The following is a 56,426-nucleotide window of genomic DNA, read 5'->3' as shown; positions in this document are numbered from 1 at the left end:
GCGGCACAGATAGGGTGTGGCCGAGGTGTTGTCGACGATCAGCGGAATGCCGGCGCCATCCGTCACATCCGCCAGTGCGCGGATATCGGTGACATAGCCGCCCGGGTTGGCGATGGATTCGCAGAACACCGCTCGTGTATTTTCGTCGATCGCGTCCTTCACAGCATCCAGATCGTCAGTATCCACAAACTTGGCAGACCAGCCGAACCGTTTGATCGTCTGGCTAAACTGAGTGATCGTGCCGCCATACAGCCGGGTCGAGGCCACCACGTTGTAGCCAGGTCCCATCAGCGGGAACAGTGCCATGATTTGGGCGGCATGACCGGACGAGCAGCAAACTGCTCCAACGCCACCCTCAAGCGTTGCCACGCGTTCCTGCAGAACCGCCACGGTGGGATTGGTCAGGCGGGAATAGATAAAGCCGACTTCCTGCAGGTTGAACAGAGCCGCCGCGTGGTCTGCATCGCGAAACACATATGCCGTTGTTTGATAAATCGGCGTCTGACGCGCACCTGTTGCCGGGTCAGGGCGTGCGCCTGCGTGAATTTGAAGCGTGTCGAAACCGTAGGTGGGGCCGTCAGACATGGTGAAAATCTCCTGTTGGGCTATGTGTTGCAGAATCTCTAGGCGATTGGACGCGTGCGCACAACATTGCTGTCAGCGCATCCATAGACCTTTGCTTTTGATCTTGTTGCGAATGACCTGCTCGCGCTGAGGCAGGTTTTCGCGATCGAACATCTCGCGTATTTTGTGCCCTTTGCGCTGGAGCACCAGTTTCTTTATTGGGTCATAGCCCTTGAGCACTTTCTTGAACTTGTTGGGCGCAACCACAGTTTCCAGAACCTCGATCACATGGTCGCTTTCGCGGGCATATAGCAGGGGAAACAGACGGTAGTGGCACGTGACCGACCCGTCCAGCAGGCCAGTGGGCAGTGCGTCGCGGCCGCCGCCAAGGGCATGGATAACCAGCGGCAATGCGACCTGATCCAGCCATGGGTCCAGTGTTTGGCCCGCGAGTTCCAGGATATCCTCATCCCGGATGGTGCAGGCATATTCCAGGAACCGTTCGCCGAACTGGCGTGGGCATCTATAAAAGAAATAACCCGCATTGAAATACAGGTAGCGCCGCCAGTATTCGGCCGGTTGGGCCTTGTCCAATGAGCTGTCGAAATCCAGTTCGAACCGCTCATACAGGGCGCGCCAGATACCGTCATACCCCGGACCATACAGGGTCGGGCGCGGCCATGTTCCCTCGACTTTCAGCGAGGCACCGGGGCGGTCAAAATCGAAGGGCACACTATTCAGGTCTCCGGTGACAAGCGTATCGCTGTCGAAAAAGACAAACGGTTCCCCCTTGGGCAAGGCCAACAGTGCTTCGATCTTGTTTCCATAGGGATAGCTTCCACCGAAAGCCCGGTTTTCAAACGGTAGAATTTCGGCCCCAAGCTGATGTAGCGCTTTCAGGACATCCTCATCCTGAATGCTGGGATCCTGTGACCAGCGGGCCCCTGGTTGAGGAACGGCAACGAACAGGCGGCCTGCGAAATTGGGACAGCTGTGTCGTAACGAGGCTGCAAACAGCAGTGCCTCGTATTGCAGCCGATTGTTTTGGCCGATGACCACGATATTGAATTTATTGTTGACGGTCTGCATCGGGCGTCTCTCGGGTTCGTGGCGTTGGGCCAGCACTGCTCGAATTTTGGTTGGGCGTACACTAGGTAGAGACGTGGCACAAAACCAGATGTGATCATAGATCATGCATCTGAAATTTGAATTCAGGACTTGCGCAACCATCTAGAGACCAGACCAAACAGGAGAAGCCGCATGAGAGTTAACGCAGATTTCACAAAACGTGTTGCTGTGCATTTCGACCGGAACGACTGGATTGCGTCACCTGCCGCAGGTGTCGAGCGCAAGATGTTGGACCGGATCGGGGAAGAGGTCGCCCGCGCCACCACGATTGTCCGCTTTGCCCCAGGAAGCGCCTTTGCCGCCCATACGCATGATGGAGGAGAGGAGTATCTGGTGCTGGACGGTGTGTTTCAGGACGAGACCGGTGATTTTCCTGCAGGTAGTTATGTGCGCAATCCTCCGACGTCTTCCCATACGCCTTCGGCAAAAGAAGGCGCGACGATACTAGTCAAACTGCACCAGTTTGACCCTGAGGACAGGACCGAAATTCGTCGGTCGATTACTGGGGATTCGAATCTTCAGCTTTTCAAGGACTCACGCGAAGATGTTCGCGTATTGAATCTGTCACCTGGCGAAAAGCTGGATCTGGATGCAGTCGATGGGTTGGAGTTGTTTGTCATCGCAGGTTCGGTGCAGGAATCCGACGAAGAATTTTCAGCCTGGGACTGGTTGAGATTACCGCCAGGTGCGCGTTCCACTGCTTTGGCAGGAGCAGAGGGCGCGCGAATTTGGATCAAATCCGGGCACCTGTCACAGATGATCTGAGCGGTTCCGGCCCAAAAAACCAGCAATGTACAGTAAAAAACCGGGTGTTTCGGCCTGGTTATTCATTTTTTGACCATTTGGCAAAATTTACCATTTGATAAAAAATCAGATTGTGCCAAGCTGAGGCCATAACAACATATCTACAGGGAGTAGAGCGATGGCACAGGGCCAGATGGTCCCCGGCATAGTCTCCGGGAGGCTTTCCAGCGATGAGCTGACCTCGAATTTCACGGATCTGCATCCACCACTTGCCCCGCATGAGGCCGCAGTGGCCGCGGATCGTTGCTATTTCTGCTATGACGCGCCGTGTGTGACGGCCTGTCCGACAGACATTGATATTCCATTGTTCATGCGCCAGATTCAGGCCGGTCAGCCTGAAGCTGCGGGTGAAACCATCCTTGGTCAGAATATCTTGGGTGGCATGTGCGCCCGTGTTTGTCCGACCGAAACGCTGTGCGAGGAAGTCTGCGTACGCGAAACCGCCGAAGGATCGCCAGTCGAGATCGGGCGTTTGCAGCGGTTTGCTACTGACAGCGTTATGGCATCGGGCGACCATCCGTTCCAGCGCGCCGCATTCACCGGCAAAACGGTGGCCGTGATCGGGGCAGGGCCCGCAGGGCTGGCCTGTGCGCATCGGCTGGCGATGCTGGGGCATGATGTGGTCATTCACGAAAGCCGCCCAAAACCCGGCGGTCTGAATGAATATGGAATTGCCGCCTATAAATCGACCAATGATTTCGCTCAGGCTGAGATCGATTGGTTGCTGAGGATCGGCGGCATCACCATCGAGACCGGATCGGTTCTGGGCGAGGGCCTGTCGCTGGATGGCCTTGTTGACAACTATGATGCGGTTTTCCTGTCCATCGGTCTGACAGGTGTGAATGCATTGCGGGCGGGCGGCGAGGATCTGACCGGCGTGCGCGACGCGGTCGACTTTATCTCGGATGTGCGTCAGGCGGCCGATCTGGCTGAGCTGCCCGTTGGGCGGAATGTCGTCGTCATCGGAGGCGGCATGACCGCGGTTGACGCAGCTGTAAAGTCGAAATTGCTGGGCGCGGAAAACGTCACCATCGCCTACCGGCGCGGACGCGAGGCGATGGGTGCCAGCCGCTATGAGCAGGATCTGGCCGCATCGCACGGCGTCAGGATCATGACCAATGTTCAGCCCGTAGCCGTACACGGCAACGGGGCAGCCGCCGAGATCGAATTGGAGTATACTGCCAGCCATGACGGTCAGTTGAAGGGCACCGGCGAGAAAACCCGCCTGCCTGCCGATCAGGTGCTGAAGGCAATAGGTCAGACGCTGGAAGGAGCGCCCGAAGGGCTGACGTTGGACGGGAACAAGATCGCCGTCACGGGCGCCGGGCGCACATCGGTACAAGCGGTCTGGGCCGGAGGCGACTGCGCCGCAGGCGGGGATGACCTGACCGTGACCGCAGTGGCCGAGGGGCGCGATGCCGCGATGGATATCCACGCAAGTCTGATTGCGTGAAACTCAATGATCAAGATGCCTGCAAGCATCAGGGAGGCCGGATAAATGGCTGATTTGAAATCGAACTTTCTGGGAATTGAAAGCCCCAACCCATATTGGCTGGCATCTGCGCCGCCGACGGACAAGGAATATAACGTCCGCCGTGCCTTTGAGGCCGGATGGGGGGGGGTCGTGTGGAAAACACTCGGGTCCGAAGGTCCACCGGTCGTCAATGTTAATGGCCCGCGGTATGGGGCGATCTACGGCGCAGACCGTCGGTTGTTGGGTCTGAACAATATCGAGCTGATTACAGACCGCCCATTAGAGGTAAACCTTGAAGAAATGGCGCGGGTTAAGGCTGATTATCCAGATCGCGCCCTGATCGCCTCGATCATGGTGCCGTGCGAGGAAGAAGCCTGGAAGGCTATCCTGCCGCGTGTTGCCGAAACCGGTGCCGACGGGATCGAACTGAACTTTGGCTGTCCACACGGGATGAGCGAGCGCGGGATGGGGGCGGCCGTAGGGCAGGTGCCGGAATATATCGAGATGGTGACGCGCTGGTGCAAGAAATACTATGACCGACCGGTCATCGTGAAACTGACGCCGAATATCACTGATATCCGCAAGCCGGCAGAAGCCGCAAAGAATGGTGGTGCGGATGCGGTATCGCTGATCAACACGATTAACTCGATTACCAGTGTCAATCTGGATAGCTTCAGCCCTGAACCCTCGATTGACGGCAAAGGCAGCCACGGCGGCTATTGTGGCCCTGCGGTGAAACCGATTGCCCTGTCGATGGTGTCCGAGATTTCGCGTGGACAGGCAACGAACGGAATGCCGATTTCGGGTATTGGCGGTGTGACTACCTGGCGCGATGCAGCAGAGTTTATGGCATTGGGTTGCGGCAATGTTCAGGTCTGCACGGCGGCGATGACCTATGGGTTCAAGATCATTGACGAACTGACGGCGGGTCTGTCGAAATGGATGGATGAAAAAGGGTATCAGGACGTTTCGGAAATTGTCGGTCTTGCGGTTCCAAACGTGACCGACTGGCAATATCTGAACCTGAATTATGTCGCCAAGGCCAAGATTGATCAGGATCAGTGCATCAAGTGTGGTCGTTGCTATGCCGCCTGCGAAGACACCAGCCACCAGGCCATTTCAATGTCCGAAGAGCGCGTGTTCGAGGTTATGGATGACGAATGTGTGGCCTGCAACCTGTGCGTGGATGTGTGCCCGGTCGAGGGATGTATTTCCATGGTGCCGATGGACGCTGGCGAAATCGACCCGCGCACGGGACAGGAAGTGCAGCCCGAATATAGCAACTGGACAACCCATCCCAACAATCCAATGGCGAAAGCCGCCGAGTAGTCCAAGAAAATTCGTCGAATCTTCTTAGAACAGGATGTCGATGGGGGGCGTTGTGGCAGTTTGCGACATATTGGGTGGCGGTGCGGATCAGATGATATCCGCGCCTCCTCACTTCGTCTTGGAACGCCTCATGCCCCACTTCTCGCTCTACCCACCCAACGAAAGCCTTACCACGGCACCTGTGTGTGGACAGGGAAGAAAAGAGTAGCGTCATCCTAGGCTCAGGGTGAGCGGGTTCCGGCTAACGAAAACCTAAGGCGCCAGCAATTTGCGGTAGAGCGTGTCGATAAACGGTTCAGCACCTTCATACGGGTCTTCGTCGCCAAGAATGGCCCGAACCTGGACATCGAAATCCGCATAATGCTGTGTCAAAGCCCAGATGGAGAAAATAAGATGGTAGGGATGGAGGCGCGCGATTTTACCCTGTTCCATCCAGGCCGTAAGGATTGCGGTCTTCTCATCCATCAAAGTTTTGAGATCATTGGACAATGCATCGTGTATGCGTGGTGCACCCTGGACCAGTTCATTGGCAAACAGACGGCTTTCGCGCGGAAGTTCCCGGCTCATTTGCAGTTTGCGATGGATATAAGCGCGTATCTCTTCCAAAGGGTCCCCGTCGGCGTCGAGATCATGGAGGGGGGCCAGCCAAATCTCGAGAAGGCCAGATAGAAGGGCCGTGTGAATCGCTTCTTTTGAGGGGAAATAGTACAGAAGATTCGGCTTGCTCAACCCGGCCTCGGCAGCAATCTGGTCGACGGTAGCACCGCGGAAACCGTAGGCAGAAAACACGTTCAAAGCGGCTTCTAGAATTGCAGCGCGGTTTTTTTTCTGAATTCGTGTTGGTGCGCGGTCTTTGGACATGTCTTTGCCTGTCTGATTTTTGGGCTCGCAAGTGCGGAATATGCCAAAAATTCCCACCGAGCTCTGCTATTTCTTGACTGATGTCGAACCCGTGATAGCGTGAGTTTGACCAGATGGTCAAATCAAGACACCAAAAGCGAGCAAATCGCAAGCAACAGGGAAGACTAGGATGGCAGCTCCGGCGCAGAACCTCAGGATCAATGGCGACAGGTTGTGGGACAGCCTGATGGAGATGGCCAAGATTGGCCCGGGTGTTGCGGGGGGCAATAATCGTCAGACCCTGACGGATGAAGATGCGGCAGGCCGCGCGCTGTTTCAGAAATGGTGCAAAGAGGCCGGGTGCACCATGGGGCTGGACCAAATGGGCAATATGTTTGCGCATCGAGAGGGCACGGACCCCGAGGCATTGCCGGTCTATGTGGGTTCACATCTGGATACGCAGCCGACAGGCGGCAAATATGACGGTGTTCTGGGTGTATTGGGCGGGCTGGAAATCATCCGCACGCTCAATGATTTGGGAATCAAGACCAAACATCCAATCGTTGCGACCAACTGGACGAATGAAGAAGGCACGCGCTATGCACCTGCGATGCTGTCCTCGGGGGTTTTTGCCGGGATGCATACGCAGGATTGGGCTTATGACCGTGAGGATGCCGAAGGTAAGAAGTTCGGAGATGAGCTGAGCCGCATTGGCTGGCGCGGTGATGAAGAGGTTGGTGCCCGAAAGATGCACGCCTTCTTTGAGCTGCATATCGAACAGGGCCCCATTCTTGAGGCCGAGGGGAAGGATATCGGCGTTGTCACCCATGGTCAGGGTCTCAGCTGGACCCAGATTACAGTTACCGGAAAGGACGCCCATACCGGGTCTACGCCGATGCCGATGCGCAAGAATGCCGGATTGGCGATGGCGCGCATCCTTGAAAAGGTTGACGAGATTGCTTGGTCCCATGCGCCCCACGCGGTGGGTGCGGCAGGGCATATTGATGTGTTTCCGAATTCGCGTAACGTGATCCCGGGGAAAGTTGTGTTTACTGTCGATCTCCGTTCGCCCGATCTGGACGTGATCACCGATATGGAAAATCGTCTGCGCGTAGCGGCCGAAGATATCGTGGATGAGATGGGCCTACAGATCGAATTCGAGAAGGTCGGCGGATTTGATCCGGTGCAATTTGATGAAGGCTGCGTGGCAGCCGTGCGCGATGCGGCTGAACGGTTGGGTTATTCTCATACAGATATCATTTCGGGCGCCGGTCATGATGCCTGCTGGATCAACCGGGTTGCACCAACAGCGATGGTGATGTGCCCTTGTGTGGATGGGCTAAGCCATAACGAAGCCGAAGAAATCAGCAAGGATTGGGCTGCCGCCGGGGCGGATGTTCTGTTTCATGCGGTCGTAGAGACGGCTGGAATTGTGGAATAGGGGGCTCTGCCCCCGTCGTCCGTTGGGCGACTCCCCCCGAGGTATTTGTAGCCAGATGAAGCAAGCGGCGCAGACCGCATCAGGGAGATTGATATGAGCACTGTTATCAAGAACGGGACCATCGTAACCGCGGATTTGTCTTACCAGGCGGATGTGAGGGTCGAGCATGGGGTGATCACCGAGATTGGGCCGGGCCTGAAAGGTGATACGGAACTGGATGCGACGGGCTGCTATGTGATGCCTGGCGGGATCGACCCGCATACGCATTTGGAAATGCCGTTCATGGGCACCTATTCCAGCGATGATTTTGAGAGCGGAACCCGGGCGGCATTGGCCGGAGGAACCACGATGGTGGTTGATTTCGCTCTGCCCAACCCAGGTGAAAGCCTGTTGGATGCGCTCAAGCGCTGGGATAACAAGTCGACACGTGCAAATTGCGACTATTCTTTCCACATGGCGGTGACCTGGTGGGGCGAGCAGGTGTTTGATGACCTCAAGACGGTGATCGAGACACGCGGCATCAACACGTTCAAGCATTTCATGGCCTATAAGGGCGCGTTGATGGTCAATGACGATGAAATGTATGCTTCGTTCAAGCGTCTTGCCGAGCTGGGTGGAACGGCCATGGTGCATGCCGAGAATGGCGATGTTGTTGCCGAGCTCAGCGCCAAGCTGTTGGCCGAAGGCAATACAGGTCCCGAGGCACATGCCTATTCCCGTCCGCCGCAGGTCGAGGGCGAAGCGACCAACCGCGCGATCATGATCGCGGATATGGCCGGAGTGCCCCTGTATGTGGTGCACACCTCGTGCGAAGAGGCGCATGAGGCCATTCGGCGTGCCAAGATGCAGGGCAAGCGGGTGTGGGGGGAACCTTTGATCCAGCATCTGACCTTGGATGAGAGCGAGTATTTCAACCAGGATTGGGACCACGCGGCGCGGCGGGTCATGAGCCCTCCGTTCCGAAACAAGCAGCATCAGGATAGCCTGTGGAACGGATTACAATCTGGTTCGTTGAGTGTCGTGGCCACCGACCATTGCGCCTTTACGACGGATCAGAAACGCTTTGGCGTGGGGGATTTCACCAAGATCCCGAACGGTACCGGAGGGTTGGAAGACCGGATGCCGATGCTGTGGACTCATGGGGTGAACACTGGTCGGCTGACGCCAAATGAATTTGTGGCAGTCACTTCAACAAACATCGCCAAGATATTGAATTGTTATCCAAAAAAGGGCGCAGTTCTTGTAGGTGCCGATGCCGATTTGGTGGTGTGGGATCCTGAGAAAGGCAAGACGATCAGCGCGAAATCGCAGCAATCTTCGATCGACTACAACGTGTTTGAGGGCAAAGAGGTCAAAGGCTTGCCGCGCTTTACTCTGACCCGTGGGCAGGTTGCAGTGCATGACGGAGAGATCAGGACTCAGGAAGGCCATGGCCAATTTGTTGAACGCGAGGCCAATACAACCGTCAACAAGGCGCTGAGTACTTGGAAAGAGCTGACAGCGCCGCGACCGGTGGTACGCACGGGTATTCCAGCAACCGGTGTATGACAGAATATGTGGCAGATATCACGTCTTATTACGGTTTAAGTTCAAGGGGATGGAATGAATATTGAAACCGCTGCACCGCCTGTAATCGAGGCGCGGCAACTGGATCTGACCTTTCAGACCAATGACGGGCCGGTCCACGCTCTGAAGGATGTGAACCTGACCATCGAAAAGGGAGAATTCGTCAGCTTCATCGGGCCCTCCGGCTGTGGTAAGACCACCTTTTTGCGGTGCATCGCTGCGTTGGAAACACCGACTGGCGGGACATTGACCGTCAACGGTATGACTCCGGATGAGGCGCGGCGGAAACGGGCCTATGGTTATGTATTTCAGGCCGCGGGTCTGTACCCTTGGCGCACCATTTCCAAGAACATCAAGCTCCCGCTTGAAATCATGGGGTTTACAGCTGCCGAGCAGGAAGAACGCGTAAACAAGGTTTTGGAACTTGTTGATCTTGAGGGGTTTGGTGGAAAGTTTCCCTGGCAGTTGTCGGGTGGAATGCAGCAACGGGCCAGCATCGCACGGGCGTTGGCCTTTGATGCGGATATCCTGCTTATGGACGAACCTTTTGGCGCGTTGGATGAGATTGTCCGCGATCACCTGAACGAGCAGCTTCTGGCACTTTGGGCGCGGACTGAAAAGACCATTGGGTTTGTCACCCATTCCATCCCTGAGGCCGTCTATCTGAGCACCAAGATCGTTGTAATGAGCCCTCGGCCCGGACGGATCACTGACGTGATCGACAGTCCGTTGCCGAAAGAGCGGCCGCTCGATATTCGCGACACGCCGGAATTCATCGAAGTTGCCCATAGGGTGCGAGAAGGGTTGCGCGCGGGGCATTCGGATGAATAGCAGCGGGTTCAAGGCATTCTGGGCTGTATTGACGGTACTGGCCGTCATAGTAGCCTTTTGGTACGCCGCTTGTATTCCGATGAATATCAAAGGTGTTCTGACCGAACAGGAACGGGCCGGCGCCACAGTTCAGCCACCCTCGGCAAAAGATCGTCGCGATCTGTCCGAATTCAGCCTGGTTCTGGACAATAGCTTTGCCATTCCAGCCACGTGGGAACAGGATCGTCCACGGTTGCCCGCTCCGCATCAGGTGGCCGTTGAGATATGGAAGACAACAGTTCAGAAGAAAATCACCTCAAAGCGCTCGCTGGTTTATCACGGCTGGGTGACGCTGAGTGCGACGATACTGGGTTTTGCCATTGGCACCGGTCTGGGAATTCTGCTGGCTGTTGGGATCGTACATAGCCGGGTCATGGACCTGTCGGTCATGCCCTGGGCGATAGTCAGCCAGACCATCCCGATCATCGCTCTGGCCCCGATGATCATTGTGGTCCTATATTCCGTTGGCGTGCAGGGGATTATCCCCAAGGCGGTCATATCGGCCTATCTCAGCTTTTTTCCTGTCGTGGTCGGCATGGTCAAAGGTTTGCGCAGCCCTGATGCGATGCAACTGGATTTGCTGCGTACCTATAGCGCGAGCCACGCGCAGGGGTTCTGGAAACTGCGTTTGCCGGCCTCGATGCCGTATCTGTTCACATCGCTGAAGATAGGCATTGCGGCTTCATTGGTAGGGGCCATCGTGGGGGAATTGCCCACCGGGGCAGTCGCGGGGCTGGGCGCGCGCCTGCTGGCAGGCAGCTATTATGGTCAGACCGTGCAAATCTGGTCGGCCCTGTTTGCGGCGGCGATTCTGGCGGCCTGTCTTGTGGGGCTTCTGGGGCTGATTGAAAAGTCGGTCCTGAAACGGATGGGGATTGCGCAATGATACCAATTCTGGGCGCACTCGGTGTGTGGCTGTTGGGATGGTGGTTGAACAGCCGCTTGGCCAGCGGGCCCTATGCTGATACGCGGATGGTCCGGTTTCTGGCTCCGCTGATCTTTGGTCTGACTATCATCATCATCTGGGAGCTTTTGGTGCGCGGCCTTGAGGTGTCTTTGGTCATTCTGCCCGCTCCATCGGTTATCTGGATTCGGTTCTGGGACAGTTTGCCCACGCTTTGGATGGATTTCGTGCAAACCATCATCAAGGGCGCGCTGAGCGGTTACATCATCGGCTGTGGAGCCGCCTTCCTGATGGCGATTGCAGTGGACCGGTGGGATTTTCTGCGCCTTGGGCTTTTGCCCGTGGGCAACTTCGTGGCCGCTCTGCCGATTGTTGGCACCGCGCCGATTCTGGTCATGTGGTTCGGGTTCGACTGGCACTCCAAAGCGGCGGTGGTTGTCGTGATGGTCTTTTTCCCAATGCTGGTGAACACCGTCGCCGGGCTGCGCGAGGCGACAGCAATGCAGCGCGACCTGATGGAGACTTATGCCGCCACGTATTGGCAGAGCTTTCTGAAGCTGCGCTTGCCTGCCGCGATGCCATTTGTTTTCAATGGTCTCAAGATATCCACCACCCTTGCATTGATCGGCGCTATCGTGGCCGAGTTCTTTGGCTCACCGACGCTTGGCATGGGTTTTCGGATATCAACCAGCGTGGGGCAGCTCTCACTGGATATGGTCTGGGCCGAGATCGTAGTGGCGGCTTTGGCTGGGACATCATTCTATGGTCTGGTGGCCATGATCGAAAAGGCGGTGACCTTCTGGCACCCATCGCAGCGCGGATAAAAATTCAACAGACCCCAAAAATGAAAAATGGGGCGCCAACTGAAACTAGGAGATGTGAAGATGAAAAAGATACTCAGCGGGGCGGTTGCCGCCTTTAGCCTGGCCGCCAGTGCAGCCTGGTCGGCGGATGAGGTGACATTGCAGTTGAAATGGGTCACGCAAGCTCAGTTCGCAGGTTATTACGTGGCCAAAGACAAAGGGTTCTACGAAGAAGAAGGTCTTGATGTCACCATTCTGCCAGGCGGCCCGGACATAGCGCCGACACAGGTCATTGCCGGTGGCGGCGCTGACGTGACGGTCGAGTGGATGCCAGCTGCGTTGGCCGCGCGCGAAAAGGGCCTGCCGCTGGTGAATATTGCCCAGCCTTTCAAAAGCTCGGGTATGATGCTGACCTGCTGGAAAGATGCCGGTATTTCCGCACCAGAAGACCTTAAGAACCGGACACTGGGCGTCTGGTTCTTTGGCAACGAATTCCCCTTCATGAGCTGGATGAGCCAGCTGGGCATTGATACCGGTGGCAAGAGCGAAAATGGCGTCGAGGTTTTGAAGCAGGGCTTTAATGTCGACCCGCTGCTGCAGCGTCAGGCTGATTGCATCAGCACCATGACCTATAACGAATACTGGCAGGTCATAGATTCCGGCGTCAGCCCCGACGAACTGGTCACATTCAAATACGAAGATCAGGGCGTCGCGACGCTGGAAGACGGCCTGTACGTTCTTGAAGAGAACCTGAGCGACGCGGCATTTGTCGACAAGATGGAACGTTTCGTGCGGGCTTCGATGAAGGGGTGGAAATATGCCGAAGAGAACCCAGATGAAGCGGCCGATATCGTGCTTGAAAATGACGCGACTGGCGCCCAAACCGAAGCGCATCAGAAACGTATGATGGGTGAGATTGCCAAGCTGACTGCGGGCTCAAACGGATCGCTTGATCCGGCGGATTTTGAGCGCACTGTAGGGACGCTGCTTGCCGGTGGTTCTGATCCCGTTATCACCAAACAACCCGAAGGTGCCTGGACGCATCAGATTTCGGATGCAGCACTGAACTGAGTCAGGTTCACGATGGAATATGGCGCGGTCCCAAACGGGGCCGCGTTTTTTGTTGGAAGCGTCGAAAATGTGACTGCACTTGTAGGGCGTTTGTCATAGTAATTACCTGTAAATTATAGCAAACTGTTCAACATGGAGGATATTAGGTAGATAATGCAAGATTTTACAACAGAATTCAGGTCGGCGCTTGCTTTGATCCTTCATTGGGATCCGGAGCTGTGGGCGATTGTTCTGTTGTCCCTGAAAGTCTCTGTTTTTGCCGTTCTGATTTCTGCCGTTATCGGGATGCCCATGGGCGCGGCTTTGGCCGTTGCGCGTTTTCCAGGGCGGCGGATTCTGATCGTCTTGATGAATGCCTTGATGGGCTTGCCCCCGGTTGTGGTTGGTTTGCTAGTCTATCTGATGCTGTCGCGTTCCGGCCCGTTGGGGGTCCTTGAATTGCTCTACACACCGACGGCGATGATTATTGCTCAGGTCGTTCTGGTGACCCCGATCGTTGCCGCACTGACACGTCAAGTGGTCGAAATGCTGGCCGAGGAATATTCCGAGCAACTCCGCTCACTCGGCCTGTCGCGGATGGCATCGATTCCGGTGCTATTGTGGGATGCGCGGCTGTCTCTTGTTACGGCATTGCTGGCGGGGTTTGGCCGTGCGATTGCCGAAGTTGGAGCGGTTATTATCGTTGGCGGCAATATCAACCACGTCACGCGGGTGATGACGACGACGATCGCCCTTGAAACGTCCAAGGGTAATTTGGCCTTGGCGCTTGCGCTTGGGGCGATCCTGATTGCCATAGCCATCGCAGTAAACGCCATGGTCAGCACGCTTAGCCTGCGGGCCGAGAAGGAAGGGTTGCGCCATGCGTGATCTGGTGCCCGAGATGGTGAAATGTCTTTCTGTTCACAGTTTACAGATTTCCCGCAAGGGAAAGACACTGCTTCAAGTGCCAGAGCTATCCCTGATGGGGCTGGGACCAACTTTGATCCTTGGGCCGAACGGAGCGGGCAAGAGCCTGCTTTTGCGCTGTTTGCACGGGCTTATCGTCCCGGATAGCGGCAGGGTTCAGCAGGACGGGATTGCCCTGAATGCGTATCACAAATCACGACAGGCGATGGTGTTTCAAAGACCGGTTCTGTTGCGCCGGTCCGTGTCAGCCAATCTTGATTTTGTGCTAAAGCGTCAGGGCATGTCCCGTGCAACTCGCAAATCCCGGATCGACGAATTGCTGGCCGAAGGTGGGCTAGAGGGTAAGGCGCGCCAGTCCGCCAGATCGCTGTCCGGGGGCGAGGCGCAACGGCTGGCCATCCTGCGCGCGCTGGCGCTGGACCCGGAGACTTTGTTCCTGGACGAACCAACCAGTTCGCTTGATCCCGGTGCTACGCAGATGATCGAACGGATGATCTTGCGCGCTTCGAACCGAGGGGTGCGCATTGTCATGGTATCCCACGATATCGGTCAGGCACGCCGTCTGGCAGCGGATATCGTCATGATGCAGTCCGGACACGTGGTCGAACACGGTGCTGCCAAACAAGTGCTGGATGCCCCGACAAGTGACGCCGCGCGCCGGTTTGTTGCCGGTGGTCTGGTAACCTAATCAGAATATGGAGTTCAAATGATCCGCAAATTCGTCGGGGCTGCAGTAATAGCGCTTGGCCTGAACACTACAGCCGCATTGACCGAAACCCCATTTATTGTAGTCCAATCAACCACGTCGACGCAGAATTCGGGCTTGTTCGACCATATCCTGCCAGGCTTTGAAGCCGAAAGCGGGATTGATGTCCGCGTGGTGGCTGTTGGTACAGGGCAGGCGATCCGCAATGCGATCAACGGTGACGGGGACGTCTTGCTGGTTCACGCCAAACCTGCCGAAGAGAAGTTTGTGGCAGATGGTTGGGGTGTTGAGCGGTCGGACGTGATGTACAATGATTTCGTCCTTGTGGGGCCAAAATCCGATCCCGCCAAAGTGAAAGGTGGGACTGACATTATCGCGGCGCTGACCGCCGTGGCTAAGGCCAAGGCGCCCTTCGCCTCACGCGGGGATGACAGCGGGACGCATAAGGCGGAGCTGGGCCATTGGGCCTCGTCCGGTATCGACCCGACCGACGCTTCGGGCACTTGGTACCGGGAAACTGGATCCGGGATGGGGGCGACACTGAACGTGGCTAGTGGGATGGGTGCCTATGCGCTGACGGATCGGGCGACCTGGCAGAGCTTTGGCAACAAGGGAAACCTAGAGGTCATGGTTGAGGGCGATCCACTCCTGTTCAATCAATATGGGATTATTCTTGTGAACCCTGACAAGCATCCCAAAGTGCGGGCGGCCTCGGGGCAGCGCTTTATTGACTGGTTGACCGGGCCCGAAGGGCAGGCGGCCATCGCATCTTACACGCTGGACGGCCAGCAGCTGTTCTTTCCCAACGCCCAATAGGGTCAGCCGCTGGCTCCATTGTGATGGATGGTTCCCAGATCCGACAAGTCATACCCGCCGAATTCTTCTGCCCGGGTGGCAAAGCGGTCGGATTGCACAAAGCCGAGCAACCGAAGCATCGGGCCGTCGAAATAGGCGCGCCTCCAGATAGCAAGGTCCAGGCGTTCGGTATGGGTCGGGGCAAAGCCCAGATTGTACAGCCCTGCTAGCGCACCCAGGCCGAATCCGGCATCGGCTTTATTGTCATGCAGGGCTATGGCCAGCTCTTCTTCGGTACGTGCGCAGGTCGGCAGGGTATCCAGATCGTCTCGGTTCAGGCCGTGCGCCTGCAGTTGCGTGTCGAACAACCGTTGACTGGCGGCACTGTCCTGACGCAGCAAAACGCGACGGCCCCGGAGGTCAGAAAAGTCCGATATCCCAGTCACACCGGGGGCCATCAGCAACCCACGCTGGCGTTTTGCTAGTTCGAACAGAATGACGGGTGCCTCTCCCAGATGGTCCTGCAGAGATTGCGTGTTAAATCCGTCTGTCTCGTGGATATGCAGCGCCGCAGCCTGCGCTGATCGTTCTTTCAGGCGATTCAAGCCGTCAAATGAGCCGTCATAATAAGTTGCCAGGCCTGACCCGCTTTCCCGCAGAGCCCAATCCAACAGCGGATCATGACTGCCCGCCACGATCGGCGGCAGCGACGGTTCTGCGACCTGCGGTCCGCTGCGCGATGCGTTCAGCCAGGCAATGACTTCGGCCCTTGGAAACAAGAGTTTGCCCATGGCACGGACACAGGGGACCTCGCCGGATGAGGCAAGGTCATAGGCTTTACGCTCGCCAATGCGCAGCAGGTCCGCCAGTTCTTTGGTGGTCAGGTATTCTGACATTCAGTCGAGGCGCACGGCCGAACCCGCGCTGGCATTCGCCGCGCTGAATCCGAATTGGCCTAAGGCAAACGGCGCAGCGACGGCAATTACAGCCATCGTGGCAACTGCGGCTAGAAAGGCTTTCATATTTACCTCCGGTTCAGTTTTCCGGTGCCGTGACGCGGCGCAGAAAGGCGATCAAATCTTTGCGGTCATCCGCTTGTGTAATCCGTTGCATGGGCATCTTCGATCCCGGAATGTAATGGTCTGGTCCTTGGTCGAAAAGGGCATTTATCGTCTCGTCATTCCAAATGATATCAGAGTCTTGCAGCGTGTCCGAGTAGAAATATCCCGGTAAGCTGCCCGCCCGGCGACCAAACACACCGGAGAGCGTAGGTCCAGCACGTCTGTGCCCGTCCGCCGTCAGGCTGTGACAGATCGAGCATTTGCGCACGAATTGGCGTTCGCCATTATCCATCTGGTCAGGGTTCTTCAGAAAACTTGGTTCAGTCGCGGCCATCTGTTGTTGGTCGCCAAGGTCAGATACCGGCCAGCTATACATCGCCTCATCTATACCACCTGCATAGATGTTTTTACCATCGGTTGAGAAGGCCAGCGCCCAGACCGGGCCGCGCAATGTGGCCCGGAAATCCTGTGCGATGCGCCAGACGATGGTATCGACCAACATGATATGACCCTCACCATCCCCCACCGCCAGCAGGCGGCGGTCCGGGCTGAGAGCCAGCGCAAGGATTGGACGGCGGTCCAGGGTAAAATCATGCTCGTCGCCTGTAGTCAGATCACGAATGCGCGTGACGCCATCGACGGCCCCATAGGCAATCCAGTTTTCATGGGGGTTCAGGACCAGTTCGTTGATGCCGAACCCGTTATCAACCAGTCGCAGTTTTTCCTGACCGGTTGCGACATCCCAAAGACGAACCGCCCCATCAACCCCGCCGGTATACAGCGCATCTCCGTTTGGTGTGAACACAACAGCATTCACACCGCTGCCTGTGGGGCCCAATATCCTTGGCTCTGCCCCGTCAAGCGGCCAAACCCCTATCGTGCCGTCCCAACTGGCAGTGGCGATGTGGGAGTTTGAAACAGCAATATCGACGATCTTGCCCTTGTGCCGCCCGAGGATTTGGCCATCCGGCCACCGGCGCAGGGTAAAGTCGTCACCAGCAGAATAGATCGCTGTGTCGCCAAAGGCGACGCTGTTCACGGCAGCCTCGTGCCCTTCAAGCCATTGCGGCGTGCGGTCTGACCACAGGCCGACGGAGTTGTCGAAGCTGGCCGTCGCAATCCGGCCGTCCGGCGCGGCGGCAATCCCCATGATCGGTCCTCCATGACCTTTGAGCGTAAAGAACTCGGCCATTGCGGGCAGGGGGGTCAACACCAGTGCAAGGATTAGACCGCGCATCTATTCCGCAGGCGAGGCCACTGCCTTATTGGCCTCTTTTTCCTGGACCTCTTCCAGCCAAAGCGAGTGGTGCTCACGCGCCCATTGTTCCTCGACCTCGCCTGTGCCCATCGCGTCGAAAGCGCCCTCCATGCCCACCGAGCCCAGGTAGATATGCGCGATGATGATGGCGATGAAGACATAGGCGACCATCACGTGCCAAACCTGCGCATATTGCATCTCTTCTTGTGGTGACATCTGCACCGGAAGGTTCAGACCCAACATCTGCGGGATGCCGGTTGCATTTGCGATTGAGAAGGTCTTAGCAAACAGCGGCATCTCAAACGGGAACAGCAGAGACAGGCCAGACAGGCTGATCGATACGCCCAGCAGGATACAGGCCCAGAAGATGATCTTTTGACCCGCGTTGAATTTTTTGGCCGGGGGATGGCTGCCTTTCGTGAACAACCCGCCGCCGGCAGCCAGCCATTTCAGGTCGGTGCGGTTGGGGATGTTGTGGGCGATCCAGTTCACAGTGACCATGATCAAACCCAGCATGAAGGCCCAGGCGAGGTTGTTATGCAGCCATTTGCAGCCCTGCGCTATGGCCGCAAAGCCTTCTTTCCCGAAGATCGGGATCAGAAAGTCTCGACCATAAAGGGTCAGCAATCCGGTCAGGCCAAGGATCAGGAAAGAGCCCGCGAACAGCCAATGTCCGAACCGCTCAAAGCCCGAGAAACGCGTAACCGTGCGTCCCGTCTTTTCACCATCAATGCGGATTTTACCCCGGATCAAGAAGAACAGCAGAAGGATGCCAAGCATCCCGGCCAGAATATACGTGCCGTAATCGCGCAATGGGCCTGTTCGGAAATTCAACCACCACATGCCACCGTCCTGTATCAAGACGCTGGCTGCAGGGCCGTTCGACGAAACGGTCACATCCGCGGAGCCATACCGCAAAGCGCGATAGACGTCGCTGTCAGACGCAACGCCACGTGTGCCCAACTGGCCCATCAGACCTTCGGCGTTGCCTTGACCGGTGTTACCTGAGCGATAACCGTTATCGACCGTCTCGCCACGCTGCCGGGCCAAGATATCCTCGAGCGTGGTCGCACCACCCGTCGAATTGCGATCCGGAGCATCCTGAGCAAGGGCAGGAACAGTCAAAACAATGAGACAGAACAGAAGTCGCAGGAAAGTCATATGAACCTCGTAACGCGGTCATTGGCGTAGGCCCTTTTCCGGGCGGGCAGAGATTTTTCGTCGAAAAATCTTAGTGCTCCCCGGCACACGGTTTGCGCGCCGGGGAAGGTTTGGCCAAGGATCAGCCGTCTTTTTGGTCGTAGGCTGTGCCCCAACCCCAGGCGCCAGACCCGAAACCGCGCGCCACGACGCGTTCGCGATAAATGGCCGATACCACGTCGCCGTCACCGGCAAGCAGGGCCTTGGTGGAACACATCTCGGCGCAGATGGGCAGTTTGCCTTCTGCGATCCGGTTGCGACCGTATTTGGCGAACTCTGCGGTCGAGTGCGTTTCCTCGGGGCCACCGGCGCAGAAGGTACATTTGTCCATCTTGCCGCGTGATCCGAAGTTGCCTGCCTGTGGGTATTGCGGCGCGCCGAACGGGCACGCATAGAAGCAATAGCCGCAGCCAATGCACAGGTCCTTGGAGTGCAGGACGACCCCTTCTTCGTTCTGATAGAAGCAGTCAACCGGGCACACCGCCATACAGGGCGCATCCGAACAATGCATACAGGCAACCGAGATCGAGCGTTCGCCCGGGTCGCCGTCATTGATCGTCACCACTCTGCGGCGGTTGATGCCCCAAGGCACCTCGTGCTCGTTCTTACACGCGGTTACGCAGGCGTTGCATTCGATGCAGCGTTCAGCGTCGCAGAGAAACTTTGCTCTAGCCATTGTCGTCCTCCTTACGCTGCTGAGATCTTGCAGAGAGTCGCTTTGGTCTCCTGCATCTGGGTTACTGAATCATAACCATATGTCTGGGCGGTGTTGGAACTTTCACCCAGCACATAGGGATCAGCGCCTGAGGGGTATTTGTCCCGCAAATCCTGACCCTGGAAATGGCCGCCAAAGTGGAATGGCATAAAGGCCACGCCGGCACCAACCCTGTTGGTCAGCATCGCCATCACCTTGACCTTACCACCCTCAGGCCCTTCGACCCAGACCTGAGCCCCATCGCGAATGCCCAGATTGTTGGCATCACGGGGGTTGATCTCGACAAACATGTCCTGTTGCAACTCGGCCAGCCAGGGGTTCGACCGGGATTCCTCGCCGCCACCCTCATACTCGACCAGACGACCAGACGTCAGGATTATCGGGTAATCCTTTGAAAAGTCGTTCTTCTGGATCGAGGCATACAGGGTTGGCAGGCGATAGGACTGACGATCCTCATAGGTCGGATAGTCTTCTACCAGATCGCGCCGGTTGGTATAAAGCGGCTCGCGATGCAACGGGATCGGGTCCGGGAAAGTCCAGACCACGGTGCGGGCCTTGGCGTTGCCAAAGGGCGCACAGCCATGTGCAATCGCAACCCTCTGGATGCCGCCTGACAGGTCGGTTTTCCAGTTGGTCTTTGGCCCCGCAACGGCGTCAATGGCCGCACGTTCTTCGGCCGTCAGATCGCCGTCCCAACCAAGATCCATCAGCATCTGCATCGTAAACTCAGGGTATCCGTCCTGAATTTCCGACCCAACGCTATAGACCCCTTCGGCCAGCAGGTTGTCACCATCACGTTCCACGCCAAAGCGCGCGCGGAAGGTCAGGCCACCTTCGGCCACCGGTTTGGACATGTCATAGAGGTTTGGTGTCCCCGTATGACCCATCTCTGGCGTTCCCCAGCACGGCCAGGGCAGACCGTAGTATTCGCCGTCGTTTGGTCCACCTATAGCTTGCAGCGTGGTTCTGTCGAACGTGTGCTGATTGGCCATGTGGCTTTTCAAACGCTCTGGCGACTGGCCGGTATAGCCGATGGTCCAGAGGCCCGAGTTGAACTCACGCGTGATGCTTTCAACATTCGGGGTTTCGGCATCCTCCATCTCGATATTGCGGAAGAACCGATCCGCCCAGCCGAATTTGTTGGCGAACTTGGCCATGATGACCTCGTCCGGCAGGCTTTCGAACAGCGGTTCGACCACCTTGTCGCGCCACTGCAACGAGCGGTTCGAGGCCGTGACCGAGCCACGGGTTTCGAACTGCGTACAGGCCGGCAGTAGGTAAACGCCATCGGTCCGATCATGCAGAACGGCGGAAACGGTGGGATACGGGTCGATCACGACCAGCATGTCCAGCTTTTCCATCGCCGTCTTCATTTCCGGCCCGCGGGTTTGCGAGTTCGGTGCATGGCCCCACAAAACCATGGCGCGGACGTTGTTGTCCTGATCCATGTTGGCGGGGTCTTCCAGAACACCGTCGATCCAACGAGAGACCGGGATGCCGCGCTCGTTCTGCAGCGGTTTATCCTTACCGTCCTTGTCTTTGATCGAGGCGAACTGGCCGGACAGCCATTCAGGGTCTTCACCCCAAACGCGCGCCCAGTGGCCCCATGCCCCTGCGGACAGCCCATAATAGCCGGGTAGGGTGTGGGACAGAACACCAAGGTCCGTCGCACCCTGCACGTTGTCGTGGCCACGGAAGATGTTGGTGCCACCGCCCGACGTTCCCATGTTGCCCAAAGCCAGCTGCAGCACGCAATAGGCGCGTGTGTTGTTGTTGCCATTGGTATGCTGGGTGCCGCCCATGCACCAGATCACCGTGCCAGGACGGTTGTTGGCCATGGTGCGCGCCACGCGCTTAAGCTGTGATCCGGGTACGCCGGTCACACGCTCAGTTTCTTCCGGGTTCCAGTTGGCGACCTCTTCACGGATCTGATCCATGCCCCAGACACGGGTGCGGATGAACTCCTTGTCCTCCCAGCCGTTGTCGAAGATGTGCCAGAGGATACCCCAGATCAGTGCGACGTCAGAGCCGGGGCGGAACCGGACATATTCATCCGCATGCGCTGCGGTGCGCGTAAAGCGCGGGTCGCAGACGATCAGCGGCGCGTTGTTCTGTTCTTTTGCGCGCAGAACATGCAGCAGCGAGACCGGGTGTGCCTCAGCCGGGTTGCCACCGATGATGAAGATAGCCTTGGAGTTGTGGATGTCGTTATAGCTGTTGGTCATGGCGCCGTAGCCCCATGTATTCGCAACACCCGCAACAGTGGTCGAGTGGCAGATACGGGCCTGATGGTCCACGTTGTTCGTGCCCCAATAGGCGGCGAACTTGCGGAACAGATAGGCCTGTTCGTTGTTATGTTTCGCGGAACCAAGCCAGTACACACTGTCCGGTCCGGATTCTTCGCGGATGTTCATCATGCCGTCGCCGATCTCGTTGATCGCCTCTTCCCAGCTGATGCGCTTCCACTCGCCGCCTTCCTTTTTCATCGGATATTTCAGGCGGCGTTCACCATGGGCGTGCTCACGGACCGAGGCCCCCTTGGCGCAGTGCGCACCCAGGTTGAAAGGGCTGTCCCAGCCGGGTTCTTGCCCGATCCAGACGCCGTTCTGCACCTCGGCCACTACGGTACAGCCGACCGAGCAATGCGTGCATATGGATTTGATGTTTTCAACGGCTTGATTGGCCGCTGACTGGGCACTGGCTGGCGTCACGGTTCCACCCGTGGCGCTGATCGCGGCCAACCCGCCGATCGTCAGGCCCGATCCGCGCAGGAATGCGCGGCGATCGACGGTTTTCTCGCCGACCTGGGACAGGATACTTGTCCGCTGGGAGCGTCTCGCAACCCCGTTGGTCTTTTTCCTAAGCATTTCTTTCCTCCCTTGCTGGCCATGTTTTCCATGGCTGGCTTGGTCCTGTTGGTGCCGACGTCAGGGCCAATCGCAACCGTCAGTCGGGTGGTGACAACGTCCGGGGTTCAGAACCGGGCGCTGTCCAGATATGCGCGCGTATGCGCGGTGTCCTGAATGCGGGTTTCATCCGTCGGTAGCTCGGCTGCTTCGGCTTGTCCGCTCAGGCTGGCGGCGGCGACTGCAGCGGGCGCTGCGGTTCCGGCCAGTTTCAAGAAGTCACGGCGCGTGGCGCCTTCTTCCTTGGTTTTGCTCATGGGATCCTCCTTTCCCAATTGCGATCTAGCGCCTTTTGGGGCGCTGGCGAATGGCGGGATCATCCCGCCGTCATTCGAAAGGCTTCACGCTCGATTTCCATGAAAACCCGACCGGCGGTGCCGACCGAGGCATAGAAAACCGAGTTTTCCGCAGCTTCCAAATCTGAATAGAAATGTGCGGCCCAGGGGCCGATGTGTTTGTTCCAGAACGCTTTTTGATCTTCCAATGAGGCGGGCGCGCCAAAGCGACCGACGATCATGCCCGCCATCATCTCCATCAACGAGGCGATATTGTCTTCGGGTTCAAACACGTTCTGCGCCCGTGTGATCTGACGAACCGCCATGTCGTTGCGCAGTTGCGCCAGCGGTTTTTCGTTCAGGAAACCAGTCAGGTAGAAACTGGCATAGGGCAGCAGTTCTCCGCGTCCTAGCCCGATGAACAGGGCATTGAATTCGCGTTCGGCAGCCGCGGGTTTGGTCACCTTGGCGACCCGCGACATGGCCTTGATAGCCTGACCCAGATCGGTTTCATTGCCGGTCAGACCAGTAACCTGAGACAGCAGCATCTGATCCGGAGGCGCCGCAAGCAGCAGCCCAAGGAAGTTATAGAAATCCGCGCGCAGACGATCCTCGGCTGAGACGTCCAGGTTTTGCGCGTTGCTTGCGGTCATACGGTTATCCTTCGTATTCAAACTTCATGCGGCGTGGGGCAGGCGTAAGCTCTGCCTCTTCCGGGTCGTCGATTTCAGAAATCATTACAGGTTCTGCCGAGTGTACCTCGGGCGTTTCGGGCAACTCAGGCTCAGGCTCTGGTGTTGGGTCTTCAACCTCAGGCGCTGCGTCTTCCTCTTCGGTCTGAGCGGCCAAAGCCTCGATATGGGCCAGCATTCCCTTGCCGACCTGATAGGCGGTCTGGATATTTTCGATCACGCAGGCGGCGTCGGTATAGTCCTCGCCGTAATCCACCAGCCCATCGACATTGGCCAGAACCGGGTTTAGGCGCCAGAGCTGCCGAAGGGCGCGGCGGCGCAATCGGTCAGGCACTGCCTTGGCCATAAAACCCGAGACGTCGTCACCAACTTGCAACTGATCAGGGTCGGGCAAATTGAATTCCGCCAGAATTTCAGCGTCAGTCTTTTCTTCCAGCTCGCCCCGCTGTTCAGCGAAAGCCTGTTCTTGTGCTGCTACAACCTCAGCTTTGGCCTCAGCCTGAACGGCGGCCTTGCGGCGCGACCAGAAATCGCGGGTTTCGGTCATTGCACGATCCTCCGCGGGGCGCGGAAAACATCCGAGTCCTGCCGGATGCGTACATCCCCTTTGCCGTCCTCAACCAGATCGGTGCGTTTCTTATCACGGCGGCGCTTGACGAAGACTTCGTTGCGATGATGCTCCATTGCGAAATCACGTACCCAAGCGATCAGCCCATCAGTCATTGGGATTTTCTCGACAAGCTCTTCGCCGGTATCGGCGTAGTCCTGTCCTTCGAAGGGTGAGGCGGTCACCAGCACAGCGTCCATCGGCTGTGTTCCATCCAGCGCATCGCGCAGGACCAGATAGATCGAGGGTTGCCCGTCCGACAGGTTGACCATGTAGGCTTCGGCCTCATCTGACCACAGGGTCAGGGGCAGGGTGGCCGCGTGGTATTCGACCGCTTCGCCCTCGCGCCGCATCTCCAGCCAATCGGCCGGTCCAGCGCCGGGCAGCACGGCGACGGCGCGCCAATTCCATTGCGCCCAGCGTGTAACCCCGGGTGTTTTGCGCACGACGACGCCGATTGGCATTTCAATCTGGCTGGCGGCCTTGGCCACTAAGTCCTCCCTGGAAAGCTCTCCCCTGCCTTCCTCAGGGTCTACTATGGTACACAAAGTAGCTTCCTGCCAAGTCCTTGGGTGGTCGAATATGTACCCCTCACCGATTGTTTACGGTCCTCGCGGCTATTATCGGGCTTTGTTCCGGCGATCCGGCCCCCACGGGCATTGCTACTTTCTTCAGAGGTTCTAAGCTGACCTTGGACTGGGGAGGACATCCGGGGGAGGTTATGGGTACGAGATTGCTGCTATGTGACTGTGCGGGAACGCAAACCATTGACGCTGAGAAGCTATCGTCAGCTTGCGATGTCGCCTGCTCCAGAATTCACACCGCATTATGTACGAAAGAACTGGAATCCGCCGCCAAGCCGCTGCAAGAGGGCAACGTCGTAATTGCCTGTATGCAAGAGCAGGATGTTTTCCTGGCATTGGCCGATGAGTTAGGTGTCGAGGCGCCGGGCTTTGTCGATCTGCGCGATCGGGCCGGGTGGTCTGAACAAGGGCAGGATGCCGCCCCCAAAATGGCCGCGCTAGCTGCTGAGGCGGTATTGCCTCAGCCGATCACACGCAGCGTGGATGTGGTCAGTGAAGGGACATGCTTTATCGTCGGGCCCGGCGCGCTGAGCTTTGAAGTGGCAGAACGCCTGTCGGACCAGTTGGCCGTGACGGTCTTGGCTACTGATGACATGGACCCCATGTCGCGCAGCTTTGATGTGGTGCGCGGGCGCGTTCGTACTGTGAAAGGTGCGCTGGGCGGGTTTTCGATAAAGCTGGATGCGTTGCAGCAGCTTGAACCCGGAGGACGCGGGGCCTTTGGCTGGACCGAACCGCGCGATGGGGCGAACTCCTCATGCGATATGATTGTGGATCTGACCGGCGGCACGCCTCTGGTTCAGGCCCCAGCCAAGCGCGAAGGGTATTTGCGAGCTGATCCCAAAGATGCGGTCGCTGTCGAACGGCTGGCGTTTGAGGCCATGCAACTGGTCGGGACATTTGAAAAGCCTCTCTATGTCCGGTTGGAAGAATCCCTCTGTGCGCATTCCCGTGCCGAACAGGTCGGGTGTACGAATTGCCTGGATATCTGCCCGACGGGGGCGATCACCCCTGCGGGCGAACATGTAGCCATCGACCCTATGGTTTGCGCGGGATGCGGAGAATGCGCGGCAGTGTGCCCTTCGACTGCGATCACATACGAGGATCCGCCCGTTTCTGCGCTGCTGTCACGGATGCACATTCTGTCGCGAACCTACCGGCGTGCAGGCGGGCAAGCACCCCGGCTATTGGTGCATGACGCGCATGGGGCCGAAATGATCCGTCTGTCCGCCCGTTTCGGACGCGGGATTCCGGCGGATGTGATCCCGTTGGAGCTGAACGTGATCTCGGGCTTTGGCCATGCCGAGATGCTGGCCGCGCTGGCACATGGGTTTGCGCGGGTTGATGTGCTGCTGGCCCCAACAACCGAAAGGGATGCATTGGACAGAGAACTGGCGCTGGCGCTGGCGATCGCTGGCGCGTGCGGTCTGGCCCTAATCGACGAGGCAGACCCCGATGCTCTGTCCGACCTGCTTTATGCGCAGGACGTGCCGGCCCCCTTGGCTGACCCGGTTCTGCCGCTGGGAAATCGCAGGCAGATTACGCGACTGGCCGCACAGGCGCTGAACCCGCAGGCCGCAGCCCCGTTGCCCTTGCCCGAGAATGCACCCTATGGGGCCATCGCGGTAGATACGGACGCCTGTACATTGTGCCTCAGCTGCGTGTCCCTTTGTCCGTCAGGCGCTTTGGCCGACAACCCGGATATGCCGCAGTTGAATTTCCAGCAGGACGCCTGTCTGCAATGTGGTCTGTGCCGGACACTCTGCCCCGAGAATGCAATAACTCTGGTTCCGCAACTGGATTTAAGTGATGCGGCCCTGTCTCAGGACGTGTTGAACGAAGAAGACCCTTTTGCATGTGTGGAATGTGGTGCCCTCTTTGGTGTCAAATCGACCGTCGAACGTATCATGGAAAAGCTGTCTGGTACGCATCCGATGTTTGCGACATCCGAGCAGGCGCGCATGATCCAGATGTGTGACAACTGTCGCGTGAACGCGCAGTTCCAACACAAGGACAACCCGTTTCAGTCAAACCCGAAACCCAAAGTCGTCACGACCGAGGACTATTTCTCGAAAAGAAAGGATCATTGAAGCTGTAGCGGCGCGCCCAGATCTGCTGCCTTGATGGCCGAGACAAAGGCCAGAATGGCCTCTAACTCCTCTAGCGTCATCTCGACCGGGTGGATTGGAGGGGGACGCAGAGGATCGAAGGGTGGGGTTACGTCCTCAATCTGCGTGAAAGCAGGATGAGGGTTCAGGGCAAAGAAGGCCTGAAACCTATCAGACCAGTCTGGCATCGCCCGCAGCACAGCGAATGAGGGGGTGGAGCCAAGCCCGTTCATTTGGTTCTCTGGACCGATCACATGGCACCGCCCGCAATGGGTCATCGACAATTCCGCACCCAGGACAGCGTCGCCTTCGATCTTCGGACCCTCTGTTGCGGCTTCGACAGTGAAACTGGCCGAATAGGACGGGCCGCTATCGGGGCTAAAGCTTTCAACGGTGCGTTTGCCGATGTCAGAAAGCAGCCACTCCCGAAACCGAATCTGCCTTGGGTCGTCCACAATGCGCAGGTGATAGGTGACGCCATGACGCTCGAATACCGGATCACCTGGCGGTGAACCGCCCAAAGCCATAGCGCCGGTATCGTCCGCAACGACGCGTATCCCGGTCTTGAGAGAAAAACGCGGAAGAATATGTTGCAACAGACCAGAGTCTGTAACCTCATCCGGGGCGGCAAGCCCCAGCGCCTCTTGCGACCAAGAGGGGGTAGCAGAGAGCAGCAAGCTCAGGCAAAAGAAGGTAACCCGCATGGAGGCAGCTTATCGGCCTGCGCCCGAATGCGTCAAATGAACGAAAAAAGACGGAGACACATGCAATGAAACATATCCCAACGACCGGGCAAACCAAAAGGGTAATGGCATGAGTGTTCGTGACGCGGTTCTGGCGAACCTGAAGAAAATCACCGATCCGGTTTCAGGCCAGGATATCGTCAGCGCCGGAGTTGTCCGCGCGTTGAATGTCGATGGCGATACAGTGCGGTTTGTGCTTGAGATTGATCCGAAACAGGCAGAGCGGATGGAGCCGGTGCGCGCCGCCGCCGAGCAGGCTGCGCAGTTAGTGGAGGGGGTCGACAAGGTTTCCGCCATGATGACCGCGCATTCCGAAAAGGCCCCGCCCGAGCTTAAGCCCAAGCCGAAACCGTCGGAGACCGGGCCGCAGGCGGTTCCGGGCGTGGATCGGATCATCGCTGTGGCCTCCGGTAAGGGCGGCGTTGGCAAATCTACCGTATCCGCAAATCTGGCCTGTGCTCTGGCAGCGGAAGGGCGTCGTGTTGGTCTGTTGGACGCGGATGTCTATGGCCCCTCACAGCCCCGGATGCTGGGTGTGTCGGGCCGTCCGGCCAGCCCAGATGGCAAGACGATCCTGCCGCTGCGCAATCACGGCGTCACGATGATGTCGATGGGGCTGATGACCAACGAAGGTCAGGCGGTCGTCTGGCGCGGCCCGATGTTGATGGGGGCGCTGCAGCAGATGATGGGGCAGGTGCAATGGGGCGCATTGGATGTATTGATTGTCGACCTACCGCCGGGCACCGGCGATGTGCAACTGACGCTCAGCCAGAAGTTCAAGGTGGACGGGGCCATCGTGGTGTCGACCCCGCAGGACGTGGCCCTGATCGACGCGCGCAAAGGGATCGATATGTTCAATCAGCTCAAGACGCCGATTATTGGGATGATCGAGAATATGTCGACCCATATCTGTTCCAACTGCGGGCATGAGGAACATGTGTTCGGACATGGAGGCGTCGCCGCTGAGGCCGAGGCGCTGGGCATTCCGCTGCTTGGTGAGATTCCGCTGCATCTGGATATCCGGGTTGCGGCGGATGGGGGAGCGCCCATCGTTGTCAGCAAGCCGGACAGTGCACAGGCCGAAGCTTTCCGCAAGATTGCCCGCGACATGATCACCAAGGGCAATGCATGACCCAGCCGGTCTTTCCTCCGTTGCTGACTGGACATGCCGTTCAGGGCGGGGAAGACCCGTTCGAACGCGCCCAGGCGATGGCAGCGCTGGGCTGTGATGCGGGAACGGTGGTCTACAACATTCAGGCAAACCGTTTGCGCGTTGCCATTGTATTTGCACCTGAGGTTTCATTGCAGGACGCCATGGTGATGTTGCCGCTTTGCGGAGTTGGGTTTCAGAATGCGCTGGGCGCTCTGGCCCCGCCCGAGGTTGCCGTTCATCTGGACTGGGGCGGCCCTATCTGTGTGAATGGTGCGACCTGCGGCAAGTTTCAGGTTGCTGCGTCGACTTCAGACCCTCAGATTGAGCCTGACTGGTTGATTGTCGGCTGGGAGCTGGCCTTGCTACAGACCAGCACCGCGCCAGGCCAGACCCCGGATATCACAGCGCTCTACGATGAAGGTTGTGCCGAGGTCCAGCCTGTCCAACTGATCGAAAGCTGGTCGCGCCATATGCTGACATGGCTCAACCGCTGGCAAGAAGACGGCAACGCGCCGTTGCACAGCGAATGGTTGGGTTTGTTGCGTGGTGTTGGCGAACCCTTTGGCGAGATCGGGGTCTTTTTGGGCACTGATGAACGGTTTGGTATGCTTATCCGCAATGGTGCGGACACCCGCCTGCACCCGCTGACTAACTTACTGGAGAACGGATAATGAAATTGGCCCGTGCGATCCATTTCGATGAAAGCGACATGAATGTGTTTCATTCTCCGGCGAGAACGGGTGAGTGGTGCATTTCCGGCGGGTTCGAGTTTTCGAATTGGGGCGAAGGCGATTTGGAGGGTAAAGCCCGCCAGGCCTTTGCGAATGGTTGGTTAGGGGTTGAGACATTCGGCCGGGTGACCTTTGTAGCGGTGACGCAGGTTGAACAGGCCGAGATCGACCAGATTGCCCGGAATTTGGCGGAACATTTCGTGCAATTCTACGGAGCCCCATCGGTCGAGGCCGCCATGGGTGTTGCGCAGGAAGAGATCGCGCATATGGCAGAGCTATGCGATGATCGCGCCGCCAATACCTTGCTGACGGTCGCCCGTGAGCTGTCTGAAACCGGGGTGCTTGAGGCGTTTCGCATCATCACACCGCAGAAAACCCAGCTTGAGGCGCTGGCCGTCCACGGATCGCTGGACGAATAGGGCTTAAAGAAGATCGGCAAACCCGCCGAACTGACCGCGTTTGAAGATCAGACCTTTGCCGGTGCGGTACATGGCCTGTTCTACTTCACCCACGATGATCAGATGATCCCCTGCCTCGTGCCGGGCATGAAGCTGGCAGTCGAACCGTGCCAGACAATCCGCCAGACGAGGGCGACCACGGTGATCTGCGGCCCAGTTGGCATGTGAAAAATCCGCACCCTCGCGCGCGAATTTTAGGGCCTGTTCCTGCTGTTCCTCAGCCATCACATGGATCGAATAGTGATCGCAGTCTTTGAAAGCGTCGAACCGGTTTGAATCCTTCGCCAGGCACCACAGCACCAGCGGAGGCGTCAGCGAGACCGAGGAAAACGAATTGACCGTGATTGCGCGGGGCCCCAGCGATGTTTCGGTGGTGACAACGGTGACGCCGGTTCCAAAACACCCCAATGCCTCGCGAAACGCGGTGCTGTTGTCCGGGGTTGGGGTGAAGGTGCGGTCCGTCATCTCACGCTCATTCTGTGGCCGCGCCTCAGGTGCCATGGCAAGCCGGGATTGTCCATGAAAAGCTGCGCTTGAGGTGCATATTTCGCCCTCAGTTCAGGTCCTCAAGCAGACGACCATGCCGGCGGGTTGCTTCGATGACCTCGCCAAACGTATTCATCCCGCGCGCTTGCAGCATTGGAAGCATCCGAACCAGCGCCTCGGCGGTGGCAACTGCATCACCCAATGCCGTATGGCGCAGCTCATGCGGAATTGTAATGTCCAGCCGTTCGCACAGCGCGTCCAAAGTGTGCGTGTCGCTGGCGCCGAACAGGACCGCAGATAGCAGGACCGTATCCAGTACGGGATGCGTCCACTCAACTTTCATACGGTCGGCGTGGCGTCGCAGAAACGCCATATCAAAAGGTGCATTATGCGCCACGATTACGGCATTTCGCGCGAATTCGTGAAAGATACGCCCGGCTTCGGCGATTTCCGGCGCGCCTTCGACCATTCGATCCGTGATCTTGTGAACCTTGGTCGAGGCGGCAGGGATCGGCATGACCGGGTTCACCAGCATATCCAACCTTTCGCCTTCGACCATCCGTCCATTTACCACACGGACTGCGCCGATCTGGACGATCTCGTCTTTGTGCGGCAGCAGGCCTGTGGTTTCGGTGTCGAAGACAACAAAACAAAGCTCGCGCAGAGGCAATGTCTCGAATGATTGGTCGGTGGATGTGTTCAGCAAACCAAAGTCATAGACTAGAGGTCTGGCAGCCTCAGGCGCTATATTGGCGGCGCTGTCATCTAGGATTAGCATATAGCCGGAAGTTTCCCCCAGCGGTTTCATGCGGGCTGAATAGGTCTGCGCCCCATCAATGCTGGTCAGCGAACAGGATGCCTCCATCCCGGTCTTGGCCAGTTTGGCATAGGCTTTCTGCAGCGCGTCTGGCTGGAAGTAATCGAACAGTGGCGCATTCAGGCGTGGATGCGAAATCTGTGCCAGAACCTCGGCCGCCTGTCCGTCATACAAAACGAGCCTGTGAGAGGGGCTAGCCAGCAATATGGCTACAGGAATTTCAGTCAAAAGCGCCCTAAGCCTTTGCTGTTCCACAGCCAGATGCTCGGTTTCAGCAGCGACAGCCTCTGCCACGCCCATGGTCTTGTCGGACAGTTGGTTGGCCAGACCGGCAGCCGCAGGGGCCAGGTCGCCAAGATACCGCGCGGCTTGCAGATCGAGGTCGCGGCTGACACCGGCATGCGCTCGTGCGCGCAGTTCAGCGGAAAGCCTTTCGATCGGCTTGGCGACATTATCGTCGAACAATAGCCAGACAGCGGCGATCAGGGCCAGCAGACCGAACCCGATGACGATCTCTGCAAAGATGAACGCGTCGAAAAGGGTCGGATCCGCCGCCCGCCTGTAGCTGACCCAAAGCGCAACCGAGCTGACGGCAACCCCGCCGACCGCCAGCAGGCAGAAGAACAGGAAAATCCGCAGGCGCAGGCTTAATCGGGTCAGCATGTTACACTCCGCAAGTGGCCTCGATGATCGGATCGTTGGTAGAACCTGTTACCCAATCGGCGTTCAGCAACTGGCCGTTGTCACCAAACTCTGCCCCATCCGCCAGATTGGCGCGTTGGTTCTTGTCGCAATCCACAGCGACCGGCAATTTTGAAACCGGTGCCCAACGGCCAAAGAAATACAGTTCAACGAGGCGCTGTTCAGGCACTTGGTCATTGGTGCGCACAGATAGGGTGTCGATTGCGGCAAAACGATCAACAAAGGGCATCGCATAGGTCCAGGGACGGTACAAAGCGCGGCTTTCGACCTCTTGAATGATGACCAGACCATCTGGAAGCGTATCGCGCGTGCGGTCAAACCATGAATACTCGCTGTTGATCGTCATCCCGATCATGCCAATGCCCGCCGCGACTGGTGCGGACCAACGAGGCAGGCGTCCACCTGTCAGTTTGTTGATCACCATCACGATGCCGGCTAGGGCGACGCCTGCAAATATCGTGCCGATCAGTTCTAAGAACATGAATACTCTCCAAGGTTCCTGAGGGTTTAGCCCAGCATTCCTTTACCGTGGCCGACCGCCGATTGCATTGTTTTTACCACGACAAAGGCATCTCGCAGATGACTTCGCTCAAAGTCCGAAAGATCGGAAGGGGGCAGGAAATTGTCCGGCTTCTTGTTGCCTTTCACCAGGCGGGCCTGATGGTCCAGCCGCGTTTCGGCGATCAGATCGTAAGCGTCTAGCAGGTCGCGGGTACCTGAGGGGCTAAGGACGCCTGCCGCCCCAGCTGCTTTCAGGCGGGCACGTGTATTGGCCTGGGACAGTTGCCCCTGAAGGCTGTATATCCGGGCCAGGTCAACCACAGGCACGACGCCATTATGCTTTAGATCCAGCGTGTTGCGATGTTCACCCGAGCGTACCGTGGCAAACCCGCGTAACAGGCCCAGCGGCGGCGTGTGCTTTAACGAGTTCGAGATCATATGCGCCACAAAAATTGAATTCGCTTGGGCCGCGGCCAGCGTTTCGGCCTGCAGGTCATCGAACAGGTGAAATGCGCCGCAAATGGGGCGCAGGTCGAACATGACCGAGGCCAGCATCTGCGCCTCGGGGTTTGGTTTGGCGATCCACCCGCGAAAATGATCACGCCAGACACTTACCGGTTGGCACCAGCGTGGATTTGTCGCCATCATGTCGCCCGGGCAATAAAAGTACCCACATTTATCCAGCCCGTCCGACACGATTTTTGCCAGTGCCTGGAAATATAGCATGTCGTCATCGGTTACTTTGTCATCCAGCATCAAGCAGTTGTCCTGATCCGACACCCCGGTTTGTTCCTGTCGTCCCTGCGATCCGCAGGCCAGCCATAAGTAAGGCACAGGTGGTGGTCCAAGCTGTTTTTCCGCCATTGCCAGCAAACGTCTGGTGGCTGTGTCGGCGATATCGGTAATCAGGCGTGTAACGATCTCGTGGCGATTTCCGGCAGCGACAAGCTGGACCAGAAGCCGGGGAATCTCTTCGGTCACTTCTGCCATCTGCTGCGCGGTTTGCGCATTTGCTATCCGGCGCACCAACTCGGCGGAATTGACCGCCTGATAGTGGGTCAGGTCTGTCTGGGTGACAATTCCGACCAGACGCCCAGCCTCGGATACCGGAATATGGCCGATGCCGCGCTCCATCATGATGTGAAGAACATCCGATCCGATATCCGACGGCGACAGCGTCACCGGGTTTGCCGTCATTATTGCCGATACAGGGGTATCCACAGACATCCCATCGGCAACGTATTTGCCCGAGATATCTCGTAAGGTGGCGATCCCCAAAAGAATGTCCCCTTCGGTGATGCAGAGAGAGGAAATATGTCTGTCCCTCATCATCTGCGCCGCTTCGCGAACGGTGGTATTAGGGGGGCAGGTTGCGGGGTTATGTGCCATCAGAACGTCGATAGCGCTGGTTGCAAGGCTTTGGGGGCTGGAGCGTTCCGTGCGGGTCCGATCAAAGAATTTGGCGACGATTTCATGTTCGTCAATGAGGCCTCGGATCAGGTTGGGCGGGATCACCAGAAAAACCGAGTTTGCGTGCGCCCGCGCTTTGGTCGCGGCTTTACCGTCTTTCAGTAAACCGCGTTCCCCGAAAGAATTGCGCAGTCCCAGATGAGAGACAATCGCGCCGTTCCTGTCAGTGATTTCAACCTGTCCTTCGTAAATGACGAATACGCCGGGCAGGGGCGCGCCCAGTTGATACACCGGGGATCCTTCTTCGACCTCCCAAACTTCGATCTGATCAGACAGCGTTGCCAGATCATCGGCGGGCAGGGCGTCATAAGGGTGAACGGATTTCAGAAACCGCGTGATCTCGGCTTGGGGCAGGGGCATCGGATACTCCTCGGTTTCTATTCGAAAAATCCCGCCCGGTGGAATGCCGGGCGGGAGTAGTCAGTCGAAAGACACGGCCTTTGGCAAGGTGCTCAGGGGCCGCATCTCTACTCAGTGATCCTGAGCGGCACCCGCGCCACGGGGAATGCGGACGCTTTCGACCAGATCCTTGATCTCTTGCGGGGTTTCTTTGGTCATGCCAGCCACCACATAGGCGACAGTGAAGTTGACCAATGCACCGATCGCGCCGAACGAAGTCGACTTGATCGTACCCAACAGAGGATCAGCATCCGTGAACGAGTTGGTATCCGGAATGAACAACCAGCCCTTGTGCAGGAAGATGTAGACCAGGGTCACAGTCAGACCAGCCAGCATACCAGCAACCGCACCGGTGTTGTTGATGCGGGTCGAGAAGATCCCCATCATCAGCGCCGGGAAGATCGAGGCAGCTGCCAGACCAAACGCCAGGGCAACGGTCTGCGCTGCAAAACCCGGAGGGTTCAGGCCCAGATATGTCGCCACAACAATGGCCACGCCCATTGCGATCCGCGCCGACAGAAGCTCGGATTTTTCCGAAATCTGCGGGTTGATCGCGCCTTTGATCAGGTCGTGTGACACCGCGGACGAGATCGCCAGCAACAGGCCCGCAGCGGTCGACAGAGCAGCCGCAAGACCACCGGCAGCGACCAGACCGATCACCCAACCCGGCAGGTTGGCAATCTCGGGGTTGGCCAGAACCAGGATGTCACGGTTGAACTTGGTCAGCTCGTTTCCGACCCAGCCCTTCTCTTCCGCAAGCGCCTGCATGTCGGCATTCTTGTCGTTATAGTACTGGATCTTGCCGTCGCCGTTCTTGTCTTCCCAGTCCAGCAGGCCGGTTTTCTTCCATGTGGCCATCCAGTCATAACGGGCGTCGTTGTCGATATCTTCGACGGATACGGCGCCACCTTCGATGCCGCCATTTGGCCACATCATGTCACTGATGTTTAGACGGGCCATTGCGCCAACCGCAGGGGCGGTCAGGTACAGCAGTGCGATGAACACCAGCGCCCAACCGGCAGACCAGCGGGCATCAGCCACTTTCGGCACGGTGAAGAAACGCATGATAACGTGCGGCAGACCGGCCGTACCGATCATCAGCGACAGCGTGAACAGCACCATGTTCAGCGTGTCCGAGTGGTGGGCGGTGTATTCGTTAAAGCCCAGCTCGGTCACGATCGCATCCAGCTTGGTCAGCAGCGGTTCACCGCTGGCGGTATCACCAAACAGACCCAGAGCCGGAACCGGATTGCCAGTCAGTTGCAGGGAAATAAAGATGGCTGGGATTGTGTAGGCGGTGATCAGCACGCAGTACTGAGCGACCTGTGTGTAGGTCACGCCCTTCATCCCCCCAAACACCGCGTAGGCGAACACAACGGTTGCACCAATTAACAACCCGGTGGTGTTTGACACTTCAAGGAAGCGGCCAAAAGCTACGCCAACGCCGGTCATCTGGCCGATCACGTAGGTCACAGACGCTACGATCAGACAGATCACCGCCACGATACGCGCGGTCTGGCTGTAAAAGCGGTCGCCGATGAACTCTGACACGGTGAACTTGCCGAACTTACGCAGGTAAGGGGCAAGAAGCAGCGCCAGCAGCACATAACCACCGGTCCAACCCATCAGGAAGGATGAGTTGTCATAGCCGGTAAAGGCGATGAGGCCCGCCATCGAGATGAACGAGGCCGCAGACATCCAGTCTGCCGCTGTCGCCATACCGTTGGTGACCGGGTGAACGCCGCGACCGGCGGCGTAGAATTCTGATGTGGACCCAGCACGGGCCCAGATCGCGATGCCGATGTAAAGCGCAAAGGACGCGCCCACAAACAGCAGGTTGATGGTAAACTGGTCCATAGGGCCTTACTCCTCCTCAACGCCGTATTCAGCGTCTAGCTTGTTCATCCGCCAGGCGTAGTTGAAGATCAGCAGCAGAAAGACCAAGATGGATCCCTGCTGAGCGAACCAAAAGCCGAGATCGGTTCCGCCGACGGAAATGCCGGACAGAAGTGGACGCAGCAAAATGCCGAATCCAAACGACACCAGCGCCCAGATTACCAGGCTGATGTAGATAAGACGCAGGTTGGCCTGCCAATAGCCCTTATCGGCTTCGGCAGTCTGCGCGGAGTGTGTTGATTGATCCGCCATCGCGGGTTCCTCCTTCGCTTCCTCTTTGAGCGGCCCGTTGTCCTAACCCTCCAGCGCGCGGGGCCACTTTTCTATATGCTTGATGCCAGGTGGCATCAGGCAAGACTTCTCTGGTCCGCCAGAGCGGGTCCTTTGAAGTTTTCCTTTAGGAATTCGGCCCTTATTGAGGGCGGGCCATATTCCCCTAGTTCATTGTGTCACTGACGATCCGTTCCAGATTGCCGGCGATGTCTTCGATATTGCCCATTGCGTTCAGACCTTTCAGAACGCCGTGGTCTTGGTAATAAGTGATCAGCGGCGCGGTCTGCGCGTGATAGGCAGCCAGCCGTGAGGCGACGGTTTCAGCATTGTCATCTGCGCGGCGCTTGAACTCGGTCTTGCCGCATTTGTCGCATTTGCCTTCGACTGCGGGCGTTTTGAACCGATCATGGAACCCTTCGCCACATCCGGCACATGTGTAACGGCCGGAAATACGGATCACCATTTCAGCATCTTCAACCTCAAGACTGATGGCTGCGTTGATCTGCTGACCGGTCTCTGACAGCAGCGCGTCCAGCGCCTGAGCCTGAACCGTGGTGCGGGGGAAGCCATCCAGAATGACGCCCTTGGCGCAGTCCGGTTCGGCCAGACGATCCCGCAGGATTGCAATTACGATATCGTCACTGACCAGATCACCTGCCTCCATGACAGCTTTGGCGGCTTTTCCGGCTTCGGTTCCCGCGGCAACTGCCGCCCGTAACAGGTCACCCGTGCTGAGTTGGACAAGCCCGAACTTGTCTTCGAGCATACGGGCCTGTGTACCCTTCCCGGCGCCCGGGGGGCCGAGAAGGATCAGTACGGTGGGTGTAGTGATCGTGGCAGCGTCCATCACATCCTCACTTGCTTGCGCGGTTTTCGATCAAGTTGTCGACCACGGACGGATCAGCCAGGGTCGATGTGTCACCGAGCGATCCAAAATCATTCTCGGCGATCTTACGCAGGATACGGCGCATGATCTTGCCCGAGCGGGTTTTTGGCAGGCCAGGAGCCCATTGGATCACATCCGGGCTGGCAATCGGTCCGATCTCGGTCCGAACCCAGGTGCGCAGCTCTTTCACAAGCTCGTCCGAGGGTTCGCGATCATTCATCAAGGTGACATAGCAATAGATGCCTTGCCCTTTGATATCATGGGGATAACCCACAACCGCGGCCTCGGCCACGGCGGCATGTGCCACCAGAGCGCTCTCAACCTCGGCCGTACCCATGCGGTGCCCCGAGACGTTGATCACATCGTCCACACGTCCGGTGATCCAGTAATCGCCATCCTCGTCCCGGCGACAGCCGTCACCGGTGAAGTAGTAGCCTTTGTAGTCCGAGAAATAAGTCTTCTCGAACCGTTCATGATCGCCCCAGACCGTACGCATCTGACCCGGCCAGCTGTCCTTGATGCACAGCACGCCTTCGACTCCGTTGCCTTCGATCTCGACCCCCGATTGCGGGTCAAGAACAACGGGCTGAATACCAAAGAAAGGCTTCATAGCCGAGCCGGGCTTCATCGCGTGGGCGCCGGGCAGGGGAGTCATCAGGTGACCACCGGTTTCGGTTTGCCACCAGGTGTCCACGATCGGGCAGCGCCCACCGCCGACAACGTCATTATACCAGTTCCACGCTTCCGGGTTGATCGGCTCACCCACAGTGCCCAGCGTGCGCAGATCGCTCAGATCGCATTTCTCGACCCATTCATTGCCTTGCCCCATCAGGGCGCGCAAAGCGGTAGGGGCCGTGTAGAATTGATTGACCTTGTGCTTTTCACAGACCTGCCAAAAGCGGGATGCATCCGGATAGGTCGGAACACCTTCGAACATCAGCGTGGTCGCGCCATTGGCAAGCGGGCCATAGACGATATAGCTGTGGCCGGTCACCCAACCGACATCGGCGGTACACCAATAGACGTCGCCTTCATGGTAATCGAAGGTGATCTCATGCGTCATTGCCGCATAGACCAGATATCCGCCGGTCGTGTGCACGACACCCTTCGGCTGACCGGTCGAACCGGAGGTATACAGAATGAACAGAGGGTCTTCGGCGTCCATTTCCGCAGGCGCGCAATAGTCATCCGCCTCGAGCGCCATCTCGTTATAGTCGTAGTCGCGCCCGTCGATCCATGTGGTCTGGCCGTTGGTACGCTTGACAACCAAGCATTTCACCGTGTCCTTGCAGTGCAGCAGGGCCGCGTCTGCGTTTGACTTCAACGGTGTCTTACGGCCGCCGCGAGGGGCCTCATCAGCTGTAATCAGAACCTTGGCGTCGCATCCGTTGACGCGTGCAGCCAGGGCATCGGGGGAAAACCCTGCAAAAACAATAGAGTGGATTGCGCCGATACGTGCGCACGCCAGCATGGCATATGCAGCCTCGGGGATCATCGGAAGATAAATGACCACACGGTCGCCTTTGCGCACGCCCATGGAAACCAGGATATTTGCCATCCGGCAGGTACGGCGGTGCAGTTCGGCATAGGTGATGTGTTGGGCGGGTTCATTCGGGTCATCAGGTTCCCAGATGATCGCAGTCTGATCGCCGCGTGTATTCAGATGACGATCCAGGCAGTTGGCTGAAACGTTCAGAGTGCCATCCGCATACCAGTTGATCCCGACCGAGCCCAAATCATAGCTGACGTCTTTCACTTGGGTATAGGGTTTGATCCAGTCAACGCGTTTGCCCTGTTCGCCCCAGAATGCAACGGGGTCGTTTATAGAAGCCGTGTACATTTCGCCGTATTTCTTGGCATCGACATGCGCACGCGCAGAAATTTCTGCGGATGGCGGATAAACTTTGGCATCTGCCTGAGCAGCGGTTGTCATTCTGAGGTTCCTCCCTCTGGACTTAAATTCACTGGGACAATCTTGCCCGCTGAACAGGCAATGTCGACCTGTTTCCTCCCGATGCAGGATAATACGGAGATCAGAAAACAAAGAAATAAATTACAGAAATAGCAGGGTTTATTTGTTAATAAATTTCATTCTCTCTGGGGGGGTTGTAAAGGAAATCGTAAGATAGTAAAAAAACATATTTAAAACAGCAATATAGATGTTAACCACATTTCAACTGTTTTCAAAGTGCTCGCCCGTGAAATTTACACATTTCATATACACCTTATGATTGTTAGCGCTGGCGGGCGGATTGCAGATTTTGATGGGTGGTCTGGCAGGGGTTGGCACATATCGATGTTGGCGCTAGCTTTACGCGCAAGCGACCCAAAAAAGGGGGCGCATCAATGGGAGAAATCACTATGACTAAAATGTTGAGCGGTGCCGCCGTCGCCGCCCTGACTGTTGCATTCGTTACCGAAGCTGCAGCAACAGAATGGAATGCTTCGGTCTGGGGCAAACGCCGGGCCTTTACCGAACATGTCGAGAAACTGGCTGAACTGGTCAGCGAAAAAACCGGTGGCGAATTCACGATCAATGTCAGCTATGGCGGGCTGTCAAAGCCGAAAGAGAATCTGGACGGGATTGAGATCGGTGCATTCGAAATGGCGCAGTTCTGCGCAGGCTATCACCGCGACAAAAATCGGGCGATCACTGTACTTGAGCTGCCGTTCCTGGGCGTGAACAATTTGGAAGAAGAGGTGGCCATCAGCCACGCTGTATATGATCATCCCGCCGTTAAGGATGAGATGGCTCAGTGGAATGCCCGGATCATCATGACGTCGCCAATGCCCCAGTATAATATCGTTGGAACCGGTGATCCGCGCTCAACGCTTGCCGATTTTGACGGCATGCGTGTACGTGCGACTGGCGGGCTGGGCAAGGCGTTTGAGGCCGTTGGCGGTGTTCCAACATCGGTGCCCGCGACCGAGGCGTTTAATGCGATGGAATCCGGTGTTGTTGATACAGTGGCCTTTGCTCAGCACGCACATTTGTCTTTCGGCACCATCAACGAAGCCGACTGGTGGACGGCCAACCTGAACCCCGGCACTGTAAACTGTCCGGTTGTGGTCAATATCGACGCCTACGAAGCTCTGCCTGCGGAACATCGTGAAGCGCTTAACAGTTCTGTCGACGAGGCCATAGCCCATTATCTCGCCAATTACGGCGGTCTGCTGGAGCAGTGGGATGGTGTGTTGACCGAAAAAGGCGTGCAGAAAGTTCAGATCGACGAAGCCGTGCTGGAGGAATTCCGCACCAAGGCTGCTGATCCGATCCGCGAGCAGTGGATCGCTGACATGTCCGCGCAGGGTCTGCCTGCGCAAGATCTATATGATCTTGTTCAACTGACGTTGAAACAACAGCGTGGCGGGAACTGATCACGCGTTCCGGGTACCCAGCGCGGTACCCGGACACTGATTCCAATACAGAGAGGGCCAGCGGAATGGCAGGACAGGCGACGGTGCTTGCGGATGATAGCCGTCTGAGCAGGCTGGACCAGCTGCTGTTAAGGGCCGAGCGTACGCTTGCACTGATCAGCGGAATTGCCGTGTTCGGGTTAATGGTGCTGGCAGTTGTCTCGGTTAGCGGGCGCAACGCCTATAACGCGCCATTGCCGGGCTATGTCGATTGGATCGAGCAAGCCATGCCTTTGATTGCGTTTCTAGGTATCTCTTACGTACAACGCGATGGGGGCCATATCCGGATGGATATTGTCATTTCGCGGCTACACGGACGGGCTTTGTGGCTGTTCGAGTTGATTTCGGTCGTTCTCATCCTGGTGCTCATGTTGGCATTGGTCTGGGGCAGCTGGTCCCATTTCGACAGATCATTCGACTTTGGCGCACCTCTGTGGAGCCGGGACAGCTCGATCGACATTGGCATCCCGCTCTGGCCTGCCAAGTTACTGGCACCTATTGCGTTTTCGGTACTTTGCTTGCGGCTTGTGCTGCAAATCTGGGGTTATGGACGGGCCTTTGTGCTGGGCCTACAAAACCCAGTTGCGGTGCCGATGATACAGGACGCTGCTGCGCAGGCTGCCGCTGAAGCCGAACAATTCGAAGGGCAGGACTAGTAAATGGACTCGATTGAGATTGGCCTCTGGGTCACCGGTGGTCTGCTGGTTCTGGTTATCACCGGAATGCGTGTGGCTTTTGCCGCGGCTTTGGCGGGGCTGATCGGTCTGGTTTGGATATTCTGGGCCAAATTCGGATATGATCCTGACCGATTTGGCAAGGCGCTGACCGTTGCGGTAAAAACCGCAGGGCAAGTGCCGCATTCCAAGGTTGCAGCCCATACGCTCAGCCTGATCCCGACCTTTATCCTGATCGGTTACCTTGCCTATTACGCAGGCCTCACGCGCGCGCTGTTCGAGGCGGCCAAGCGCTGGGTGGCCTGGGTTCCGGGTGGGCTTGCGGTCGCAACCGTGTTCGCCACCGCTGGGTTTGCTGCAGTCTCGGGGGCATCGGTCGCGACATCTGCGGTATTTGCCCGGATCGCGATCCCGGAAATGCTGAAGGTCGGGTACAACAAACAATTTGCGGCGGGCGTAGTTGCTGCAGGTGGCACTTTGGCCTCACTGATCCCGCCCTCGGCGATCCTTGTGATTTATGCGATCATCGTGGAACAGGATGTGGGCAAACTGCTGCTCGCCGGGTTCATACCGGGAGCGTTTTCGGCGGTTATCTATGGTCTGCTGATCGTCGGCATCGCCGTTGTGTTCAAAAATGTCGGCCCGCCGGTCACTGGCTTTACTTGGAAACAGCGTTTTGCCGCGCTGCCTGGTGCCCTACCGATTGTTGCGGTGATCCTGATCATCATCTGCTTCGTCTATAACCCGTTTGGTGAAAAAGCCTGGGGCACGCCAACCGAAGGCGGGGCAATCGGTGCCTTTATCGTGTTCTGCTTCGCGCTGTTCCACGGCATGAGATGGGCAGAGTTGAAATCCGCACTGCTTGAGACCGCCAAACTGACCGCGATGATCTTTTCGATCATCTGGGGCGTGCTGATCTATGTCAGGTTCCTGGGTTTCGCCGATTTGCCAAGCGCGTTTTCCGACTGGATCACGTCGCTGACAATGTCTCCGATGCTGATCCTGATCTGTATCCTGCTGGCCTATGCGGTGCTCGGCATGTTCATGGATGCCATCGGGATGCTATTGCTGACTCTGCCGGTTGTCTATCCGGCAGTTATGGCGCTGAACGGGGGCGAGGCCGTCACCGCTGCGGAAAGTACGTTTGGGATGTCCGGTCCGATGTGCGCCATCTGGTTTGGTATTTTGGTGGTGAAAATGGCCGAGTTCTGCCTGATCACGCCACCGATCGGTTTGAATTGCTTTGTCGTTGCCGGCGTCCGCCCTGATCTGAGCGTTCAGGACGTGTTCAAGGGCGTGACGCCGTTTTTCATCGCCGACGCCGTGACGATTGCGCTGCTGGTCGCCTTTCCGGGCATCGTTCTGTACCTGCCTTCGCTGGCCGGGTAATTGGCATCTGGCGAAGTCAATCTTTGGTGATACCTGCCCCCGGCTGGCGCACGGGGGCAGGGTATCTCTATTTCGCTCGCATCAGCATTCCGTACAGATCGCGCGGGTCGTCAGGGTCTGCCAGCATGTCCAAGGGTTCGTAGTAATCTGTGCCCCGGACTGCGGACTGGATGTAGCGCAGGGCTGAAAAATCCTCGATCGCGAAGCCTACGCTGTCAAACAACGTGATCTGACGATCATCTTTGCGACCCTCGGCCTGACCCGTCATGACCTGCCACAACTCGGTGACGGGATGATCGTCTTCAAGGGCCTGAATCTCGCCCTCAATACGGGTTTGCTCCGGGTATTCGACGAATATTTCAGAGCGTAGCAGGATATCCCTGTGCAGTTCGGTTTTGCCAGGACAGTCGCCGCCGATCGCGTTGATGTGGACGCCTGGGCCGACCAAGTTATCGGTCAGGATCGTGGCATTTTTCTTGTCCGCCGTGCAGGTCGTGATGATATGCGCGCCTTCGATGGCGTCCTCAGGGGATTTGCATTTCACGACCGAGAGGCCAGAGCCCGCCAAGTTGGCCGCACATTTTTCGGTAGCAGCCGCGTCGGTATCGTACAAGCGAACAGTATTAATCCCGCACATGGCCTTGAAGGCGAGGCACTGAAATTCGGATTGCGCGCCATTCCCGATCATTGCCATGGTCGAGGCCGATTTGGGCGCAAGATAGCTGCCGACCAGAGCAGAGGTTGCTGCGGTGCGCAATGCAGTCAGCATGGTCATTTCGGTCAGCAGGGTCGGATAGCCTGTGTAGACGTCTGCCAGCAATCCAAATGCGGTAACGGTCTGTAGGCCTTCGGAGGTGTTCTTGGGGTGGCCGTTGACGTATTTAAACCCATAGGCCTCACCGTCTGAGGTTGGCATCAGTTCAATCACCCCATGCGGCGAGTGGGCAGGGATGCGGGGTGTTTTGTCAAAGCTTTCCCACCGTTTGAAATCAGCTTCGATTTGCGCCGCAATATCGGTGATCATACGTTCGACGCCGATGTGGTGGACCAGTCTCATCATATTGTCGACAGACACAAACGGCACCAGGGCCTTTTCAGATGGTTGCATTAGGGGCTCCTATCGGCGGGACAGGTGGATGCCCGCAATCATGCAGCGCACGGATCCACCGGCAGTTTCAATGGTGGGAATCGAAAACGGCAGAGGTGTCGCGCTGGCTTCGATTGTAGCGATTTGTTCCGGGGTCAGGGCGGCAAGTGCCCGGCTGGACAGCGCCAGCACGGGACCATTCAGGCCGCTCAGTTCGATGGCGTTGCCAGCAAATTCAGCGATCTGATCATGGGTCAGGTCGATGACTGTGCGACCGGATTCTTCCAGCCTGGCTTTCACTGTCGCGCGGCGTTCGGGGTCCGCGATCATATCAAGACAGATCAGCGCGTATTTGGAGCCGATGCCCATCAGAACATTCGTGTGATAGACATCACGTCCTGCGGCATCATGCGCCTCGAATGCGATGGGCTCATAGTTGAAATGGGTGCAGAAACGCTCCAACAGAACGGGGTCGGCGCGGTTGGATTTGACCGTGTAGGCCACGCGGCCAATGTGGTCCAGAACCATCGCTCCGGTGCCTTCCAGCGCCAGTCTGTCCTGTTCAAGCCCGGAATAATCGATCACGTCCTGAACACGATACTCCTGTTTCAACATTTCTATGACGTCGGCGCGACGTTCGCGCCTGCGCGACGGCACAAACATCGGATAGATAGCCACATGCCCGCCGGGATGGGTCGAGAACCAGTTGTTCGGAAATACGCTGTCTGGTGTGTCGAGGTCTCCGAAATCGTCGAAGACATGAACCTTAACACCCGCATCGCGCAGCAGCGCCACCGCCTGATCATGTTCATCGCGTGCTTGGACAGACGTGGCCGCTGCCGAGCGGTTGGCCAAGGTCTGGAACGCATTGTCGTCGCGTGTCTCGGGGTTCGAAGCAAACGCATGGGGCCGGATCATCACAACGGCTGGTGGGGCTTGTAGAGATTGCATCAGAAGCTCCGGGTGGGGCGGTCAAAGATGCGGCGGCCCAGCAATGAGGCGGCCAGATCGACCATCAACTTTGCAGTGCGGCCGCGTTCGTCCAGAAACGGGTTCAATTCTACCAGATCCAGCGAGCAGACAAGACCGCTTTCGTGCAGCAGTTCCATCACTAGATGGGCCTCGCGTTCGGTCGCGCCACCTGGAACTGTTGTGCCAACTGCAGGAGCAATGGACGGATCAAGGAAATCCACATCCAGCGAAACATGAAGGATGCCATCCACTGCCCGGACCCGCTCCAGAAAGGCCATCAGCGGTGCTTTGATGCCGTTTTCGTCGATGCTTCGCATATCGGCCAGCATTGCGCGATCCTGTTCCAGCCGAGCCCGTTCGGCTGGGTCGACCGAGCGCAGACCGATCATGCCGACCCGGTCGGTCGGAACTGGCGATGAAACCGGTGGAAAGTCGTCAAATCCGGGCTGTCCGGTGAAATAGGCTACGGGTGTCCCGTGCAGGTTGCCGCTATCGGTGCTCTCGGGTGTGTGGAAATCGCTATGCGCGTCCAGCCAGAGAACGAACAGTGGGCGTTCGATCCGCTCGGCGTGCTGAGCCATGCCCAAAACCGTGCCCATCGAAAGCGCATGATCGCCGCCCATGAAAATTGGCAGGCCTTGTGGGGCGACATCCTGCGCGACACGGCTGAGAGCTTTGGTCCAGCCGACACACTCGGGCAGGGCGAAGAGATGCGAATGTTCGGACATATCCGGAATGTCAGGTGTGATATCGCCGAGATCCCGTAGGTGAAGGCCGAGATCGGAAAGAGCTGATTGAAGCCCCGCAACCCGATAGGCATCGGGGCCCATCCGGCAGCCTTGTCGACGCTTGCCCGAATCCATCGGGGCGCCAACCAGAATTACGTTGTTTGTATCCATATGGAATACTACTCCGGCAATGTGGCTTGCGGATAGGGATCAAAATGCTCAAAATGGAACCGCAAGTGACATAACGGAAGTATTGAATGGACGATTTGGATGGCAAGCTTCTCAGCGCTCTGCACCGGGATGCCCGTGCTTCACTCTCGGAACTGGCTGAAACACTGGGGGTCACGCGCACAACAGTGCGCAGCCGTCTGCAACGTTTGAAGCAATCCGGCGAGATTGTGGGCTTTACGGTTCTGACACGGCGGGATGTGGCGCAAAGCCCGGTCAGAGGGTTGATGATGCTGGAAATCGAAGGGCGCGGCACCGAGCGCACCATGGCCCAAATTGCTGCCATGCCACAGGTGCGTGCTGTCCATTCGACAAATGGCGGTTGGGACTTGATTGCCGAGATAGGGACCGAAACCCTGGCCGAACTGGATGAAATCCTGTTTCGCATCCGCAGGATCGAGGGGATTACGCGATCTGAAACCAACTTGCTTCTTTCTACTCGGAAAGGCCGCGTCTGATTGCTGTAGTGCTTTGAGCAGCAATGAATATGTGTAAAAGTTGCGATGCGTTCGCCACCCGCGCAAAGGCAGCTGCAAACCTGAAACAGGGAAATCACATGACTGATCAGGATACAGGCAAAGAACTCTGGGCCATCCGACTTGCCGAAAGAGTATCCGGTTTTCTGGAACGACCCCTGGTCAGAATCGCCATTCCCGTAATTGTCATGCTGGTCGCCCTGACCGTGCTGCATGAACTGTCTGCACATGTGAAATGGTCATCCGTTCAGACGGATGTGGCGAACACCTCTTGGACGCTGTTGTTCATCGCCTTGTGCTGGACCGCTTTTAGCTTTGTTTCCCTGTCTTTATACGACGTCTTTGCAGTCCAGAGCGTTGCCGACGGTGAGGTCCCTTTGCCGGTTGCGGGCATGGCCGGGGCCTGTGGTTATGCGGTGTCAAACTGCCTTGGGTTTTCCTACATCACGGGCACGGCGATCCGGTATCGGATCTACGCATCTTTGGGGCTGGATCTGGGGCGCGTCGCTGGGGTTATTGCGACCTCGTGGATCGCTTTCTGGTCTGGCATGACCTTGCTGTTGGGGGCTTTGCTGACCTTTCATCCCGACGGGATATCGAAGGTTTTGCCAATCAGCGATACGGTCGAGACGGTCATAGGATTGGGCCTTTTGATCGCTCTGGCAACGCTGTTCATCTGGCTGTCGAAAGGCGGGCGCAGGCTGGCCTATGGCGGGGTTGGATTTAACCTTCCCGGCGGCAAACTGGCCGGGTTGCTGACGCTGGCGGCCTTGGGCGATGTGTTTGGTGCGTCGATGGTTTTGTATGTGCTGCTGCCAACAGACCTTGGGATCGGCTACCCCTATTTCTTCACCATCTTTATTGGCGCGATTGCGGTCGGTATCCTCAGCCATGCGCCGGGTGGAATTGGCGCCTTCGAGGCGACTATGATCGCGGGACTTGGCGCGTCAGGCCGGTCGGATGTCATTGCCGCGCTGCTGCTGTACCGCCTGGTCTATACGTTTCTTCCCTTCCTCATCGCCACACTCTCGATCGCTGTGGCATCGGCATTGACCCATCGTCGACATATTACTGGTGCAGCCACTTGGGTTTATCGAGTGATCCGTCCGATCGTGCCCATGGTGGCCGCAGGCGTGGCCGCAGTGGCCGGTGTGATACTTCTGGTCTCCGGCGCGTTGCCTGCAAGCAGCGGTAACCTGGGTGTGCTACGGGATTTCCTGCCCCTGTCCTTTGTCGAAGCGTCCCACCTGGCCGGAAGCGCGGTAGGGGTCTTGCTAATCCTTGTGTCACGGGGGCTGTTTCGCAAGCTTTACCGGGCTTGGGTTGTGGCCATGCTGTTGATGCTAGCCGGTTTTGTCGCTTCGCTGACCAAAGGGCTGGATACGCACGAAGCGCTCAGCATGGTGGGTAGCATCGTTCTGCTGGCCATGTTCCGGGATGCGTTCTATCGGGTTAGCGGCGCGTCGATCTTCAGGTTGAACATACCCTGGCTGGTCAGCGTTCTTGCATTGCTTGCCGTGATCTTTTGGGTGGGTCTGTTTGCTTATTCCCATGTCGAATATCAAAATGCCCTGTGGTGGGAGTTTGCCTGGAACGGCGACGCCTCGCGTTTCCTACGATCCAGCCTTGTGGTTGCGGTCATCCTTGGGGTGGTTGCCGTTAGCTCACTGTTCGGGCGCGAGATTCCTGTTCCAGTCCGCACAGAAATCCCCGAAGTAGTCGAGCGTCTGGTGATGGAAAGCGAAGACACAGAATCCCAGATATCTTTGACCGGGGACAAACAATTCCTGATCGCGCCGGATGAAACCGCTTTTCTGGCCTATGCCGATACCGGCAACGCGCTAGTCACCAAAGGTGAGCCAGTAGGGGATGAAACCGCCGGTAAACAGCTGATATGGCAGCTGCGCGAGATGGCGGACCGTGAGGGTAAACTTTGTGCCTTCTACAGCGTTTCCACCAAATACCTGCCGACCTTTCTAGACCTTGGCCTGTCGATCCTGAAAATTGGCGAAGTAGCGCGGGTGCCGCTGAAAGATTTTTCGCTGGACGGAAAATCCCGCAAGCGGTTCCGTCAGGCCAAGAACCGGGCCGAACGCGAAGGGTATGTTTTCGAGATTATTCCAAAACAGGAACTAACCCTGATCCTGCCCGAGTTGCGCAAGATTTCGGATGACTGGCTGGCACAAAAAGCTGGGGCCGAGAAAGGTTTTGCGCTTGGCGGATTTGATGAAACCTATCTGTCCTATTTCGACCACGCGGTGCTGCGGAATGGCGAAACAGGTGAGATCGTCGCGTTTGCTAACCTGTTTCAGGGCGGGCAAAAATCAGAACTGTCGCTGGATCTGATGCGGTATGAACCAGATAGCCCAAGTTTTGTTATGGACGCGCTGTTTGCCGAGATGATGTCATGGGGGGCCGAGCAGGGGTTCCACTGGTTCTCGCTGGGGGCGGCACCGTTTTCCGGGATCGAAAACCGGCAACTGGCATCGCTGTGGAACCGCATTGGCGGCTTTGTCTATGAACATGGCGAACAGTTTTATCACTTCGAGGGGCTGCGCTCGTTCAAGCAGAAATTCGAACCAGAATGGAGCCCGAACTATTTGGCCAGCCCCGGAGGACTGGCCGCGCCGCGTATTCTGTACGAGGTCAACATTCTGATTTCGGGCGGTTTGCGCGGTCTGACGAAATAGCGCTCAGTTCAGGCTCGCTTGGGTCGGAGCCTGTTGCAGCAGGTCTCCCCAATCGGTGCGATAGGCCATTTCGGCCAGCACGGTTTCCGGCAGGAACTCCTGATTTTGCCGGATTTGCCAACCACCGCCTAAACCTTTGTAGACTGCAACCAGATTGCTCGAAACCTGTTGGCGGGCTTCGATCAGGTTGGCCTGTGATCGCAGCAATGCGGTTTGCGTGTTCAGAACGCGGGAATAGCTGGCGATGCCATCCCGGTATTGGTTCACCGCTATCTCGGCAGCTTTGCGCGATGCGGTGACGCTGTTTTGGTAGAATGTCACCTGTTTGCGTGATTGCGTATAGGCGACCATAGCACTTTCGACCTCGGAATAGGCGGTCAGGACGGTGTTTTGATAGTTGGCGATCAATGCCTGATAAGCTGCGTCCTGGGCGCGGACATTATTCTTGATCCGCCCATAATTCAGCACATTCCAGACCACTCCGGCACTGGCCAGCCCAGTATTGCTGGCGGATGAAAACAGGTCCTGACTGCCCGAGGCCTGCAGGCCGATCGAACCGGACAGGATGAACTGGGGATACAGGTCAGCAATCGCGATCCCAACTTGCGCAGACTGTGTGGCAGCGGCCAGTTCTGCGGCGCGTACATCCGGGCGTCGGCGCAGCAATTCCGCTGGTACTCCAACGGCGACGTTGGATCGGGCCGAAGGGATACGACCGGAATTACCCAGCAACCCGGCCATGCGCGAGGGTGTTGTTCCCAGTAAAACAGCCAAAGCATTCTTGGTCTGCTGAAGATCGCTTTCAATTTCCGGCACCAGCGCCATGGTATTGTTCAGCAGGGCGGTGGCCTCTTGCACATCCAGTTCAGTGGTGACGCCGTTGTTGAAACGCAGCTGGGTCAGATCAACCGAATCCTGCTGCAGTTTGATATTCTCTCGTGCCACGAACAGAGTTTCTTGCAGCGCGCGGAAGCTTACATATAACGCTGCTACATCGCCGGTCAGCGTGACCAGAGCGTCATCGTAATTAGCGACCTGAAGTGCCAGATTGGATCGTGCGGCCTGCACACCCCGGCGTTGCTGCCCCCACACATCCAGTTCCCATTGGGCGTCGAAGCCAACCTGAGAGGTCGAGAATTCGGTATCCAGAGGGATGATCCGATTGATATCGGAAATCGGCCCGATATTATCGCTGATCTGGCGCCGCTCGATCAAACCTCCGATGGCCTGCGATTGGGGGTAAAGCTCACCAAAGGCAATCCCAAGCTGTGCGCGGGCCTGTAATACGCGTGCACCGGCCACCTGTAGCGCCAGGTTCTGGGCATAGGCTTCGGCGATCAACCGGTTCAAAGTGGCGTCGTTGAAGGTCTCCCACCATTTTGCCACAGGGGCACTACGCGAGGTGAGGCCGCTGGAACCGACTGAGGGGTTGTTTACCTCGATCCATTCCTTCACGACCGGAGAGTTCGGTCGCACAAAATCAGGACCGACAGGTGCGCATCCCACCAGCAGCGCGGCACACAGGGCTGTGCCCATCAAACTGCGGTTTAGCCTGGCCCGTGTCATACAGCGTGTCCTTAAATGTCCAGTGGTCGGATGAAGTTTGCGAAGGAATAGAGGCGGATATTGATGCGCCGCAGGAACTCAAAGCTTTTGCCCTGGCCGGTATAGATTGCCACCGCGGCATGTCCACCGGCGGGAAAGACGTGGCCATCTGGAATATCGACCGAAATCTGCACGGCAATATGTCCAGGAATTTTTGGCAGTTCAAATCCGGGCAGGCGGCCTGATGGCAGATATTGACCCTGGCGGGTTGCCCACCAGATTGCCTCGACTTTGCCGGTCAGGATTTCTCCGGGATATAAGTCCAGCGCGACCTCAACCTGTTGCCCGGGTTTCACAAATTTCAGGTTCTGCTGCCGGTAAGTGGCGAGAATATAGGGGTTTTCCTTGGTCACAAAGCTGGCGATTGCGCCCAATCGGATATCACCGACAACCAGACCCGGGCGTGCCTGTTGTGAAACGATCATACCATCTTCGGGCGCGTAGATCGTAGTATTGTCCAGAAAGTACCGGGCCTTTTCCAACTGAGCCTGAGCTTGAACGATTCCGGTATTGACCCCGTCGATCTGCGAATCCAGCGCCAGCTTTGCCTTTTCCAGATTGGCTTCGGCCTCTTTTATCTTGGCCTGATCTTCCGTGACCTGCTCGTTCCAGCGATCCAGCTCATCCTCTCGGGCACCACCCGCAGGGACAAGGTTTTCATACCGTGCCTGCTGGGTCAGTGCATATGCCAGTTGCGCGTTGGCTCGCTCGACGGCTTCACCCGCGACGATCACATCCTGTTCCAGAATTTTGGCGTTCTGCTGGGCTGCAACCAACTGTGCGGATGCCTCTTCGAATTCAAGCGCAAAGACGGTGTCGTCGAACCGATACAGCGGATCCCCTTTCTTCACCTCTGTATTCGGCTCGACCAGAACCTCGGAAAGGATGGTTGGTTCAGTCAGGCGCGGTACGATCTGTATGGTTGAGCGAACCACGTGGCTGTCGATCGAAAATGGCTGGAAGAACCGCAGCGCAACCATAAAGATCAATAACAGATGAGCACCCACCCAGAAGGAAACGATGCCCCAGGCGATACTGAACTTAAGCCATTGTAGTTTGAAGAAGATCAGCCAGACAAAAATGATGTAGAAAAGCGTAATGCCAAGAGCGACAAACATATTGTGGGACTTCCTTTAGCCTTAGCTTTTTTGTGTTTCGTCCGGGTCCAGTGGATCGCGATATTCTTCGGTCAGATCACCGCCTAACCGTTTGATGTCCTTCCGTATCGCATCGCGTTCATCATCAGGCATACGGCGGATATCGACAGTGGCTGCATCGTGGAAAGCCCACATAAAGGCGTGAATCCAGGGAACGACGGCCAGAAACCCCATCCAGCCCATGATCTTGACTGCCTCGGCATGGGGATGGTTGCGTTTGATTGCGATGCGGCCGGGCAGTCCCATTATGAACAGAAACAGCGCCATTACAGCGGCCAGCAGCAGTATAAGTGCTATAAATGTAAGATAGTCATAATAGCCTAGCGGCTGCCCCAGTAGTCCCATTCCGATGCCTCCATGAGGGAAGGTTTATCCATCCTCAGTTGTTGGTGTCCAGTTCGTCAATCAATTTGTAGCTTGTCGGCGGGTCAGCGCAGATACCTGGGCCACATTCCAACAAGGTCGACCCCGCATTCAGCGCGGCCAGCCCTAGCATCACAAAGAACGCGGTTTTGGCCAGCGTACTGCCCCCGAACCGTGGTTGATCGACGGTTGTGTCCTGATATTGACGGTCGAAAAGCAGCATGATTGCCGTGCCCAGCAGGATCAGAAAAAAGCAGATCGCGGCCCATGTGTAGTAGTGATACCCAAAAACAGGCGAACCATAGTGGCCGGTACCCGGTACGATATGCAGCAAGATCTGGCGAACGGAAACGCTGATCCCAAACAGTGCCGCAAGCAACATCAACGCATAATGCTGGGGCCGGGCTCCGTATAGCAGGTTCAGGCCCAAACCAACGCCCACCGCTACGAACCCGACCCGTTGCAATAAGCAAAGCGGGCAGGGCAGTTCGTTCAGCGCCAGCTGGTATCCGAAGGCCAGCACAAGAACGAGGCTGACCGCCAGGGTTCCCAACGCGTTCAGGGTGCGGGAAAGCTCGGGTGTCATTGTGGCCTCCTACAGCTGAATGGTCAGTTGGCTGGTGGCATGAAACTTCAGCCAATAAACACTTAGGGCCATGGTGATGAAGAACACAACATTGGCCGCTTTGGTTTTTCTATAATAATTCAGCCCCATAGTGGCTGTGAGTAACGCAAATAAAAGCGCGATCATGGCCCGGATCTCCCCCTTGCCGTGCACTGATTGCAATATGTTGCGATACTGTCAGGGCCGGTCGCCTATGACAAGAACCACGTTTGGAATTACGCGTTTAATGCGAATCTCCGGTGGTTCGGCAGCTGTATACGACCCGCGTTCCCCATTCCTTGCATTTACGTGCAAGCCCACTTGGAAGAGGTTGATCTGTAAAGAAAACGTCAACTTCGGACATCGAGGCAATACGGGCAGGGGCCGAGCGCTGAAATTTCGAATGATCGGCAACCAGAAAGCTGTGTCTGGCCTGTGCAATGATAGTCTGGCTGACACGGACTTCTTGGAAATCGAAATCCAGAAGATCACCATCGGCGTCCAGTGCGGAACACCCGATTACCGCATAATCGAACTTGAATTGTTCAATCGTTGAATTGGTCAGGTTGCCGATCAGACCACCGTCCGACCGGCGCAGAACACCACCGGCGACGACGATCTGGCAGTTCGTGTTTTCCACCAGGATACGCGCGACATTCATGTTATTTGTTACCACCATAAGATCTTTGTGGTTTAGCAACTGATGCGCTACAGCCTCGGTCGATGTACCGATGTTCAAAAAAAGCGATGCACCATCCGGTATGTTGGCAGCGCAAACCTGTGCGATACGGGTCTTGATTTCAGCATTCAGGGCGCGCCGGTCCTCGTAACCGATATTCGAAACGCCGGATCGCAGGACCGCGCCGCCATGAACCCGGTCCAGCTTGCCCAATTCCGCAAGCTCGGAAAGATCGCGCCGGATCGTTTGGACCGTGACACCAAACTGCAACGCCAGATCCTCGACCATGACGCGACCATTCTGCTTGGCGATTTCTATGATGTCTGACTGGCGGAACGAAAGAGACAAGGGAAGCTCCGGTTATTGGGTTCTTTCGTTTTTGTTCCTTTTTTCGCAATATTGCAACCGGCAGAAATCAAACATCGTTTGGACAACAACAAAAAATCGCTAGTCTTGTTCGTTACGCGAAAAAAAACGAAAATCCACATTGACGAACCGAGTATCGAACGGGTTAATTGCCGCACGTTTTCAGCAAAAGGACTGACCTGCAAATGGCACAGCAGACTGGCCAGGTTACTGACCTATTCATCATCGGTGGCGGTATTAACGGTTGCGGGATCGCGCGTGATGCGGCCGGGCGGGGATTGTCGGTGACATTGGCCGAGATGAACGACTTGGCATCGGCCACGTCCTCGGCCTCGACCAAACTGTTCCACGGCGGCCTACGGTATCTTGAGTACTTTGAATTCCGACTGGTCCGCGAGGCGCTGATCGAGCGTGAGACCTTGCTGCGGGCAATGCCGCATATCAGTTGGCCGATGCGCTTTGTGCTTCCGTACCACGATGGGATGCGCTTTGACTCGGACACGCCGACCTCGCGCCTGCTGAGCATGGTGATGCCCTGGATGCGCGGTCGTCGCCCGGCCTGGCTGATCCGTCTGGGCCTGTTCATGTACGATCACCTTGGAGGGCGGAAAATTCTACCCGGGACCTCTGCGCTGAATTTGCGTTCCGCACCTGAAGGTGTCCCGCTGCAAAACAGGTTCGAAACCGCCTATGAGTATTCCGACTGCTGGATCGAAGATTCCCGTCTGGTTGTTCTGAATGCCCGTGATGCCGAGGCCCGTGGCGCCGATATTCTGGTTCGGACCGAAGTTCTTTCAGCCGAGCGGGTGGATGATGTTTGGCATGTGACGATCCGCGATAACCAAAATGACGAAACCCGTATCGTCTTGGCAAAGATGTTGATCAATGCCGGTGGGCCCTGGGTTGGCGATATCATCCAGGAAAAAATCCACGTGAACTCGCGCGAGGGGGTTCGGTTGGTCCGCGGCAGCCATATCGTAACCCACAGGTTATTCAACCATGACAAATGCTATTTCTTCCAAGGTGAAGACGGACGCATCATCTTTGCCATTCCCTATGAGAGAGATTTCACCCTTATTGGAACAACTGATCAGGATCACCCAGACCCATCGGTTCCTCCAGTCTGTACCGAGTCTGAACAGGAATATCTGTGTGCATTTGCGTCAAAATATTTTGAGCAGCCTGTGACCCGCGAAGACATCGTTTGGACCTATTCCGGTGTGCGCCCTCTGTATGACGATGGGGCCAGCAGCGCAACGGCCGCGACCAGAGACTATACTCTCAAGGTCAATGGGCTTGGCGGCGCTCCGGTTTTGAATGTTTTCGGCGGCAAGATTACGACCTATCGCAGATTGGCCGAAAGTGCGCTTGAGAAAATCGCTGAGTACTTCCCGGATTTGCCCGGTCCATGGACCGCTGGTGTTTCTTTGCCGGGTGGCGATTTCCCCGTTAGCGCAGTGCAAGACCTTATTGCCGGTCTGGAATTCGACTATGCCTTTTTGAATCGCACATGGGCGGAACGGCTGGTGCGCGCCTATGGAACCGAGGCGCGCGCTATTCTGGCCGATGCAAAGACCGCTGAGGATCTGGGGGAAGAGTTCGGGGCGACTCTGACCGAACGCGAAATGGAATGGCTGGTCACCAAGGAATATGTGCGCTGCGCTGAAGATGCCATCTGGCGCAGAAACAAGCTGGGCCTAAGACTTGATGCCGATCAGATCGCTGCCATCCAGCGCTGGATCGAAAAGCGCCTGGCCCATTAAAGAAAAGCCCCGCGTTTTTGGCGGGGCTTTTTTTGATTTATGCGGCTTCTTCCGAAGGGTCGGGGTCGTTCTTTGTCCCTTTGAGCCATTCCCTCAGCCCCTGCATCAGGGCGTAAAGTACCGGCACAAGGATAACGCCAACCAGAGTTGCCGCCAGCATTCCGCCAAAGACGGCGACACCGATGGCCTTCTGGCTAGCCGCACCCGCGCCATTCGCGGCAAGCAACGGTACAACACCCAACAGGAAGGAGAGGGCAGTCATCATCACCGCGCGGAAACGTTGATGGGCGGCTTCGGCTGCAGCATCTTTGATCGAAAGGCCATTGGCACGCTGTTCCATTGCGAATTCAACGATGAGGATACCGTTCTTCGACGCAAGCCCCACCAGCATGATCATCCCGATCTGCGTGTACAGGTTTATGTCGCTGCCCACGATGGCCACCGCCGCAACCGCCCCGAACAGGGCAACAATAACCGATAGAAGAATGGACACCGGCATCGACCAGCTTTCGTATTGCCCCACCAGGAACAAATAAGCGAACAGGACAGCAAGCCCGAGGATAATGATCACAAGGCTGCCGGATGCAAGCTGCTGTTGTGCGGTGCCTGTCCATTCAAACGCGTATCCCGAGGGTAGGGCGTTGGCGGATTCTTCTGTCATCACAGTGATAGCATCGCCACTGGACAGCCCTGGCGCAGGTACAGCTGTAACTGTTGCCGAACGGAACAGGTTATGCCGTTTTAACAGGACTGGCCCCAACACGTTTTCCACGTCGATCAACGTACCCAATGGAACCATATCGCCCTTGGTCGAGCGCACATACAGGTTCGAAATATCTTCGACCTTGTTCCGATAGCTCCCCTCGGCCTGAATCATCACGCGGTAGACGCGGCCAAACAGGTTGAAATCGTTCACATAGTACGAGCCTAGTTGGGCTTGCATCGTCTGGAAAATCTCAGCAACAGACACTTCCAGGGTTTTCGCTTTCTCACGGTCCAGATCGACAAATAGCTGAGGAACATTGGCCCGGAATGTTGTATAGGCCTGACCAATCTCGGGTCGCTGGTTTGCAGCATAGACGAAGGACCCAACGGCCGAGGCCAGA

At 57.1% G+C, this 56,426-nt stretch carries 54 protein-coding genes (2 of these 54 running past the window's edge); 22 read left to right on the top strand and 32 right to left on the bottom strand.

Translation table 11 applies throughout. The features are described from left to right. Window positions 1-585: the start of an O-acetylhomoserine aminocarboxypropyltransferase/cysteine synthase family protein gene (locus tag AC2FH9_RS02245; protein ID WP_496870610.1), read on the bottom strand. 708 nt of this gene lie to the left of the window's left edge; only the first 585 of its 1,293 coding nucleotides appear in the window; its start codon is at window positions 583-585; the stop codon falls past the left edge of the window. A gap of 72 nt (window positions 586-657) precedes the next feature. Further along, complete coding sequence (locus tag AC2FH9_RS02240) at window positions 658-1,653, bottom strand: GT-B fold glycosyltransferase domain-containing protein (RefSeq protein ID WP_496870607.1); 996 nt, start codon at window positions 1,651-1,653, stop codon at window positions 658-660. A 171-nt stretch (window positions 1,654-1,824) separates the two neighbouring features. Here AC2FH9_RS02240 and AC2FH9_RS02235 point away from each other — a divergent pair, with 171 nt between their 5' ends. The 3 genes from AC2FH9_RS02235 to preA all read left to right on the top strand — a co-directional run bounded on the left by AC2FH9_RS02235 (window position 1,825) and on the right by preA (window position 5,299). Continuing rightward, window positions 1,825-2,457, top strand: coding sequence for a cupin domain-containing protein (locus tag AC2FH9_RS02235; RefSeq protein WP_496695112.1), 633 nt, complete (start codon window positions 1,825-1,827; stop codon window positions 2,455-2,457). A 157-nt stretch (window positions 2,458-2,614) separates the two neighbouring features. Then, a complete protein-coding gene (locus tag AC2FH9_RS02230) occupies window positions 2,615-3,949 on the top strand; it encodes an NAD(P)-dependent oxidoreductase (protein ID WP_496690719.1) in 1,335 nt (444 codons plus the stop codon). Window positions 3,950-3,994: 45 nt separating this feature from the next. Continuing rightward, window positions 3,995-5,299 carry an NAD-dependent dihydropyrimidine dehydrogenase subunit PreA gene (gene preA / locus AC2FH9_RS02225; protein WP_142634390.1) on the top strand — a complete coding sequence of 435 codons (1,305 nt, stop codon included), beginning with the start codon at window positions 3,995-3,997 and terminating at the stop codon, window positions 5,297-5,299. Window positions 5,300-5,551: 252 nt separating this feature from the next. Here preA and AC2FH9_RS02220 read toward each other — a convergent pair whose 3' ends face one another. Then, window positions 5,552-6,160, bottom strand: coding sequence for a TetR family transcriptional regulator C-terminal domain-containing protein (locus AC2FH9_RS02220; RefSeq protein ID WP_142634388.1), 609 nt, complete (start codon window positions 6,158-6,160; stop codon window positions 5,552-5,554). A 169-nt stretch (window positions 6,161-6,329) separates the two neighbouring features. On the opposite strand from AC2FH9_RS02220, the gene AC2FH9_RS02215 reads away from it, so the two are divergent. From AC2FH9_RS02215 to AC2FH9_RS02175, 9 genes are all read left to right on the top strand, one after another. Continuing rightward, complete coding sequence (locus tag AC2FH9_RS02215) at window positions 6,330-7,580, top strand: Zn-dependent hydrolase (RefSeq protein ID WP_496868399.1); 1,251 nt, start codon at window positions 6,330-6,332, stop codon at window positions 7,578-7,580. A 93-nt stretch (window positions 7,581-7,673) separates the two neighbouring features. Then, window positions 7,674-9,128 carry a dihydropyrimidinase gene (hydA, locus tag AC2FH9_RS02210; protein WP_496870605.1) on the top strand — a complete coding sequence of 485 codons (1,455 nt, stop codon included), beginning with the start codon at window positions 7,674-7,676 and terminating at the stop codon, window positions 9,126-9,128. A gap of 54 nt (window positions 9,129-9,182) precedes the next feature. Beyond that, window positions 9,183-9,977 (top strand): ABC transporter ATP-binding protein, encoded by a 795-nt coding sequence (locus AC2FH9_RS02205; protein WP_271946553.1) that lies wholly within the window; start codon window positions 9,183-9,185, stop codon window positions 9,975-9,977. Then, entirely contained in the window at window positions 9,970-10,902 is a 933-nt protein-coding gene (locus AC2FH9_RS02200) for an ABC transporter permease (RefSeq protein ID WP_142634380.1), read from the top strand. The genes AC2FH9_RS02205 and AC2FH9_RS02200 overlap by 8 nt, the downstream gene beginning before the upstream one ends. Further along, window positions 10,899-11,744 carry an ABC transporter permease gene (locus AC2FH9_RS02195; protein WP_142634378.1) on the top strand — a complete coding sequence of 282 codons (846 nt, stop codon included), beginning with the start codon at window positions 10,899-10,901 and terminating at the stop codon, window positions 11,742-11,744. The genes AC2FH9_RS02200 and AC2FH9_RS02195 overlap by 4 nt, the downstream gene beginning before the upstream one ends. 60 nt (window positions 11,745-11,804) lie before the next feature. After that, the gene (locus AC2FH9_RS02190; RefSeq protein ID WP_271946556.1) at window positions 11,805-12,794 is read left to right on the top strand and encodes an ABC transporter substrate-binding protein; all 990 of its coding nucleotides are present in this window, start codon (window positions 11,805-11,807) and stop codon (window positions 12,792-12,794) included. A 153-nt stretch (window positions 12,795-12,947) separates the two neighbouring features. Then, window positions 12,948-13,661: an ABC transporter permease gene (locus AC2FH9_RS02185; protein WP_281994749.1), complete on the top strand. Its 714-nt coding sequence runs from the start codon at window positions 12,948-12,950 to the stop codon at window positions 13,659-13,661. Then, on the top strand, window positions 13,654-14,388 hold the full coding sequence (locus tag AC2FH9_RS02180) for an ATP-binding cassette domain-containing protein (RefSeq protein WP_496870604.1): 735 nt from the start codon (window positions 13,654-13,656) through the stop codon (window positions 14,386-14,388). Before AC2FH9_RS02185 ends, AC2FH9_RS02180 begins: the two co-directional genes overlap by 8 nt. A gap of 18 nt (window positions 14,389-14,406) precedes the next feature. Continuing rightward, on the top strand, window positions 14,407-15,222 hold the full coding sequence (locus AC2FH9_RS02175; protein WP_496870602.1) for an ABC transporter substrate-binding protein: 816 nt from the start codon (window positions 14,407-14,409) through the stop codon (window positions 15,220-15,222). 2 nt (window positions 15,223-15,224) lie between these two features. Here the strand turns inward: AC2FH9_RS02175 and AC2FH9_RS02170 are convergent, their stop codons facing one another. The 10 genes from AC2FH9_RS02170 to AC2FH9_RS02125 form a co-directional block, all read right to left on the bottom strand. Beyond that, window positions 15,225-16,097 (bottom strand): substrate-binding domain-containing protein, encoded by an 873-nt coding sequence (locus tag AC2FH9_RS02170; RefSeq protein WP_271946567.1) that lies wholly within the window; start codon window positions 16,095-16,097, stop codon window positions 15,225-15,227. Next, complete coding sequence (locus AC2FH9_RS02165; RefSeq protein WP_271946568.1) at window positions 16,098-16,223, bottom strand: hypothetical protein; 126 nt, start codon at window positions 16,221-16,223, stop codon at window positions 16,098-16,100. Between the two features lie 13 nt (window positions 16,224-16,236). Further along, entirely contained in the window at window positions 16,237-17,499 is a 1,263-nt protein-coding gene (locus tag AC2FH9_RS02160; protein WP_496695125.1) for a c-type cytochrome, read from the bottom strand. After that, a complete protein-coding gene (locus tag AC2FH9_RS02155) occupies window positions 17,500-18,681 on the bottom strand; it encodes a formate dehydrogenase subunit gamma (RefSeq protein WP_496677794.1) in 1,182 nt (393 codons plus the stop codon). Window positions 18,682-18,802: 121 nt separating this feature from the next. After that, on the bottom strand, window positions 18,803-19,396 hold the full coding sequence (gene fdh3B / locus AC2FH9_RS02150) for a formate dehydrogenase FDH3 subunit beta (protein ID WP_085821701.1): 594 nt from the start codon (window positions 19,394-19,396) through the stop codon (window positions 18,803-18,805). 11 nt (window positions 19,397-19,407) lie between these two features. Beyond that, the gene (locus tag AC2FH9_RS02145) at window positions 19,408-22,302 is read right to left on the bottom strand and encodes a formate dehydrogenase subunit alpha (protein ID WP_496785311.1); all 2,895 of its coding nucleotides are present in this window, start codon (window positions 22,300-22,302) and stop codon (window positions 19,408-19,410) included. Window positions 22,303-22,409: 107 nt separating this feature from the next. After that, a complete protein-coding gene (locus AC2FH9_RS02140) occupies window positions 22,410-22,598 on the bottom strand; it encodes a ubiquinol-cytochrome c reductase iron-sulfur subunit N-terminal domain-containing protein (protein ID WP_281994743.1) in 189 nt (62 codons plus the stop codon). A 59-nt stretch (window positions 22,599-22,657) separates the two neighbouring features. Further along, window positions 22,658-23,269 carry a TorD/DmsD family molecular chaperone gene (locus AC2FH9_RS02135; protein ID WP_496749092.1) on the bottom strand — a complete coding sequence of 204 codons (612 nt, stop codon included), beginning with the start codon at window positions 23,267-23,269 and terminating at the stop codon, window positions 22,658-22,660. Window positions 23,270-23,273: 4 nt separating this feature from the next. Then, complete coding sequence (locus AC2FH9_RS02130; RefSeq protein WP_496695132.1) at window positions 23,274-23,855, bottom strand: DUF3306 domain-containing protein; 582 nt, start codon at window positions 23,853-23,855, stop codon at window positions 23,274-23,276. Beyond that, window positions 23,852-24,406, bottom strand: a complete 555-nt coding sequence (locus AC2FH9_RS02125) for a DUF3305 domain-containing protein (protein WP_496749091.1) — start codon at window positions 24,404-24,406, stop codon at window positions 23,852-23,854. Before AC2FH9_RS02125 ends, AC2FH9_RS02130 begins: the two co-directional genes overlap by 4 nt. Before the next feature lie 230 nt (window positions 24,407-24,636). On the opposite strand from AC2FH9_RS02125, the gene AC2FH9_RS02120 reads away from it, so the two are divergent. After that, window positions 24,637-26,589 (top strand): 4Fe-4S binding protein, encoded by a 1,953-nt coding sequence (locus AC2FH9_RS02120; RefSeq protein ID WP_496870599.1) that lies wholly within the window; start codon window positions 24,637-24,639, stop codon window positions 26,587-26,589. On the opposite strand, the gene AC2FH9_RS02115 is transcribed toward AC2FH9_RS02120, so the two are convergent. Further along, a complete protein-coding gene (locus tag AC2FH9_RS02115) occupies window positions 26,583-27,311 on the bottom strand; it encodes a hypothetical protein (protein WP_496870596.1) in 729 nt (242 codons plus the stop codon). The two genes, AC2FH9_RS02120 and AC2FH9_RS02115, sit on opposite strands and share 7 nt — an antisense overlap. Before the next feature lie 109 nt (window positions 27,312-27,420). Between AC2FH9_RS02115 and AC2FH9_RS02110 the strand changes: the two genes are divergently transcribed. From AC2FH9_RS02110 to AC2FH9_RS02100, 3 genes are read left to right on the top strand one after another with little or no spacing between them, the layout of a single operon-like run. Further along, window positions 27,421-28,482, top strand: a complete 1,062-nt coding sequence (locus tag AC2FH9_RS02110; protein ID WP_496749090.1) for an Mrp/NBP35 family ATP-binding protein — start codon at window positions 27,421-27,423, stop codon at window positions 28,480-28,482. Next, entirely contained in the window at window positions 28,479-29,174 is a 696-nt protein-coding gene (locus AC2FH9_RS02105) for a biotin/lipoate--protein ligase family protein (RefSeq protein ID WP_496749089.1), read from the top strand. Before AC2FH9_RS02110 ends, AC2FH9_RS02105 begins: the two co-directional genes overlap by 4 nt. Continuing rightward, window positions 29,174-29,653, top strand: coding sequence for a DUF6505 family protein (locus AC2FH9_RS02100; protein WP_496870593.1), 480 nt, complete (start codon window positions 29,174-29,176; stop codon window positions 29,651-29,653). The genes AC2FH9_RS02105 and AC2FH9_RS02100 overlap by 1 nt, the downstream gene beginning before the upstream one ends. 3 nt (window positions 29,654-29,656) lie before the next feature. Here the strand turns inward: AC2FH9_RS02100 and AC2FH9_RS02095 are convergent, their stop codons facing one another. From AC2FH9_RS02095 to acs, 8 genes are all read right to left on the bottom strand, one after another. After that, window positions 29,657-30,157 carry a flavin reductase family protein gene (locus AC2FH9_RS02095; RefSeq protein ID WP_496749087.1) on the bottom strand — a complete coding sequence of 167 codons (501 nt, stop codon included), beginning with the start codon at window positions 30,155-30,157 and terminating at the stop codon, window positions 29,657-29,659. Between the two features lie 88 nt (window positions 30,158-30,245). Then, the gene (locus tag AC2FH9_RS02090) at window positions 30,246-31,658 is read right to left on the bottom strand and encodes a 3'-5' exonuclease (RefSeq protein WP_496749086.1); all 1,413 of its coding nucleotides are present in this window, start codon (window positions 31,656-31,658) and stop codon (window positions 30,246-30,248) included. Window position 31,659: 1 nt separating this feature from the next. Next, window positions 31,660-32,178, bottom strand: a complete 519-nt coding sequence (locus AC2FH9_RS02085; RefSeq protein WP_496870591.1) for a hypothetical protein — start codon at window positions 32,176-32,178, stop codon at window positions 31,660-31,662. A 26-nt stretch (window positions 32,179-32,204) separates the two neighbouring features. Beyond that, complete coding sequence (locus AC2FH9_RS02080) at window positions 32,205-34,028, bottom strand: DUF294 nucleotidyltransferase-like domain-containing protein (protein WP_496870590.1); 1,824 nt, start codon at window positions 34,026-34,028, stop codon at window positions 32,205-32,207. Window positions 34,029-34,139: 111 nt separating this feature from the next. Then, window positions 34,140-35,924: a sodium:solute symporter family protein gene (locus tag AC2FH9_RS02075; protein WP_496842786.1), complete on the bottom strand. Its 1,785-nt coding sequence runs from the start codon at window positions 35,922-35,924 to the stop codon at window positions 34,140-34,142. Between the two features lie 6 nt (window positions 35,925-35,930). Beyond that, window positions 35,931-36,215: a DUF4212 domain-containing protein gene (locus tag AC2FH9_RS02070; protein ID WP_142634329.1), complete on the bottom strand. Its 285-nt coding sequence runs from the start codon at window positions 36,213-36,215 to the stop codon at window positions 35,931-35,933. 184 nt (window positions 36,216-36,399) lie between these two features. After that, window positions 36,400-37,083, bottom strand: coding sequence for an adenylate kinase (locus tag AC2FH9_RS02065; RefSeq protein ID WP_142634327.1), 684 nt, complete (start codon window positions 37,081-37,083; stop codon window positions 36,400-36,402). Between the two features lie 7 nt (window positions 37,084-37,090). Then, the gene (acs, locus tag AC2FH9_RS02060; RefSeq protein WP_496695145.1) at window positions 37,091-39,055 is read right to left on the bottom strand and encodes an acetate--CoA ligase; all 1,965 of its coding nucleotides are present in this window, start codon (window positions 39,053-39,055) and stop codon (window positions 37,091-37,093) included. 428 nt (window positions 39,056-39,483) lie between these two features. Between acs and AC2FH9_RS02055 the strand changes: the two genes are divergently transcribed. The 3 genes from AC2FH9_RS02055 (at window position 39,484) to AC2FH9_RS02045 (ending at window position 42,602) form a co-directional block, all read left to right on the top strand. Beyond that, on the top strand, window positions 39,484-40,500 hold the full coding sequence (locus AC2FH9_RS02055) for a C4-dicarboxylate TRAP transporter substrate-binding protein (protein WP_496690700.1): 1,017 nt from the start codon (window positions 39,484-39,486) through the stop codon (window positions 40,498-40,500). A gap of 65 nt (window positions 40,501-40,565) precedes the next feature. Further along, complete coding sequence (locus AC2FH9_RS02050) at window positions 40,566-41,195, top strand: TRAP transporter small permease subunit (RefSeq protein ID WP_142634321.1); 630 nt, start codon at window positions 40,566-40,568, stop codon at window positions 41,193-41,195. 3 nt (window positions 41,196-41,198) lie between these two features. After that, complete coding sequence (locus tag AC2FH9_RS02045) at window positions 41,199-42,602, top strand: TRAP transporter large permease (RefSeq protein ID WP_142634319.1); 1,404 nt, start codon at window positions 41,199-41,201, stop codon at window positions 42,600-42,602. Window positions 42,603-42,669: 67 nt separating this feature from the next. Here AC2FH9_RS02045 and ocd read toward each other — a convergent pair whose 3' ends face one another. The 3 genes from ocd to rocF are packed head-to-tail and all read right to left on the bottom strand — an operon-like array spanning window position 42,670 to window position 45,560. Continuing rightward, window positions 42,670-43,710, bottom strand: a complete 1,041-nt coding sequence (ocd, locus tag AC2FH9_RS02040) for an ornithine cyclodeaminase (protein ID WP_496870587.1) — start codon at window positions 43,708-43,710, stop codon at window positions 42,670-42,672. 9 nt (window positions 43,711-43,719) lie between these two features. Next, a complete protein-coding gene (gene ctlX / locus AC2FH9_RS02035; protein WP_496870586.1) occupies window positions 43,720-44,640 on the bottom strand; it encodes a citrulline utilization hydrolase CtlX in 921 nt (306 codons plus the stop codon). Then, window positions 44,640-45,560, bottom strand: coding sequence for an arginase (gene rocF, locus AC2FH9_RS02030; protein WP_496870585.1), 921 nt, complete (start codon window positions 45,558-45,560; stop codon window positions 44,640-44,642). The genes ctlX and rocF overlap by 1 nt, the downstream gene beginning before the upstream one ends. A gap of 86 nt (window positions 45,561-45,646) precedes the next feature. On the opposite strand from rocF, the gene AC2FH9_RS02025 reads away from it, so the two are divergent. Both AC2FH9_RS02025 and mprF read left to right on the top strand, forming a co-directional pair. Beyond that, window positions 45,647-46,075, top strand: coding sequence for an Lrp/AsnC family transcriptional regulator (locus tag AC2FH9_RS02025; RefSeq protein WP_496870583.1), 429 nt, complete (start codon window positions 45,647-45,649; stop codon window positions 46,073-46,075). Window positions 46,076-46,173: 98 nt separating this feature from the next. After that, window positions 46,174-48,783: a bifunctional lysylphosphatidylglycerol flippase/synthetase MprF gene (gene mprF / locus AC2FH9_RS02020; RefSeq protein WP_496870581.1), complete on the top strand. Its 2,610-nt coding sequence runs from the start codon at window positions 46,174-46,176 to the stop codon at window positions 48,781-48,783. 3 nt (window positions 48,784-48,786) lie between these two features. On the opposite strand, the gene AC2FH9_RS02015 is transcribed toward mprF, so the two are convergent. From AC2FH9_RS02015 to AC2FH9_RS01990, 6 genes are all read right to left on the bottom strand, one after another. Continuing rightward, complete coding sequence (locus tag AC2FH9_RS02015) at window positions 48,787-50,349, bottom strand: efflux transporter outer membrane subunit (protein WP_496870579.1); 1,563 nt, start codon at window positions 50,347-50,349, stop codon at window positions 48,787-48,789. 11 nt (window positions 50,350-50,360) lie between these two features. Then, complete coding sequence (locus AC2FH9_RS02010; protein ID WP_142634305.1) at window positions 50,361-51,506, bottom strand: HlyD family secretion protein; 1,146 nt, start codon at window positions 51,504-51,506, stop codon at window positions 50,361-50,363. A gap of 21 nt (window positions 51,507-51,527) precedes the next feature. Then, window positions 51,528-51,890 carry a DUF3302 domain-containing protein gene (locus tag AC2FH9_RS02005; protein ID WP_142634304.1) on the bottom strand — a complete coding sequence of 121 codons (363 nt, stop codon included), beginning with the start codon at window positions 51,888-51,890 and terminating at the stop codon, window positions 51,528-51,530. A 34-nt stretch (window positions 51,891-51,924) separates the two neighbouring features. Next, on the bottom strand, window positions 51,925-52,494 hold the full coding sequence (locus AC2FH9_RS02000) for a disulfide bond formation protein B (protein WP_496749077.1): 570 nt from the start codon (window positions 52,492-52,494) through the stop codon (window positions 51,925-51,927). Window positions 52,495-52,503: 9 nt separating this feature from the next. Continuing rightward, window positions 52,504-52,659, bottom strand: coding sequence for a DUF5993 family protein (locus AC2FH9_RS01995; RefSeq protein WP_271946630.1), 156 nt, complete (start codon window positions 52,657-52,659; stop codon window positions 52,504-52,506). A gap of 97 nt (window positions 52,660-52,756) precedes the next feature. Continuing rightward, window positions 52,757-53,539 carry a DeoR/GlpR family DNA-binding transcription regulator gene (locus AC2FH9_RS01990; protein ID WP_496695160.1) on the bottom strand — a complete coding sequence of 261 codons (783 nt, stop codon included), beginning with the start codon at window positions 53,537-53,539 and terminating at the stop codon, window positions 52,757-52,759. Window positions 53,540-53,742: 203 nt separating this feature from the next. Here AC2FH9_RS01990 and glpD point away from each other — a divergent pair, with 203 nt between their 5' ends. Next, window positions 53,743-55,320 carry a glycerol-3-phosphate dehydrogenase gene (glpD, locus tag AC2FH9_RS01985; protein ID WP_496870576.1) on the top strand — a complete coding sequence of 526 codons (1,578 nt, stop codon included), beginning with the start codon at window positions 53,743-53,745 and terminating at the stop codon, window positions 55,318-55,320. Window positions 55,321-55,357: 37 nt separating this feature from the next. On the opposite strand, the gene AC2FH9_RS01980 is transcribed toward glpD, so the two are convergent. Then, a protein-coding gene (locus AC2FH9_RS01980; RefSeq protein ID WP_496690692.1) for an efflux RND transporter permease subunit crosses the window boundary here: on the bottom strand, window positions 55,358-56,426 show its end. The gene runs 2,069 nt beyond the window's last position; 1,069 of the gene's 3,138 nt are visible here — the last part of the coding sequence; the start codon falls outside the window, past its right edge; its stop codon occupies window positions 55,358-55,360.

Source organism: Ruegeria sp. CDSC081, assembly GCF_059610485.1.
The sequence above is the reverse complement of the archived record's forward strand: the minus strand, read 5'-3'. Positions and strand labels throughout refer to the sequence as shown.

What these genes read in the sequence shown, in the direction of transcription:
- AC2FH9_RS02240 (WP_496870607.1), bottom strand. Translation starts at nt 1,653, where the DNA reads ATGCAGACCGTCAACAATAAATTCAATATCGTGGTCATCGGCCAAAAC.
- AC2FH9_RS02235 (WP_496695112.1), top strand. Translation starts at nt 1,825, where the DNA reads ATGAGAGTTAACGCAGATTTCACAAAACGTGTTGCTGTGCATTTCGAC.
- AC2FH9_RS02230 (WP_496690719.1), top strand. Translation starts at nt 2,615, where the DNA reads ATGGCACAGGGCCAGATGGTCCCCGGCATAGTCTCCGGGAGGCTTTCC.
- preA (WP_142634390.1), top strand. Translation starts at nt 3,995, where the DNA reads ATGGCTGATTTGAAATCGAACTTTCTGGGAATTGAAAGCCCCAACCCA.
- AC2FH9_RS02220 (WP_142634388.1), bottom strand. Translation starts at nt 6,160, where the DNA reads ATGTCCAAAGACCGCGCACCAACACGAATTCAGAAAAAAAACCGCGCT.
- AC2FH9_RS02215 (WP_496868399.1), top strand. Translation starts at nt 6,330, where the DNA reads ATGGCAGCTCCGGCGCAGAACCTCAGGATCAATGGCGACAGGTTGTGG.
- hydA (WP_496870605.1), top strand. Translation starts at nt 7,674, where the DNA reads ATGAGCACTGTTATCAAGAACGGGACCATCGTAACCGCGGATTTGTCT.
- AC2FH9_RS02205 (WP_271946553.1), top strand. Translation starts at nt 9,183, where the DNA reads ATGAATATTGAAACCGCTGCACCGCCTGTAATCGAGGCGCGGCAACTG.
- AC2FH9_RS02200 (WP_142634380.1), top strand. Translation starts at nt 9,970, where the DNA reads ATGAATAGCAGCGGGTTCAAGGCATTCTGGGCTGTATTGACGGTACTG.
- AC2FH9_RS02195 (WP_142634378.1), top strand. Translation starts at nt 10,899, where the DNA reads ATGATACCAATTCTGGGCGCACTCGGTGTGTGGCTGTTGGGATGGTGG.
- AC2FH9_RS02190 (WP_271946556.1), top strand. Translation starts at nt 11,805, where the DNA reads ATGAAAAAGATACTCAGCGGGGCGGTTGCCGCCTTTAGCCTGGCCGCC.
- AC2FH9_RS02185 (WP_281994749.1), top strand. Translation starts at nt 12,948, where the DNA reads ATGCAAGATTTTACAACAGAATTCAGGTCGGCGCTTGCTTTGATCCTT.
- AC2FH9_RS02180 (WP_496870604.1), top strand. Translation starts at nt 13,654, where the DNA reads ATGCGTGATCTGGTGCCCGAGATGGTGAAATGTCTTTCTGTTCACAGT.
- AC2FH9_RS02175 (WP_496870602.1), top strand. Translation starts at nt 14,407, where the DNA reads ATGATCCGCAAATTCGTCGGGGCTGCAGTAATAGCGCTTGGCCTGAAC.
- AC2FH9_RS02170 (WP_271946567.1), bottom strand. Translation starts at nt 16,097, where the DNA reads ATGTCAGAATACCTGACCACCAAAGAACTGGCGGACCTGCTGCGCATT.
- AC2FH9_RS02165 (WP_271946568.1), bottom strand. Translation starts at nt 16,223, where the DNA reads ATGAAAGCCTTTCTAGCCGCAGTTGCCACGATGGCTGTAATTGCCGTC.
- AC2FH9_RS02160 (WP_496695125.1), bottom strand. Translation starts at nt 17,499, where the DNA reads ATGCGCGGTCTAATCCTTGCACTGGTGTTGACCCCCCTGCCCGCAATG.
- AC2FH9_RS02155 (WP_496677794.1), bottom strand. Translation starts at nt 18,681, where the DNA reads ATGACTTTCCTGCGACTTCTGTTCTGTCTCATTGTTTTGACTGTTCCT.
- fdh3B (WP_085821701.1), bottom strand. Translation starts at nt 19,396, where the DNA reads ATGGCTAGAGCAAAGTTTCTCTGCGACGCTGAACGCTGCATCGAATGC.
- AC2FH9_RS02145 (WP_496785311.1), bottom strand. Translation starts at nt 22,302, where the DNA reads ATGCTTAGGAAAAAGACCAACGGGGTTGCGAGACGCTCCCAGCGGACA.
- AC2FH9_RS02140 (WP_281994743.1), bottom strand. Translation starts at nt 22,598, where the DNA reads ATGAGCAAAACCAAGGAAGAAGGCGCCACGCGCCGTGACTTCTTGAAA.
- AC2FH9_RS02135 (WP_496749092.1), bottom strand. Translation starts at nt 23,269, where the DNA reads ATGACCGCAAGCAACGCGCAAAACCTGGACGTCTCAGCCGAGGATCGT.
- AC2FH9_RS02130 (WP_496695132.1), bottom strand. Translation starts at nt 23,855, where the DNA reads ATGACCGAAACCCGCGATTTCTGGTCGCGCCGCAAGGCCGCCGTTCAG.
- AC2FH9_RS02120 (WP_496870599.1), top strand. Translation starts at nt 24,637, where the DNA reads ATGGGTACGAGATTGCTGCTATGTGACTGTGCGGGAACGCAAACCATT.
- AC2FH9_RS02115 (WP_496870596.1), bottom strand. Translation starts at nt 27,311, where the DNA reads ATGCGGGTTACCTTCTTTTGCCTGAGCTTGCTGCTCTCTGCTACCCCC.
- AC2FH9_RS02110 (WP_496749090.1), top strand. Translation starts at nt 27,421, where the DNA reads ATGAGTGTTCGTGACGCGGTTCTGGCGAACCTGAAGAAAATCACCGAT.
- AC2FH9_RS02105 (WP_496749089.1), top strand. Translation starts at nt 28,479, where the DNA reads ATGACCCAGCCGGTCTTTCCTCCGTTGCTGACTGGACATGCCGTTCAG.
- AC2FH9_RS02100 (WP_496870593.1), top strand. Translation starts at nt 29,174, where the DNA reads ATGAAATTGGCCCGTGCGATCCATTTCGATGAAAGCGACATGAATGTG.
- AC2FH9_RS02095 (WP_496749087.1), bottom strand. Translation starts at nt 30,157, where the DNA reads ATGACGGACCGCACCTTCACCCCAACCCCGGACAACAGCACCGCGTTT.
- AC2FH9_RS02090 (WP_496749086.1), bottom strand. Translation starts at nt 31,658, where the DNA reads ATGCTGACCCGATTAAGCCTGCGCCTGCGGATTTTCCTGTTCTTCTGC.
- AC2FH9_RS02085 (WP_496870591.1), bottom strand. Translation starts at nt 32,178, where the DNA reads ATGTTCTTAGAACTGATCGGCACGATATTTGCAGGCGTCGCCCTAGCC.
- AC2FH9_RS02080 (WP_496870590.1), bottom strand. Translation starts at nt 34,028, where the DNA reads ATGCCCCTGCCCCAAGCCGAGATCACGCGGTTTCTGAAATCCGTTCAC.
- AC2FH9_RS02075 (WP_496842786.1), bottom strand. Translation starts at nt 35,924, where the DNA reads ATGGACCAGTTTACCATCAACCTGCTGTTTGTGGGCGCGTCCTTTGCG.
- AC2FH9_RS02070 (WP_142634329.1), bottom strand. Translation starts at nt 36,215, where the DNA reads ATGGCGGATCAATCAACACACTCCGCGCAGACTGCCGAAGCCGATAAG.
- AC2FH9_RS02065 (WP_142634327.1), bottom strand. Translation starts at nt 37,083, where the DNA reads ATGGACGCTGCCACGATCACTACACCCACCGTACTGATCCTTCTCGGC.
- acs (WP_496695145.1), bottom strand. Translation starts at nt 39,055, where the DNA reads ATGACAACCGCTGCTCAGGCAGATGCCAAAGTTTATCCGCCATCCGCA.
- AC2FH9_RS02055 (WP_496690700.1), top strand. Translation starts at nt 39,484, where the DNA reads ATGACTAAAATGTTGAGCGGTGCCGCCGTCGCCGCCCTGACTGTTGCA.
- AC2FH9_RS02050 (WP_142634321.1), top strand. Translation starts at nt 40,566, where the DNA reads ATGGCAGGACAGGCGACGGTGCTTGCGGATGATAGCCGTCTGAGCAGG.
- AC2FH9_RS02045 (WP_142634319.1), top strand. Translation starts at nt 41,199, where the DNA reads ATGGACTCGATTGAGATTGGCCTCTGGGTCACCGGTGGTCTGCTGGTT.
- ocd (WP_496870587.1), bottom strand. Translation starts at nt 43,710, where the DNA reads ATGCAACCATCTGAAAAGGCCCTGGTGCCGTTTGTGTCTGTCGACAAT.
- ctlX (WP_496870586.1), bottom strand. Translation starts at nt 44,640, where the DNA reads ATGCAATCTCTACAAGCCCCACCAGCCGTTGTGATGATCCGGCCCCAT.
- rocF (WP_496870585.1), bottom strand. Translation starts at nt 45,560, where the DNA reads ATGGATACAAACAACGTAATTCTGGTTGGCGCCCCGATGGATTCGGGC.
- AC2FH9_RS02025 (WP_496870583.1), top strand. Translation starts at nt 45,647, where the DNA reads ATGGACGATTTGGATGGCAAGCTTCTCAGCGCTCTGCACCGGGATGCC.
- mprF (WP_496870581.1), top strand. Translation starts at nt 46,174, where the DNA reads ATGACTGATCAGGATACAGGCAAAGAACTCTGGGCCATCCGACTTGCC.
- AC2FH9_RS02015 (WP_496870579.1), bottom strand. Translation starts at nt 50,349, where the DNA reads ATGACACGGGCCAGGCTAAACCGCAGTTTGATGGGCACAGCCCTGTGT.
- AC2FH9_RS02010 (WP_142634305.1), bottom strand. Translation starts at nt 51,506, where the DNA reads ATGTTTGTCGCTCTTGGCATTACGCTTTTCTACATCATTTTTGTCTGG.
- AC2FH9_RS02005 (WP_142634304.1), bottom strand. Translation starts at nt 51,890, where the DNA reads ATGGGACTACTGGGGCAGCCGCTAGGCTATTATGACTATCTTACATTT.
- AC2FH9_RS02000 (WP_496749077.1), bottom strand. Translation starts at nt 52,494, where the DNA reads ATGACACCCGAGCTTTCCCGCACCCTGAACGCGTTGGGAACCCTGGCG.
- AC2FH9_RS01995 (WP_271946630.1), bottom strand. Translation starts at nt 52,659, where the DNA reads ATGATCGCGCTTTTATTTGCGTTACTCACAGCCACTATGGGGCTGAAT.
- glpD (WP_496870576.1), top strand. Translation starts at nt 53,743, where the DNA reads ATGGCACAGCAGACTGGCCAGGTTACTGACCTATTCATCATCGGTGGC.